The following is a 46,948-nucleotide window of genomic DNA, read 5'->3' on the forward strand; positions in this document are numbered from 1 at the left end:
CGCCGGCGCGGACAGCGTCCCGGCCCGCTCCGTGACGGCCGCAACTCCGTCGTCCAGAGTGGGGTCTATGACTGTGTCAGCATGTGTCATGGCGCGACTATGATAAGTGATTCGGCCAATTTCGCGGCAAATGGCCAGAAAATCAATCCACTTTCGCCAGATGGGCCTTGACCGCCAGACCCGAGGTGAGCGCTGTCAGAATGGCCACCAGGAAGACAACACCGAAGACGCCGAGATACCCCGGCAGGCTGACGGAGATGCCGCCGAACAGCGCCGACATCTGATCGGAACCGGCCTGGCCGGCGCTCTGCCGGGTCAGCATGTCCAGCACGACGAAGCTCAGGATCGCCGCGACACCGCCGGAAACACCCCCCTTCAGACCCAGCATCAAAAAGTGCCGCTGGAACTCCCGGGCGATGAAACCGTCCTCCGCGCCGACAAAATGCAACACCGAAACGACGTCCTTGTTGCCGGCCATGGCGGACTGGGTGGCAAAGACGACGCTCAGCACCATTGAGCCCAGAACCAGGATCATGATCGCGAACCCGCCCGCGACCACAGCGCCGGCCATGGCCGACAGGCGCGAGGTCCAGACCGAATGGTCGTCCACGCTGGCACCGGTCACGTTCTGCGACACCACCGACCTCAGCTGGTCAAGGTTGAGCAGCGACGGGTCGTTGACCGTGATCTGGATCAGCCGGGGCACGGGCAGGCCGTCCAGCTGCAGGCCTTCGCCGAGCCAGGGTTCCAGAAGGGCCTTGGTTTCCGCGTCCGACAACGCCCGAACCGTGTCGATGCCCGGAAATTCCTGGGCCAGCGCAACCGCCTTGTCGATCTCGCGCAGCATGTCGACGCCCTCGGTCGGCCGGATCTGGATGGTGATTTCACGCACCAGATCGTTCTGCCAGGCATCGGCGGCATCCCAGACCACCGACACCCCGCCCACGGTCAGGCAGGCGAGAAAGCTCATGATCGCCACCACCAGCGTCAGCGCGCGCCCGGCGACCGACTGAGGCGGCACGATCGCGGCAGCGGGCCGCAGCTTGGCGTCGTCGCCCTGAGGTTCTTTCTTGGCCTTCGGCGCGGCCTTGCGCACCGGACGCTTTTTCCGCTTCGGCCGTTCGGCGCGCTTCGGCGGCTGGACTTCAGCCGTCGAGCGCTTGGTGTTTTCGGTGTCGTCGGACTGGGCCATGGAACTGCTCTGCTGCCTAATCGAAAATCGAGACGCGTCCGTCCGCAAGCACCATGCGGCGGGCGTCCACTTGTTCCAGCAGCGCGATATCGTGTGTCGCGATGACGACGGAGGTGCCGAGTTTGTTCAATTCGATGAACAGACGCAACAGACGGCGGGCGAGCGGCGGGTCTACGTTGCCGGTCGGCTCGTCGGCCAACAGCACTTCCGGACGCGTGATCAGCGCGCGTGCAATCGCCGCCCGCTGTTTTTCACCGCCTGACAGGACCGGCGGCAGCACATGCATGCGATCGCCGAGCCCAACCCATTTCAGAAGATCGATCACGTCGGAGCGGTACTCGGCCTCCTCCTTGCCCACCACACGCAGTGGCAGGGCGACATTTTCATAGGTTGTCAGGTGGTCCAGCAGACGGAAATCCTGAAACACCACGCCGATCTTGCGCCTGAGCTTGGGCAATTCGTTTTTTTCAATAACGCTCAGGTCGCGGTTGAACACCTTGATCAGCCCGCGTGTCGGCTGGAGTGACATGAACAGGAGCCGGATCAGGCTGGTCTTGCCGGCACCGGAGGGGCCGGTCAGGAACTGGAAGGACTGCGGTTCGATCTCAAAGCTGAGATCGCGCAGGATTTCCGGGCCCATTCCATATCTCAATCCGACATTTTCAAAGCGGATCACAAAATCACTCCTGTTGATGGCCCTTCTAGGTCTTCGTCTATAGCCTGGCCGTTAACGGTGCATTAATCATATAAAGGTCCATTAGAGAGCTGAAAGACCGTCATCCGATTTGCTGGCCTTTGTCCCATATTTCATGCCGGATTTCGACCTGTCGGTTCCCTTAAGAACCGTTTGAGCATGCCATGACGAAAGGTCTTCGCGCATGAAGATCAAATGTCCGGACTGCAGTACGTCCTACGAAATTAAGGCAGAGGCGGTCGGCGCGGAAGGCCGCAGCGTCAAATGCGCCAAATGCGGCAACCGCTGGTTCGTCTCGCCGGAGGACGACGAGGTCGGCGATGTCGATTTCAGCGCGGCCGCCGACACCGCCGATGACGATGAGCCCGCAGTCGAGGACGGCACGGACAAGGACGAGGCCGATTGGGCCGCCGACGCTGAAGACGACGACACGGCGCCGGACGCCGAAGACGACAGCGAACCCGACGACTTCAAGCCCGAACCGCCCGCTTCCCGTTCGAGCAAGGACGCAGACAAATACGCCGCGGATCTGGAAGACGATGAACCGGAAGGCAGCGGCACCGACATTGAATCCAGTGCCAAACGTCCAAAAATCATCGTCAATCCCGACAAGTTTCGACGCAATCACGTCGGCGCGTTGCTGAATTGGTTGTTCCGGCGCAATTACCGGCGGATCGGCGGCATCGCCCTGTTTGGCGCCGCGGTTGCCGTCTGCGCGATTTTCATCCTCATGCGCGACAATGTGGTCAAGCAGTCGCCCGATCTGGCCAGCCTGTTCCAGATGATCGGCTTTGACGTCAATCTGCGCGGTCTGGAGTTCCGCAACCTCAGAACCTTCACCGAAGTTGAGGACGGCAAGCGGGTTCTGGTCGTCGAAGGCTCGATCCGCAATCTGCTCCAGGAACGCAACACCGTGCCGGCGGTGCGCCTGTCGATCCGCAGCGGCGACATGCAGGAAGTTTATGCCTGGACGGTCGAACCGCGCACAAAATCGCTGAACGCACTGGACGAGACCCGGTTCAGGACGATATTAGCCGACCCGCCAGCAAATGCTTCCGATATCCAGGTTCGTTTTGTCGAGCGCGGCAAACGGCAAATAGTTCTCGAGTGACCATGACCGCACATATCCACACCCTGTTCGACGAAGACGCCATTGCCCAGCGGGTCGGCGCGCTTGCGCATGAAATCGGCGAAGGCCGGCCGCAGAACCTTCTGGTGGTGGCCGTGCTCAAGGGCAGTTTCATCTTCGCGGCCGATCTGGTGCGCGCCATGCACAGGGCCGGTCTGCAGCCGGAAATGGAGTTCATCCATCTGTCGTCTTATGGCGCCGGCACGGAAGGCTCCGACACCATCCGGATTTTGCGCGATGTTGAAAGTGACGTTAACGACCGCGATATTATTTTGGTGGATGATATCCTGGAATCCGGCCGCACGCTCGCCTTCGCGCGGGCACGGCTGAAAGACCGGGGCGCCCGGTCGGTCAAGGTTGCCGCCTTGCTCGATAAACCGGAGCGCCGCAAAGCTGCCATATCTGCCGATTATGTCGGTTTCGCCTGTCCTGATAAGTTTGTCGTCGGATATGGTATGGATATGGGCCACGCTTGGCGGCAGTTGCCCTATATTGGATACGTTGCTGCACCGGAGGACGGAGCGGCAGACGGCAACACAGGAGAGTGAGCATGGCTCGCATTCTTCTTACCGAAGATGATGAAGCTGTCCGCAGCTTCGTAAAGCGCGCCCTCGAACTGGACGGGCATTCCGTCGAAGCGGTCGAGGATGGCGGCGAAGCGGTGGAATCCCTGTCCCGGGAAGAGGGTGCCTTTGACCTCCTGTTGACGGATATCAAGATGCCGGTCATGGACGGCATTGCGCTGGCGCTTCACACAGCGCGCGATTACCCTGACATGCCGATCCTGATAATGACCGGCTTTGCCGATCAACGTGAACGGGCCAACGGTCTGGAATCCCTGGTGCATGACATCATCACCAAACCGTTTTCGCTGGCCGACATCCGCAAGGTGGTCCGTCAGGCGATTTCCGGCGAAGCGGCCCGGGAAACCCGCCGCTACGCGTGACGGCGCCGGTCATTCCTGACTACCGATCGAAACCCCGCTTTGGCGGGGTTTTTGATTGAGGCGTCAGGAGGACAGGGGGGAGGCCGAGGCCTACAAGCGTCACGAACCCGTTGCTGATGGAAAAACACTTCACCGGGGGACCACCCGAGGGGAGCGGACAATCACCGTTGCCACGCGCCGACAGCATCGACAAGCGCATCAATCTGAGTTGCGGTCAGTCTTTCCTGGCCGGCCTGACCATTCTTTCTTGCTATGAAATTGACAGCAGCATATCTGGAGCCGCCCCGCTCATGGATGCCCCTGACGTGTTCGGTAAAAAACCGTTCCCAAAAGACACGGGACTTCAATTTTAGCGCCTGGATTTCTCTGTCATCGCTTAATCCGGAATGCCTTCTCAGGATAGAATTGATCGTTTCGTCAGGCAGACCCATGGTGTCCGCACGCTCAACAAACGCGAGAGGCGTTTCATTCTCGAAGGGTTCATTGTTCTGCATCGACGCGATACTTGCACACAAGATTGCCTTGTGAAAAGTACTGGTTAAGGAACCGGGGCAGGCCGCCCCGGATGCAAGAGACCCCGCCAAGGCGGGGTCTGTTGACAGTGTCGGACCTTTTCAGACAAACCCCGGCGCGCAGGTCCCAGATCTCCACTTTGCTGCGTGCGGGACGTACGAAATAGAGGTTTGTCTCCAAATTCCACTCGTATCAATACCGCTTCAGCAACCGCTCCAGATAGTCCAGCTCCAGTTTCGGCCTGGACGGGTCTGAGAAGCGCCGGCGCAGCTCTTCCAGGATGCGGCGCGCCCGTTGGACGTCAATCTCGTCAGGGATCTGCACCCGGTTGTTGAAATCGGGACCTTCCGTGCGCCGCGGCCGGCCAAGGGGATCCTCGTCCAGCGGCGAGGGGCCTTGCGGCGCACCCGCGCCTTCGCCCTGACCCATCATCTGTTCGGTGAGGCCCTGAGCGCCCCGGCGCAGGGCATCCAGCGCGTTGCCCTGCTGGCCGAGCGCCTGCTGGCCCTGGCCTTCGCCCAGAGACTGCTGCGCATCGCCCATGCTGTCACCGGCTTCGCCAAGGGCCTGGTTCTGGCCCATGCCGTTCTGGTTCAGCTGGTCCATCAGCTCCTGCAGCTGCTGGGCCAGGTCGCCCTGGCCCTGTTGCAGCTGTTCCAGCATCTGTTCCAGCTGTTCCTGGGTCATTTGCTGTCCCTGGCCCTGCTGTTGCTGCTGTTGCTGACCACGCTGCTGCTGGTCCTGATTGTATTTGTGCGTTTCATCCATCAGCTGCTGCTGCTTTTGGATCATCTCACCCAGCTGGTTGAGCATCTCCATCATTTCGCTGCTCATGCCGTTGGGCATCATCTGGGGCCGTCCGGCCTGCAGGTTCTCCAGCATCTGCTGCATCTGGGCCAGCAGCTCACGCGCAGCATCGCGCGAGCCGGTGCGCGCCAGTTCCTCGATCCGGTCCAGCATGTCGCTTAAGTCCTGCTGGTTGAGCGTCTGCTGATTGCCGTCGAACGGCTGCATGGCCTGCGGGTTCTGGCGCATCTGTTCGGCGAGCGCCTGCATGTATTCGTTCAGCGCTTCGCGCAGCTGCTGGGTCAGTTTGGCGATCTCCTCGTCGCTTGCACCTTCCTCCAGCGCCTTGCGCAGGGCTTCCTGGGCATCGCGCAGCTTGCGTTCGGCCGCCGACAGGTCGCCGTCCTCGATCGACAGGGCCAGATCCCACAGCAGCGGCAGCAGGTCTTTCAGCTCCTCGTCCGTCTGCGCCTGGATCAGCTCGCCATAGGCAAAGCGCATGCCCAGATAGTTGCGCGGTTTGAAGTTGAAATGGTGCGGCGCCAGCATCAGGGCATCGAAGGCAATGATCACCTGGTCCTGGTTCTGGGCATCGAGCGCCAGATTGCGGCGCTGTTCGGCCACGGCCCGCGCCAGCGGCTTGCTGAAGCGCCGCTGCGGCAGCGTGATCCGATAGGCCGGCGATACGCCCTCCTGCCCAGCCTGGTCACGCGCTGTCAGCAGCAGATCGACCTCCGAGCCGGCCCAGGGATGGGAGGTCAGGTCCCGGATCGTTTCGGCGGTCTTGGCCGTGCCCGCGCGCGGCGGCAGCGACAACGGAAATTGCGGCGCCTCCACCAGTGGCCGGGGCACGCGCCTGCCGTGATCGGGATTGGGCAGGGGCACGATCCGCGCCTCGGCCGCCACCACGCCATAATCGTCCTTCACGAGATAGGAAAATTTGAGCGCGCCGCTGAGCTGTTCTTCCGGATCGTCGGTCAGACGGATCTCCGGCGCATCGTCCGGTCTCACCGCGAACACGTAGCTGAGCAGGCGTTCCTCGCCGTTTTTCACTTCAACAATGCCGGTTGTCTCCAGCTTCAGGCGGCGCTCCACCGGCAACAGCTTGGCCAGCTCCGGATCGGCGGTTTCCGCCGTTTCCTCTGGAGCGATCAGTTGCGGTTCCTGATCGTCCGGCCCTGCGAAGGTTACGGCAAGGCCCGGCGCTCCCTGGCTTCGGACCACCAGGACGGCGCCTTCCGGTACCGAGATCGGTGCGCCGGGATCCCGCAATTGAGCGCTTTCGCCGGTCAGGTAGATCGGCGGCTCGCTGGTATAGAGCGGCGGGGTGACCCAGGCATCGAGGCGGCTCGGCGCTTCGACGGTCGTGAACGGGTTCTGGAAGGCCGAAACGAGCCGGCCGAGCCGGTCGCCGCCGGCGGTGGAAAAGCCGATCACCAGCAGGCAGGCCGCCAGCACGCGCAGGGCCCAGGGATCGCGGCGGAAGGCCTGCGGATCCGGAGCCTTGGAGCGGATCGCGGCCACGGTTTCGGCGGTCCGGCGCTGGTGCAGGGCCCAGATGGCCTGGCTGTCGGGATTCCCGGTACCGATGGAGAGTTCGTCTTCGAGCGCGGTCAGCGGGCGGTGCTCAAACCCGGAGGCTTTTTCAACCCGGCCGAGGGCGTCTTCCCGAGACGGCCAGCGCAGCGACAGCAAATCCCTGGCCGCATAAAGGGCAAGACCGGCAAAGACCAGAACACCCAAAGGTCCGGCCCAGGCCGGCAGGACCAGCCACAGTCCGAGCCAGGACACGCCGACAAACAGACCGATCACGACAAGAACGGGCAGCACCGCGCGCCAGAGACGTTCCACAAACAGCGCCCAGCGGCTCTGCCGCACCAGCCGGTCGAGGCGCGCCTTGATGAAGGCCCGCCAGCCATAAGGCTCGGGACGCTGCGTTTGAATGGGGTCTCGGTCGCTGTCAGTTGGGCTCAAGGACGCCTCCGGTTATCGTCCCGAGAGCTGCCGGTTTGTGCCGGAAACGCAGCCCGCAGGACCTGCCACCCTCTCTAAGGTGAGGCAAAGGAGGCTTTCCGGCAACCTGTCGGATCAACTAATTGCCGGAAGATTGTGTCACGAACCGTTGAGCCAGTCCGGGATCCGGTCGAGGCCGATCAGTTCCTCATAGCTGGTCCGGGGCCGAATAACCGCGAATTGGTCAGCATTTACGAGCACTTCCGGCACCAGAAGGCGTGAATTGTAGGTGCAGGACTGCACCGCGCCATAGGCTCCCGCGGAATAGACCGCCAGCATGTCGCCGGCATTTACCCTGGGCATATCCCGGTTCTGGGCCAGAAAATCGCCTGTCTCGCAGACCGGACCGACAATATCGGCTTTGATTCGCGCAGCACCCGCATCGGGCTCCTGCACGGGGCGAACCTCGTGATAGGCCTCGTAAAGGGTCGGACGGATGAGGTCGTTCATTGCGCCGTCGACGATCACGAATGTCTTGTCGGCGCCTTCCTTCACATAGATGACTTCGGTGACCAGGATCCCGGCGTTACCGGCGATCATCCGGCCTGGCTCGAACATCACCTTGCAGTCCAGCTCGCGGACATGCTTCTTGACGACTTCGGCATAGGCGTCCGGATGGGGCGGCGGGTTGTTGTCGGTGACATAGGGGATGCCCAGACCGCCACCGAGATCGACGTGGTCGATGCTGTGTCCCTGTGACCTCAGATCCGTGATCAGGTCGCCCAGGCGCGAGAAGGCGTTGTCGAACGGTTCCAGCTCGGTGATCTGCGAGCCGATATGCATGTCGATGCCCGTGACCTTGATGCCCGGCAGCGCGGCCGCTTCCGCATAGACTTCCCGTGCACGCTGCCAGGGAATGCCGAACTTGTTCTCGGCCTTGCCGGTGGCGATCTTGGCGTGGGTCTTGGCGTCGACATCCGGATTGATGCGCATCGACACACGGGCAGTCTTGCCCATGCGGCTCGCCACCCGCGACAGCTGGCGCAGTTCCGGCTCGGATTCCACGTTGAAGCACAGAATATCTTCTTCCAGCGCATAGGCCTGTTCGGCTTCGGTCTTGCCGACGCCGGAAAAGACGATCCTGTCGGCCGGCACGCCGGCGGCGCGGGCCCGGCGCAATTCGCCTTCCGAGACGACGTCCATGCCGGCGCCCAGCTGTGCCAGCGTCTTCAGCACCGCCTGGTTTGAATTCGCCTTCATGGCGTAGCAGACCAGTGACGGAATGTCGTCAAAGGCGGAAGAAAACACCTGGAAGTGACGTGTCAGCGTGGCCGTCGAATAGCAGTAGAACGGCGTGCCAACAGCCCGCGCGATCTCTTCAACCGGCACATCTTCGGCGTGGAGCGCGCCGTTTTTATAATCGAAATGATGCAAGGACTGCCCTCGTGCGGCTAGGGCGCGGTGTCTTCGGTGACCGGCGCCGGATCCTTATCGGATCAGAAAATCCAGAAAGAACGGCTCATCGTTTTTCGGCGCAGGCTCGGCCGGCGCGGCGGCAACGGCCGGGTCGACGGCGGCACCGGCTTGCGGCGCTGCCGCGCCCGGATCGTCCAGGCCGCCCTTGCGGCCGCATCCCGCCAGGGTCACGCTCAGGCAAAGGCCGAGCAAAGCCAGGGTTTTGAGCCGGGGTGTCATCGCCATTCTGCCCTTTTGAACCGGTTGGCCCGCGCTCTGGAAAACGCGGGCAGCTTCTCGTGTGCTTGCGCCAGTCACTCTCCTCGCATGTGACGGCGCATTCGGCAAGGGCTTCAGGCCCTTGCCAGCTCTTTCTGCCAGCGGCGCGCCTGTTTGCGGACATTGACCGGTGAAGTCCCGCCATAGCTGACGCGGCTGCGCACCGACTTGTCGACCGACAGGACCTGGAAGATTTCCTCGGTGATTTTCGGCTCAATCGCCTGCATCTCTTCCAGAGACACCTTGTGCAGCTCGATGTTCTTCTCCACGGCGAGCGCGACAATGCGGCCCGTGACGTGATGCGCGTCGCGGAACGGCAGCCCCAGCACCCGCACCAGCCAGTCGGCCAGGTCCGTTGCCGTGGAATAGCCCGAACCGGCGGCTTTTTTCATGGCTTTCACCACCGGTTCCAGATCGCGCATCATGCCGGTCATCGCGGCCAGCGCCAGGGACACGCTGGCCAGTCCGTCAAAGGCCTGTTCCTTGTCTTCCTGCATGTCCTTGGAATAGGCCAGTGGCAAGCCCTTCATCATCACCAGCAGCGCCTGCAGGGAGCCGTAGATGCGTCCGGACTTGGCGCGCACCAGCTCGGCGGCGTCCGGGTTTTTCTTCTGCGGCATGATCGACGAGCCGGTCGAGAACTTGTCGGACAGCTTGACGAAGCCGAACTGCGCCGAACACCAGATCACGATTTCCTCGGCAAGGCGCGAGAGATGCATCGCGGTCAGCGAGGCCGCGGCCAGGGCTTCGATGACAAAGTCCCGGTCCGACACCGCATCGAGCGAATTGGCCGCCGGCCGGTCAAAACCAAGAGCCTTGGCCGTAATGTGCCGGTCGATCGGAAAGGACGTTCCGGCGAGCGCAGCGGCGCCGAGCGGGCATTCGTTCATGCGCTTGCGCGCGTCCCGCACCCGTCCGCGGTCCCGGCCGAACATCTCCACATAGGCCAGCAGATGATGGCCGAATGTGACCGGTTGGGCCGATTGCAGGTGCGTAAAGCCGGGCATGACCACCGAAGCATGGGTCTCCGCCTTTTCGGCAAGCACCTGCATCAGCTCGCTCAGCTGTGCGTCCAGCGTGTCCAGCGTGTCGCGCACCCAGAGGCGGAAATCGGTGGCCACCTGATCGTTGCGCGAGCGCGCGGTGTGCAGGCGGCCGGCGGCCGGACCGATCAGCTCGGCCAGCCGCGCCTCGATATTCATGTGAATGTCTTCGAGCGCGCGAGAGAAGGTGAAGGTGCCGCCTTCGATCTCTGACAGGATTGTGTCTAGACCTTGAACGATCTTGTCGGCATCGTCCCGCGTCACAATGTCTTTTTCCGCGAGCATGCGCACATGGGCTTTCGAGCCGTCGATGTCCTGCCTATATAGCTTCCGGTCGTAGTCGATGGAGGCGTTGATCTCCTCCATGATGGCGTCCGGTCCCTCGGCGAACCGGCCTCCCCACATGCGATTGCTCATGTCCTGTCCCTTAGAAGGCGCCCCGGATGGGGTGTGAACGAATGACCAAGCCAACCGAACCCGCAAAAGCCTCCAGACGCGGACTTTATGCCGCCGGGCTCGCCGGTGCAGTGGCCGCCGTAGCGGCTCTATACGTGATCGTTGGTCCGAATGGCAACATCACCGGCGTGCAAAGCTGTTCGGCGGCGCTTGACCTGGCCAAGTCCGCCAGGCCCTTTGCCACCGGCGAAGTGGCCGCCTTCCTGCCGGCGAGCCAGCCGCTCGACCTTCAGCATCTGGCTTTCCAGGGCGAAGACGGCATGCAGGTTTCGCTGGCCGATTTCAAGGACAAGACGGTCCTGCTCAATCTGTGGGCGACCTGGTGCGCACCCTGCCGCAAGGAAATGCCGGCGCTGGACGAGTTGCAGGCCGAGATGGGCAGTGACGATTTCGAGGTGGTGGCGGTCAATCTCGACCGGGGCGGACCGGAGAAGCCCAAGACGTTCCTGTCCGAGATCGGCGTCAGCAAGCTGGGCTTTTATCAGGACAGCTCAAACAAGCTGCTGCAGGATTTGAGGAAAGTCGCCCGCGCAACCGGGTTGCCGACCACGATCCTGGTCAGCCCGCAGGGTTGCGAGATCGGAACCATGTACGGCCCCGCCGAATGGGCATCCGGCGAGGCCAAGGCACTTATTCAGTCCGTGATGAAACCCTCCGGCGCCTGACGGCGCTTGAGAATTCCTCAAACCGTGATGTCGACAGCGTTGCCGAGACCCGGGATCTGACGCTGTTCGCGGCGATCCTCTTCCTGGGTCGCCTGGGCTTCTTCCAGACGCTCCGCGACCTGGCGCTCCTGATCGTTCTGGTCCTTGACCGCGTTTGCGGCCAATTCGTTTCGAACGCTTGCGGCGCTGTAAGCGGCCGAGGAGGAGCTGCTGTCGGATACACTCGCCATTGCCGGTACTCCCTTGGCGTGGTGATGGGGTTATGCCTGTTGCCGGGTCTTTTCCGGTCATCCCTGGTTCTAGGCCAGGATGTTGACCTGTGTTCCCAGTCCGTCTTCCAGGCTGCGCGTTTCGGCGCGATTTTCCAGTTGGTCAGCTTGCCGGCTCAGAAACTCCGCCCGGTTCGTGCTGAATTCTGCCTGACGCTGCACGGTCACAGCGGCAGCTTCAGACCGTTTCGCTTTCACCGCCTCGGCTTGCTCCGCGACCTGTTCGGTCCGCGGTGTCGCCAAGTTCGGCTGAAACGCCTGACTTGATCCATATCCTATTGCTTCAGGCATCGTCGTTCCAATCCTTGGATACGATATTGCGACTACATCCTGAGACAAATAGCTGAATTTAAAGGTAAACCCCATCACTTACCTTTAGGCAAAGTGAGTCGAATACTGATCTGAAATTGAGAATTTTCTTAAAATTTTATCTATTTGCATCCAACGCATTGAAGGAACACGGGTTCGCACTTTGTAACGGGCAATGCGGCTCCACCTCAACCGGACCGGCACCACGTTCCCAAGACATCAAAAAACCGCCCGAAAGGTTCGAGCGGTCGCACGATGTTAAGAAATGGAGATGGGGAAGCGCTTAGGCCGTCACGTCAACAGTGCCGCCAAGACCCGGCGCGGGAGCTGCCTGGGCCGATTGCAGATTTTCGGCGCCCTGCTGCAGCAGCGCCACCAGATTGGCGTCCTGCTGGGCGGCCATTTTCAGCATTTTGGATTGCAGGGCCTGGGCCGTCTGGGCCTGAGACTGTGCAACGAATGTATTGGCAATGCCAACGCTGTCCATCTGGAACTCCTCGATTCCACCGCACCCTACCCGCCCGCCCTTAAACAGGCGTTAACACCTTGCGTCCGGTCAGTCGCCCGACTGTTGCCGCAAGGCCGCCCGGCGGACTTTGCCGGATGCGGTGCGCGGCAGGCTGTCGAGCACCCGATAGACCTTCGGCCGCTTGTATTCAGCAAGGTTCGAGGCGGCATGCGCCGCCAGACGGTCAGCGCTGAAACCGGCCGGATCGCTTGGAACCACAAAGGCCGTGATCAGGCTGATGCCGTCCCGCGACGGCACCGCCGTTACCGCAACCTCCTGTACCTGGGGGTCGGCGGACAGCACCCGCTCCACTTCTTCCGGCGCCACCCGGTAGCCGAAGGCATTCATCAGGTCGTCGGCGCGGCCCTCGTACCAATAGTACCCGTCCTGGTCGGCCCGGGCCCGGTCGCCGGTCAGGAACCAGTCGCCGCGGTACGCGGCCGCTGTTTCGTCCGGATTGTTCCAATAGCCCAGCATCAGACCCGGCTCGTCGCGATGCACGGCCAGCAGACCCGTTTCGCCGATGGCCGCAAGCTCCCCGCCCTTGCCCGTTTCGCTCAGGACCGCGACCTTGCGACCCGCCTGCGGCTTGCCGGGCGAACCCTGTTTGACCGGAACTTCGGGGCTGCTTGAGAGATACGTTGATATCTCGCTCATGCCGAGCGCCTCGTAAAGCTCTCTTCCCGTACGATCTCTCCAGTCACGGTAAAGACCGACGGAGAGGGCTTCACCGGCCGTCAGGCCGTGACGCAGATCGGGAAAACTCTCCGTCGCGACAGCACCATATTTCAGAATTCTCCGGTAGAGGCTCGGCACGGCGGCAAAGAGCGTTGCCCGGCTTTTCGCAAGCAGACCCGGCCAGATGTCCGGGTCCCGCGGCCCATCATAGACAATGCTGGTGGCTCCGTTCGCCCAGGGATCCATCAGCCCGGCTCCGAGCGTGTAGGTCCAGTTGAAGGCGCCGGCGTGCAGCAGACGGTCTTCCGCCTGCAATCCGTACCAGCCCCGGTCCATGGGCCGGCGCGCGGCGGCGGCCCGCTGGGCATGCAAGACGCCTTTCGGCTTGCCGCTGGTTCCCGAGGTATAGATCAGGAAGGCGGGATCGTCCGGTTCCGTCTCCGCAAACCGGCCCGGGGCCGTTCGCTTCAGCTCCAGGATCGCGTCTGGTCCGAGAAACAAGACCCCACCCGGGTCTACCGGCAATGCGGTCCTGCCATCGTGCAGCACCAAGCGCGCGCCGCTGTCGGCAAGGATCGCTCCAGCCTCGGCTTCCGTCAGTTGGGAAGAGGTGGGGATGGGCACAAAGCCCGCGGCGATCGCACCGAAAAACAACAGCGGGAAATCGCTGGAATGGCCGATCCGGAGCAGAATACGATCACCCTGCTTCAGTCCTGCGGCCGACAATCCCCCGGCCACGGCCTGAACAGCCTGCGTCAGGTCCGCAAAACTCCAGGTTTCCAGGCTTGTCCCGCCCGCGCCGACCACTTCCAGCGCCGTCTTTCCCGGATCGGGCGCGGCGCTGGTCAGGCAGTAGCGGGCAAGGTTCATTCTCTTATCGGGTCGGTACCGGGTGTTCACCGCGGTAATCGTAAAAACCGCGCTGGGTCTTGCGGCCGAGCCAGCCGGCCTCGACATATTTCACCAGCAACGGACACGGCCGGTATTTGGTGTCCGCCAGACCTTCATAGAGCACCTGCATGATCGACAGGCAGGTGTCCAGGCCAATGAAATCGGCCAGCTGCAGCGGACCCATTGGGTGGTTTGCACCAAGCCGCATCGCCTTGTCGATGGATTCAACGGACCCGACGCCCTCGTAAAGCGTGTAGATCGCTTCGTTGATCATCGGCAGCAGAATACGGTTGACCATGAAAGCCGGGAAGTCTTCGGCTACAGCGATCTGCTTGCCCAGCCGGTCACAGAAGCCCTTGGAGGCCTCAAAGGTCTCGTCTTCGGTGGCAATGCCGCGCACCAGTTCCACCAGCTCCATGATCGGAACCGGGTTCATGAAGTGAATGCCGATAAAGCGTTCCGGCCGGTCCGTGGTCGCGGCAAGACGTGTGATCGAGATCGAGGACGTATTGGTCGCCAGAATGGCTTCCGGCTTCAGGATCGGGCACAGCTGGGAAAAGATCTTGCGCTTGACCTGCTCGTTCTCGACGGCCGATTCAATCACCAGGTCCGCGTCGCGCAGCAGATCGAGGTCTTCCGCGGGCTTGATCCGGTCTAGCGCAGCGACACGCTCGTCCTCGGTGATCAGGGATTTTGAAACCTGACGGGCAAGATTGCCATTGATCGAGGCAAGGCCCGACTCGATCCGCTCCATGGAAAGGTCGCTCAAACCAACTTCGAAGCCGGCAAGTGCACAAACATGCGCGATCCCGCTGCCCATTTGGCCAGAGCCAATTATGCCGACCTTCTTGATTTCGACTGCCATCCTGAAAATCCGATCCTTGAATACATCCCGATTGACCGGGTTGCGGGTATTTTTGGCAAGTCTTGCGCCGAACAGCAAGAACCCCGGAGCGAAAACTGTGACTCACCCCGGGGTTCGTGATCAATTTGCCGCAGGTCTTACTCCACGGCAGCCTTGAGTTCCGGCAGCGCATCGAACAGATCCGCGACCAGGCCGTAGTCCGCGACCTGGAAGATCGGAGCTTCTTCGTCCTTGTTGATCGCGACGATCACCTTGGAATCCTTCATGCCGGCAAGGTGCTGGATGGCACCGGAAATACCGCAGGCAATATAGAGGTCCGGGGCGACGACCTTGCCGGTCTGGCCGACCTGCCAGTCGTTCGGGGCGTAGCCCGCGTCGACGGCGGCGCGGGACGCACCGACGGCGGCGCCGAGCGCGTCGGCCACCGGCATGATGACTTCCTGGAACTTTTCGGAAGAACCAAGCGCACGGCCGCCGGAGATGATGATCTTCGCGGAGGTCAGTTCCGGACGATCGGACTTCGACAGCTCCTCGCCGACGAATTCCGACAGGCCGGAGCCGTCGGTGCCGGACACGGTCTCCACGGACGCTGACCCGCCGGTTTCGGCGGCGGCGAAGGTCGAGGTCCGCACGGTGATCACCTTTTTCGGGTCACCGGATTTCACCGTCTGGATCGCGTTGCCGGCATAGATCGGACGTTCGAAAGTGTCGGCGTCGATGACGGCGGTCACGTCCGAGATCTGCATGACGTCGAGGAGAGCGGCAACGCGCGGCAGGGTGTTCTTGCCGTTGGCGGTGGCAGCTGCAACGATGGCATCGTAATCGCCGGCCATGCCGACGATCAGGTCTGCGGTCGGTTCGGCCAGCTGGTGCTCCAGCGCATTGCTTTCGGCGACCAGCACCTTGGCAACGCCGGTGAGTTTCGCGGCTTCTTCGGCAACGCCCTGGACGCCTTTGCCGGCGACCAGGACATGAACATCGCCGCCAAGGGCAACGGCTGCGGTCACGGCTTTCGCCGTAGCATCGCTGAGTGCGCCACCGGCATGATCAGCTACAAGAAGTGTTGTCATTGTTTTCCTCCTGCGCCGCCCTTAAAGGACACCGGCTTCGTTCTTGAGTTTGTCGACAAGTTCGCCGACCGAGCCAACCTTGACACCAGCCTGACGGGCAGCCGGCTCTGCGGTGGAGACAACGGTGAGGCGCGGTGTGACGTCGACACCGAAATCGTCCGGAGTTTTCTCGTCGATCGGCTTTTTCTTGGCCTTCATGATGTTCGGCAGCGATGCATAGCGCGGCTCGTTGAGGCGCAGATCGGTGGTGACGATCGCCGGCAGCTTCAGCTTGATGGTCTGCAGGCCGCCATCGACTTCGCGGGTGACGTCCGCGGTGCCTTCACCGAGATCGACCTTGGACGCGAACGTGCCCTGGCTCCAGCCGAGCAGGGCGGCCAGCATCTGGCCGGTCTGGTTGCAGTCGTCATCAATCGCCTGCTTGCCCAGGATCACAAGGCCGGGCTCTTCCGCCTCGACAATGGCTTTCAGGATCTTGGCAACCGCCAGCGGCTCCGTGGTTTCGTCCGTCTTGACCAGGATGCCGCGGTCGGCGCCCATGGCAAGACCGGTGCGCAGGGTCTCGGTCGCCTGCTGCGGGCCGACGGAGACGACAACGACTTCGGTTGCCTTGCCGGCTTCCTTCAGACGCAGTGCTTCTTCCACGGAAATTTCGTCAAACGGGTTCATGGACATCTTGACGTTGGCAAGATCGACGCCAGAACCATCCGCCTTGACGCGGACCTTCACGTTGTAGTCGATGACCCGCTTCACGGGTACGAGGATTTTCATTTGGTCTCAACCTCTTGCTGGGCCGGCTTTCACCGCACCGCTGAACCGGGCTCGCCCGCCAAGATGACGCTAGGTCATAAATGGCGGATTTGAGCCAATCGTGGCGCATGGCGGGGGACGGTACTGACCGACACGGCAGCTGTCAATTGCGGTAAAAGGTCTAAGGCGGCAATTTGCCGGGACTGGGAAAACATGCGTCGCAAAGATGATAGTTCGGCAGCGCAGCAAACACGGAAAAACCCGCCCCAAAGGGCGGGTTCAACAAATTTTGCCGCCCGGCGGCAAATAGACCTGACTTATATCCCCGGTGTCTGCGGAGAGAACTTGTCGGAGACCGGTTCGGCGAACACCGTAGTCCACGTCCCGCCGCCATCCCGGCAGGCCGTGCCGCGGATTTTCAGATCCAGGCCCCCAAAGGTCGTCTGGCGCAGATATTGGCGGCACCAGTGACCGCTCTTGCTTCGATAGGTCTTGATCGGTGTAAGGACTTCGCTCCAGTCACCTTCCTGACCGACAAAAACCGGTTCGCCGCTAACCTTGGTTTCCAGCGCTTCCTGAACGGTCTGCGCCAACAGGATCCGTTCGGTTTCCATATGCGCCGCCAGCGAAGAGACGGCATCGTCCATGCGCGACTGCATCCAGAAGCTGGTGAAGGCAAACGTACCGGCGATCAGAACAAGGGCGGCCGCCATCTGGACAAACATTGTTTTCCAGGACGCATGCGCGTGATGCGCGTGATGCGCTGCCGGCAAGTCGCGCCTGGCGAACTCCCGGTCGATCAGCGCCTGGAACCTTGCCATGGACGCGTCGGGTATGTCGGCGGCAACCGCCTTCTGCAAGACGGTGTTGTCATGAGCCATGTCCCGCAACATCTCGCTGCCGCCCGGCTGTTTTTCGATGCGCGCGCGAAGAGCCGTTCGCTCCGGCACAGGGCCTTCGCAGTCGAGGATTTTGCCTATGTCCTTGGCAAGCAGGATCTGCTCGCGCTTTTCGTCGAATGTCATCCCATACCCCCTGGCATGCTGCGCAGTCTTGCGTGCGCACCGGTATCCTTGGCCTCCAGCCAATCCCGCAGTTTCAACCGTGCCCGGGCCAACCGGCTGGTCACGGTGCCGATCGGAACCCCAAGTTCCTCGGCCACATCCTTGTAACTGCGGCCCTCAATGGCGATTTTCAGAAGGACTTCGCGGCTGTCCTCTTCAAGTTCGCCAATAAAGACCTGCACCCGTTGCAGTTCCAGGCTGCTGGCCGCCGCCTGGGCGCCGTCATAGCTTTCCTCAAAGTCCAACATCGCCAGGTCGAACAGCCTTGCCCGGTTTGCGGTATCCCGGACGGTGTTGAAATAGAGGTTCTGCAGGATCCGGAACATCCAGCTGTCAAGCCGCGTGGCCGGATCGAACTGATCGAGAGACCGGATCGCACGCTCGCAAGTTGTCTGAACCAGATCGTCCGCCTGATCCGGATTTCGGCACAGCCTTAAAGCAAAACTCCTCAGCTTCGGGAGCAGACGGATCATCTCCGTCTTTATTGTTTCTTCAGGCAAGGAGTTCTCCGCAACACCGCTCTCGGATAGACAACACCTGAGCAGACCTTTTGATCCCGGCTTTTTTTAGACTATCTTCGGGAAGAAGACAGAACGCCCGAGTGTTATGTGTGCGAAGGCAACATACCGCTCTGGAGTCAGGTCTCCAGCGCAGCAGCAACCGAAGTAATCCGCTTGAACCCGAACTCGATGAAACCCACTCGGCAGAATACATTGCAAGACCGCCTCTCTGCGATGACGCGCGTTCTGTCGGGTGTTGTGGCGGCGGCGATGGTGTTCTCTCTTGTCCTCTTCAGCCCCTTGATCGACTCGAAAGACACGATTGCCGCTGCCGCACAATCTCACAAAGACCGCGGCGACCGGGCAGATCGTGGCAACCGCGGCGGACGCAACGAACGCGGCGAACGCGGTAACCGCGGCGACCGGGGTGAGCGCGGCGACCGGGGCGGCCGCGGAGGCCGCAACGGAAATGATCGTGGCGATCGTGGCGGCAATGACAGTGACCGGGACGGCAACGACCGGGGTGGAAACGACCGGGGCGGAAACGGCAATAGCGACCGCGGTGGCAAGAACCAGGGAAGCAATGACAGCAATTCCCGCGGCAGCGGCGATCGTGGGTCAAGCTCCTCCTCCAGCAATTCCGCCAATTCCAGCTCCAGATCAACGCCGGACAAAAACTCCGGATCAGGCTCGAACCAAAAATCGGGCAATTCCGCCACAGAAAAGTCTGGTTCGGTCGGTTTTCTAGGCCGGATTTTCGGTGGTGGCCAGTTTAGCGGTGACAGCGAACCTTCCGGCGGCTCTCTTTCGCAGCGGGAAGAACGCGAGGCTATTCAAAACGGCTGGCAATAGGTCCAAGAGGCGGGATCGCGTTGACGGTGTTTGGGTTTGGGGTCCCCAAGGGGATCATTCTTCTCTTTTTCTGCACGAGTGCTGTTTCAGGTTGTTCCGCATTGTCTTTCGAGGAGCCGTTCGCGTCGCTGCGCGCACCCGCTGCGTCGTCTGACGCGGTCACGGCTCCTTCTGCGCTCCGCAGTTCCGACAAATCCTTAGCGGACAAGAGCCTTCAGTCGGCCCTGGAAAACGCCGTTTCCGGCAAATCTGTCACCTGGAAAAATCCGGCCAGTGGTGCCCAGGGGTCGATTACTCCTCTGAAAACCTGGAAAAATGACCAAGGCGCCTATTGCCGGTCCTACAGCGAATGGATCAGGCCGGCCACCGGCAAATCCATCAGGCGCAATGGGGTTGCCTGCCGGTCACAAAATGCCGTCTGGAAAACCGCCTAGAGCGGTACCGCTGGCCTTATACCAACCGCTGCAAATTTGGACCGATCTGACCGCGTATTATTAGCCAAGGTTCCTGTCGAACAGCGGCACGCCGGGGCGCCTCAGCACCAAAACCAGCAGGGCACCCGCTATCAATCCGCCGATATGGGCGATCCAGGCGACCTGGCTGTCCGATACCGTGACGGCGTTGAAGACCTGGTAAAGGATCCAGGCGCCGAGCAGCCAGACCGCGCTCAGCCGCAGCGGTATGCGCCCCAGCACCAGAACCCAGACCTTGACCCTTGGATGCAGCATCAGATAGGCGGCCACCACACCCGAGACCGCGCCGCTGGCACCGATCAGCGGCACTTCCGAATTCTGGTCCATGGCCGCATAGGCGAACCCGCCCACGGCCCCGCAGATCAGATAGAAGGCCAGATAGCGCACATGGCCCATGGCGTCCTCGACATTGTCGCCGAACACCCACAGGAACAGCATGTTGCCGATCAGATGCATGAACCCGCCATGCAGGAAGGCATAGGTGACCACCGACATCCAGTCCGGCAGCACCTGGAGCTGCGGTGCCAGATCGCGATGGTCGAAAAAAACCACCGGAATCAGGCCGAAGGAATAGGACGACGTGCCGACTGCCGATTGGGACCCCGCTCCCTGATAGACCAGGAATATCAGCACGGTGACCGCGATGATGCCCAGATTGACGAAGGGCAGGGGCACATGCACCAGACGGTTCTGGTCGTGAAGGGGGAGGAACATCCGGCGCCCGCCTCAGCCGATCACGGGAAGCGGTGCGGGCCGGGCCGTCAGCGGTTCTGACCCGGCACCCACAGCACGTCCTCCGCACCCTTGCCGTTCAGATAGCGCGACGCGACGAAGAAATAGTCGGACAGGCGGTTCATGTAGCGCACCGCCGACGGATTGATTTTCTCACGCGCGGAAAGATCCACCATCAGACGCTCCGCCCGGCGCGACACCGTGCGTGCCAGATGCAGATGGGCCGAAGCGGCGCTGCCGCCCGGCAGGACAAAGGACCGCAGCGGACTGAGATCGGCGTTGAGAGCGTCGATTGCCTCTTCGATCGCACTCACCTGGGCATCGGTGATCCGCAGGGGTTCGTATCCCAGATCCTGATCCGTCTCGGGCGTGGCCAGATCGGCGCCGAGATCGAAGAGATCGTTCTGGATACGCCCAAGCACCGCATCGACATCCGGCGCGACTTTCGAGGTTTCGAGGCGGACCAGGCCGACCACCGCATTGGTCTCGTCAACGGTTCCGTAGGCCTCGATCCTGAGATCGTTCTTCGGCCGGCGTTCGCCGGATCCGAGCGCCGTCGTGCCGTCATCGCCTGTCTTTGTGTAGATTTTGTTCAGCACGACCATGACGACCGCTCCCTTTTCTGCTTTTCCCGGACGTCAGTGGCCGGTGCCGAAAAAGTAGAGCCCGCCCATCACGAGTACAATAACCAAAAACTGCAATCCAACACGCCAGCGCATCAGCATTTGCGAGCGGTTGGCCGGACCGTTCCGGAACATGTTCCAGATGCCCAGAAGAAGCACGATCGCGACCGCCGCCATTCCGACCGGGATGAGAGTATTGATTACGTCAGCCATGCTGTTTTCCTCGTGAGACCGGACCGGCCGGTCTTGAACCCTATTCTTCGCCGTCGGCCGCCCAGATACAGAACCGGTCGAGCAAGCTGGTCGGCAACAGTCTTTTTGCCACGGCCATCACTGTTGTCGGGATTGTGACATGATAGCGCGCTTTCGGCCGTTTTGCCTCGAGCGCGTGGACCAGCCGCCTCACCACCGCTTCCGGCGGCAGCTTGAACGGTCCCGGTTCCCCTGCTTCCATGCGCACCCGCCGCTTTTCATACGTCGTCCGGTGCACGGAGGATTGCAAGCCCTCCGGACCAATCCAGCGGTCGAAGTTTGCCAGCGCGTTTTCGGTGAACCGCGTGTCGATCGGGCCCGGCTCGATCAGGCTGACATGCAGTCCCGTACCCATGAGTTCCTGACGCAGCGTGTCCGAATAGGCTTCGAGGGCGAATTTGGAAGCCGTATAGGCACCGCGATATTTCAGCGCGACAAAACCCAATACGGACGAGCACTGCACGATCCGGCCGCTTCTGTTGGCGCGCATCGCCGGGATCAGCTGCCGGGTCAGGTCGTGCCAGCCGATGAAATTGGCTTCGAACAATGCCCGCATCGCTTCGGTCGGTAGGTCCTCAAGTGCCCCTGGCACGGCGTAGGCGCCATTGTTGAAGACTGCGTCGAGCCTGCCGTCCGTCCGCTCCAGCACCAGATTCGCCGCCGCCTCGATGCTGCCGGTGTCTTCGTAATCGAGGCGCACCGCCTCAAAACCCAGATCCGTCAGCCGGTCGACATCTTCCTGCCGACGCGCGGCCGGAAACACCCGCCAGTTCCGCCCGCGCAGGATATGCGCCGCCGACGCGCCGATGCCCGAGGAGCATCCCGTGATCAGAATCGAGCGCGGTGCGGAAAAGCTCTCGGAATAGTCTTTCATTCAAATGAAATCCGGCGGAAGGAAACGTGGCCCAGAAGTCCTATCAGATTGGTTCCCCGGAAAGCAATTTCGGCACCGGTCCGGCAAAGCCCGCCGCTTCCTTGATGAAGCGGGATTTCAGCGACGGCATGCGGTCGACAACGCCCAGGCCGAAATCGCGCACGGCCCGCAGGACATCGTTGTCGTTGGAAAAAAGCCGATTGAGGACATCGGTAACGACGCCCATCTGGAACGTGTCGAAGCGGCGCCAGCGCTGGTAACGCTCCAGCACGTCGAAGCCGCCAAGATCCTGACCCAGCCGGCGGGCATCCACCAGAACTTCGGCAAGGGCGGCGACATCCTTGAAGCCGAGATTGAGCCCCTGGCCGGCAATCGGATGAATGCCATGGGCTGCATCGCCGATCAGGGCAAAACGCGGCTTGACGAAATCGCGCGCCAGTTTCAGACCAAGCGGATAGGCCCTTCGCGGTCCGGCCAGTTCCAGGGTGCCGAGGTGATGCCCGAAGCGGCGTTCCAGCTCCAGTTCGAAGGTGAAATCGTCCGAACGGACCAGCCGGTCGGCGTCCGAGGTTTTTTCCGTCCAGACCAGAGACGAGCGGTTGCCCGGCAGCGGCAGGATCGCGAACGGCCCTGCGGGCAGGAAATGCTCCTCTGCCCGGCCCTCATGCGGCCGCTCGTGCTTGACCGTCGTGACGATGCCGGACTGGCCATAGTCCCAGTTGACCGTGCGAATGCCGGCCAGATCCCGGAGCCGGGAGCGGACACCGTCGGCGGCGACCAGAAGCCGGCTCTTCAGAAGACTGCCGTCTTCCAGGCTCAACTCGACATGATCGGCATGAGAGCGGAAGGTTTCCGCCGTTCCCGGCGCGAAAAAGTCAACGCCAAGGGCCTTGGCCGCTTCATAGAGCGCCGGCATCATCACCCCGTTCGGCATCATGTGCGCAAAGGGCTCGCCATCCGTGGCCTCGCCGCCAAAGGTCAGGAAGACCGGCCGGACCGCATCGCGCAGCTTGCTGTCGGTGACGATCATTTCGTTGATCGGCTGGGCTTTGTCGGCAATGGTCTGCCAGATGCCGAGCTGGGTCAGCATGCGCGAGGCCGCCGCCGCGATAGCCGACGCCCTCGGGTCCTTGTGCAGATCCGCCATGGGTTTGGGGTCGACAACGGCGCAGGTCAGGCCCGGATCGCCCTGTTTCAGCGCCACCGCCAGCGACAGACCGACATAGCCGCCGCCGGCAATCACGATGTCGAACATGTCCCGGACGCTTTTCTTCTTAGCCATTGACTTCCGCTCCTCGCCTTCAGCTTCCCTAAAGGCATCTTGACTTTAACGTCACCTGCCGTCCAAGAGTGCATCCACCAGACGCAATTCCGGCGGCGCCGCCGGATCACTCTCTAGCAGGGATCGCGCCGATGAACACGGCCATTGACAATCTTCTTCAGATTCTCGACCTGGAACCGCTGGAACGCAACCTGTTCCGTGGTCGCAGCCCCCAGGTCGGCTGGCAGCGGGTCTTTGGCGGCCAGGTGATCGGCCAGGCGCTGGTGGCCGCCTCCCGCACCGTCGTCGAGGACCGGCATGTGCATTCCCTGCATGGCTATTTCCTGAGGCCCGGCGATCCTTCCGTGCCGATCATCTACGAGGTCGATCGCATTCGCGACGGCGGCAGCTTCACCACGCGGCGCGTGGTCGCCATCCAGCATGGCGAGGCGATCTTTTCCATGTCCGCCTCTTTCCAGGTGGCTGAAGAGGGGCTTGAACATCAGACCGGCATGCCCGATGTGCCGACGCCCGAGGAGCTGCCGAGCGAACAGGAGCTGAAGGAAAAATTCCTGACGATGGCGCCGGAAAACATCCGCCGCTACTGGGAGCGCGAACGGCCGATCGAGATGCGCCCGGTCGACATGACGCATTATTTCAGCAAGAAACCTCTGCCGCCGCAGCAATATGTCTGGGTCCGCGCCACAGGCCCGCTGCCGGACGACGAGCGCATTCATCAATGCGTGCTGGCCTATGCCTCGGACATGACCCTTCTGGACACGTCGCTCTTTCCCCATGGCACTTCGGTGTTCAACCCGAAGATCCAGGCGGCCAGCCTCGACCATGCCATGTGGTTCCACAGGCCGTTCCGCGCCGACGACTGGCTGCTTTACGCCACCGACAGCACCTCGACCTCCGGCTCACGCGGCATCAACCGGGGTTCGCTCTACACCAGGGACGGCGTCCTGATCGCATCGACAGCGCAGGAAGGCCTGATCCGGCTTCGCCGGGAGGGCTGAGTCCCTCTTCGTCTAAAGCGACATGGCAACACAAAAATCGTCATCCTGAGGAGGGCCGCAAGGCCCGTCTCGAAGGATCGGCTGCACACTCAGGAACAAGTGGCCGATCCTTCGAGACGCCGCTTACGCGGCTCCTCAGGATGACGCTGTGGGTGAAGTGAAGCCTCGGAAAATCAGGCTACCGGACCGGACTCGTAAATCCTGAAACCGCAAGCGGATTGTCGGTGAGGGCCTGGTGGTCCGGTGTGTCCGGAAGCAGGGCACCTGAAAAGGCCTCGAACATCTTGCGCACGAAGCCTTCCGGCAGATCCTTCGTGATGAACACCATGCGCGTGCGCCGGTCTTCGTCCGGCCAGGCTTCCAGGGTTGCCGGCGGATGAAACACATGCTGGACGCCGTGGATGACCACCGGGCGATCCGGATCCTCCGCCAGCTGCACGATGCCCTTGACCCTGAGCAGTTTCGGTCCGTGCGCAGAGCGCAGCAAGTCCAGGAACATTTCAAGTGCCGAGGCCGGCACCGGCCGGTCTGTCGACAGGGTGAACGCCCGGATGGCGTCGCTGTGCCGGTTCACATCATGGGCATGATCGTGGTGGTGGTCGTGACCATGATGATCATGCCCGTGGTGGTGACCGTGAGGATCTTCATAGGCCTCCGCGTTCAGCCAGGCCGCCACATCGGGGATTTTGCTTTTCGGGTCATAAAGCCCGGCATTGAAGAGATTTGCAGGCGTCGCCTCGGAAGACTGCGCTTCCAGCCGTTTTGCCCCTGGATTGAGTTGCTGAAGCCGGTCCTTCAGCGCGTCGAAGGACTGCGCGGCCTCGTCGCCGTTCAAAAGATCGGTTTTCGTGAACACAATCCGGTCGGCCACCGCCGCCTGCTTGCGGGCCTCCTCGTGATTGTCCAGGGTCGACAGGCCGTTCACCGCGTCGACCAGCGTGATCACGCTGTCCAGCCGGTAACGCATCACCAGATAGGGGTGCAGCATGACCGTGTGCAGGATCGGAGCGGGATCGGCAAGGCCCGTGGTCTCGATGATCACGCGGTTGAGTTTTTCGGTGCGGCCGTTGTCGAGCCGGCGCAGCAGGTTTTCCAGCGTGGTCACCAGGTCGCCGCGGATGGTGCAGCACAGGCAGCCGGAGGCCAGTTCGACGATGCCGTCGCCGGCCTGGTCGACAAACAGATGGTCGAGGCCGATCTCGCCGAATTCGTTGATGATCACCGCCGTATCCGCCATGGCCGGGTCCTTCAGGATCCGGTTGAGCAGCGTGGTCTTGCCCGATCCCAGAAAGCCTGTCAGGACGGAAAGCGGAATGGGGGGCTTCGGTCCTCTGGCGGGTGTGCCTTCAGGAGCCGGTGTCGGCGACGCCATGGTCTTAACTCCAGATGTTGCCGTTCTCCCGCGGCCGGGTAGAGGCAAGGGTCTGCAGACACATAGGCAGAATGGCGCCGCGACGCAATCGCGTCACAGCGTATGATTTTCCAAAGTGGAATGCGAGCGGGCGTCTCAGCCGGCGTTCAGGACTTCTTCTTCCTGTTTTTCTTGTTCGGCCTCGGCCGCGGCGTCCTTCTTGTCGAGCGCGACAATCTTGTTGTCGGCCTCTTCCTCGGACAGATCCATCGGCGTCAGGTCCTGGACGATATCGGTTTCCTCGACATCGAGATCCGTTTCGTCCCCGTCGAAGTCGTCGTAATCGTCAAGCTCGTCCTGATCGACTACGAGCCGGACCGCTTCGGCGGCCTTGCGCAGGGTCGCGATGACCTCTTCCACCGAACGTCCTTCTTCCAGTTGGTTGGCGGACAGTTCCGCAAGGCTGGCAAGAGCCCGGATGGTGGCGGTGGATCTCGGTTCAATCATGAGGCGATCTCTCGCGTTACAAGTTTCGGCAGGTCCTATGCCCAAAATGACGCTACGGGCGTCACCGCAATTCTCGAACCGGCAGTGCCGTTTTGCGAAAAATGCTTACGACACTGTTAAGGAGCAGCGTAAATAAAGGGTTAATGGAACCGTTAGAAACCTTGCGGCACGCCCGGTTTGAGCCCGTTATTGCTTGAGCGGGCTCTTGGCCGGCACCGGCACGGTGAAATCGAGCCCCTTGCGGAAGATCGAGCCGGGGGCGGCATTGGCCGCGTCCGTTGCGGCACCGGGCTGCCCGCCTTCATCGCCGGTCGGCGGAATGCCGCCAGCAACATTGGCCTCGGCGGTTGGCTGCAACTGGTGGCGGATCTCGTTTTGCGCCCGGCGCACGGGATTTGCTACCGGCAGCGGGATCTCTTCCAGCTCGATTTCCGTCGCCGAAATGGCCGCAACCGCTGGCGCGGCACCCGCCACCGGAGCCCCTCCCGGATTGCCAAGCCCGACCTGGATCGGCCGATAGGCGATGCGGCGCGGCCCGAGCGTCCGGTCAAGGATTTTCGCCCAATCCGGTTTGCCGTTTGCCAGCGTGAATCCGGCTTCATCGACCTTAGCCTCGGCATTGCGATTGGCCTTGAAGAACAGGAACCCGCCCTGTTTTTCGTTTTCCATGTCGAACCGGGCCATATAGGCCTTGGCGCCGGGGCTCTTGTTGCGCCGGCAATAACCGTCCGCCGGCGGATTGCCTGAGGTACCGCGCAGGCTGCTCACGTTCTGGCCGCCGCGCTTGCGGAACCCCTCATCGAACAGCTGGCGTGCGAAGGCGGTGCGTTCCAGGCCGGATCCCGCGCCCATGATTACCGCAATCAGTGTCCGCCCGCCACGGGTCACCGAAGCGGCGACATTGTAGCCGGAATTGCAGATATAGCCTGTCTTCATGCCGTTGGCGCCCGGCACGCGCAGCAGAAACTCCCGGTTGGCGGACCGCAAGGTCTTTTTACCAAAGCGGATGCCCGGGTTCTTGTAGATCTCGCGGGCCTCCGGAAAGTCGCGCCTGAGTGCCATTGCCAGGATGGCCATGTCCCGGGGAGTGGTGACCATGCGGTTGTCGGGCAGGCCATGCGGATTGGTGAAATGCGTGTTGGTCATGCCGAGCCGCTTGGCTTCCGCGTTCATCATGGCGATGAACCCGGCTTCCGAGCCCGCAATTGCCTCACCAAGCGCAACAGCGACGTCATTGGCGGATTTGATCAGGATGATTTTCAGCGCCGTGTCGATCGTGAACCTGGTACCGACCTTGAAGCCCATCTTGCTGGGTGGCTCGGCCAGAGAATTCTTGGACTGCACCACCGCGGAATTCAGGGTCGCCCGGCCTTCCCGGATCGCCTTGAAGGTGACATAGGCGGTCATCATCTTGGTCAGCGATGCCGGATACCACTTGCGGGTCGCGTTTTCCTGTTCAATCACCGCGCCCGAATTCGCATCTATCAGAATATAGGCGCCGATATCTGCTCGGGCCGGCCCCCAGGACAGGCCGAGCACGACAAGGCAGACGGTCAGGAATATGGAAGTCAAATGACCGGTCCGGCTTGCAAACACAGGAATCCCTCGCATGTCATCCCTTGAAAAAGGGGAACGCACACTCTTTGCTGTAAACGTCTAGCGGCAACTGTCCCTAAAAAACCGGAACATGACCCCAAGGGCAACCCTTTCCTCTCTGCTGTCCCGCGCCGATTATTCCATCAGTTGCCTCATTTTTGGGCAGCGGGCTTTCCAATCTCCGATTAGTCTTTGAAAACGCGGACGCTTTTTCGCGGTGCTCACCTGCTCCATCAGCCGCCGCGGTTTGGCCCGGCTCTTGCTAAGATTGCCGAGGGCGAATTGCGGCTTGCGCCGGGCAACCTTCCGGGAGCACCGTGACGGCGCGCGACTTGATAAGAACAGAAATACGGGCGCCGGGGAGGCGGACCATCCATGTATGATGCTGGCACAGCATCGAAATCCGAACTGGAAACGCACGTCCTGCAACGTGTCAACGGCGAAGCGCGTCTCCGCTTCCGCCAGGCGGCCGGCTGCACCCGGCTCGCCGACCTCTATCAGGCCGGCTCCGCCAAAATACGCTTTCCAAAGGTCTATGACGCCCCGCCGACCGCCGTCCTCATCAACACGGCGGGCGGCCTGACCGGCGGCGACAGGATGGTGCTTTCAATCGGCGCGGACGCGAAGACACACGCGATTGTGACCAGCCAGACGGCCGAACGCGCCTATCGCAGCGCGGCCGGCTCCGCAGAAGTGACGGTAGGGTTCACCCTTGAACCGGGCGCTTTCCTCGAATGGCTGCCCCAGGAGACAATTCTCTTTCAAGCTTCGCGTCTGAAGCGACGCATCTCGGCGGCGCTCACCGGGGACGCTCGCCTGCTCATGCTTGAGTCCGCCGTGCTTGGCCGCAAGGCCATGGGCGAACAGGTGACTTCGGTCCTTTTCCGAGACAGCTGGCGCATCCTCCGCGATGGCAGGCTCGTGTTCGCGGACGATCTGCGCTTCGACGGCGACCCGGCCCGGTTTCTGAAAGGGAAGGCCACCGGGCACGGCAGCTTGGCCATTGCAACGATGGTGGATTGTGCGCTGGACGCCGAAGACCGGCTGGCACGTGCCAGAAGCCTGCTGGACGACCTGACCGGCACCCGGACGCAAGCCGCCGCAAGCGCCTGGAACGGCATTTTGGCGGCCAGATTTGTTGCCGAAGACGGCCAGGCCCTGCGTGCCACCCTGACACGATTTCTGACCGGATACCGCAGCGCTGAGCTGCCGCGTGTCTGGCATTGCTGATTGACAAGGAGTTGCCTTCATGAACCTGACACCCCGTGAAAAGGACAAACTGCTGATCTCCATGGCGGCCATGGTTGCGCGCCGCCGCCTGGAGCGTGGCGTGAAGCTGAACCATCCCGAAGCCATCGCGCTGATCACCGATTTTGTCGTTGAAGGGGCCCGGGATGGCCGCAGCGTTGCCGATCTGATGGCTGCCGGCGCCAAGGTGCTGACCCGGGACCAGGTCATGGACGGCATCGCCGAGATGATTCATGACGTCCAGGTGGAAGCCACCTTTCCCGACGGCACCAAGCTGGTCACCGTGCATGAGCCGATCCGCTGACACTTGAGATCCAGGAGCAAGACATGATCCCCGGAGAACTGTTTCCCGCCGCAGGCGAGATCGAACTGAATGCCGGCCTCGACACCGTGACACTGGACGTTTCCAATACCGGCGACCGGCCGATCCAGGTCGGCAGCCACTACCACTTTGCCGAGACCAATGAAGGCCTCTCCTTCGACCGGGACAAGGCCCGCGGCATGCGGCTCGACATCCCGGCCGGCACCGCCGTGCGGTTTGAGCCCGGCCAGACCCGGTCCGTCACCCTGGTGGCCTATCGCGGCGAGCGGACGGTCTACGGCTTCAATCAGAAAGTCATGGGCGCGCTCTGATATGGCAAAAGTGAAGGCAGTCCAAGCCGCGGCGGCAGTGTTTCTTGCGACACTGGCAACCGGCACCGCGCAGGCGCAGGCGCAGGAAATCGCGGACTGCAGCAACGCGATGTCACAGTCGGAAATGACCCAATGTGCCCACGACGACTGGCAGAAAGCGGATGCCGAGTTGAATGCGCTCTACAAGAAGGCCATGGCGAAGATGCGCGAGGCCGATGATTATCTTCCCGATTATCTCAAGGGCGCCGCCGACACTTTGCGCGACGCCCAGCGCGCCTGGATCCCCTATCGCGACAAGGCCTGCGAATCCTACGGGTTCATGGCAAGGGGCGGCACGATGGAACCAATGCTTGTTTATGGGTGCCAGGCGGACCTGACCAATCAGAGAATCAAGGAACTCAAGGACCTTGTGGAAGGGCTCGGCAATTGAATCTTCCGCTCTCTTCCTTCGCTCCGCTTCTCGCCGCCGGCCTGATGGCTGCCACGGCTTGGCCCGCCGGCGCCCAGGAGAATATCGACTGCGGCTATCCGTTGAACAACAACGAGCGGACATACTGTGCCGACAAGGCCCTCAAAGACGCTGAAGCGGCGATGGCCGCGGCCTATGTCACGCTCCACGCCAGGGTGGTCGCGCTGGACGACGCGCTGCCGGACCATTTGAAAGGCAGCCCGGCCGCGCTGGAAGGAGCCCAGACCGCCTGGGCGGACTACGCCGACAAGGACTGCAAGGCCTATGCGTTTCCCTTCATGGGCGGAACGCGCGGCCAGGAGCTCTACCGCAACTGCAAGATCGTCCTGACCATGAAACGCACCGACGACCTGACCGCCACGCTGGAAGATTACGGCGACTAACTGATACCGATTTCTGATCTCGGATTGGAGACAAAATGGCTTACAAAATGCCCCGCGCCGCTTATGCGGACATGTTCGGACCGACCACCGGCGACCGGCTGCGCCTTGCCGACACCGATCTCATCATCGAGGTGGAACGGGATTTCACCACCTATGGCGAGGAAGTGAAATTCGGCGGCGGCAAGGTCATCCGCGACGGCATGGGCCAGTCCCAGGCACCGCGTTCGGCGGGCGCCGTCGACACGGTGATCACCAACGTGCTGATCGTCGACCACTGGGGCATCGTCAAGGCCGATGTCGGCCTCAAGGACGGCCGTATCGCCGGAATCGGCAAGGCCGGCAACCCGGATGTGCAGCCGAATGTCGATATCGTTGTCGGCCCGGGCACCGAGGCGATCGCGGGCGAGGGCAAGATCCTCACCGCCGGCGCGCTCGACGTTCATATCCATTTCATCTGCCCGCAGCAGATCGACGACGCGCTGATGTCCGGCGTCACCACCATGCTCGGCGGCGGCACAGGCCCGGCGACCGGCACCAACGCCACCACCTGCACGCCCGGGCCCTGGCACATCACCCGCATGCTGCAATCGGCCGACAGTTTCCCGATGAACCTCGCCTTTGCCGGCAAGGGCAACGCCTCGCTGCCCGCGGCTCTCGAAGAACAGATCCTGGCCGGCGCTTGCGCCCTGAAACTGCACGAGGACTGGGGCACCACGCCGGCGGCCATCGACACCTGCCTCTCCGTCGCCGACGAATATGACGTCCAGGTGATGATCCACACAGACACGCTGAATGAAAGCGGTTTTGTCGAAAACACCACGGCGGCCTTCCGGAACCGCACCATCCATGCCTTCCACACGGAAGGCGCGGGCGGCGGCCACGCACCGGACATCATCAAGGTCTGCGGCGAATTGAACGTGCTGCCGTCCTCGACCAACCCGACGCGGCCCTACACGGTCAACACGCTGGAAGAGCATCTCGACATGCTCATGGTCTGCCATCACCTGGACAACTCCATTCCCGAAGATGTCGCCTTTGCCGAAAGCCGCATCCGCAAGGAAACCATCGCCGCGGAAGACATTCTCCACGACATGGGCGCCTTCTCGATCATCGCCTCGGACAGCCAGGCGATGGGCCGGGTTGGCGAGGTCATCATCCGCACGCTGCAGACCGCCCACAAGATGAAGGTCCAGCGCGGGCGCCTCTCCGAAGAGACCGGCGACAACGACAACCTGCGCGTCAAGCGCTACATGGCCAAGTTCACCATCAACCCGGCAATAGCCCATGGGCTTGATGAACATATCGGCTCGGTCGAGATGGGAAAACTCGCTGACCTTGTGCTTTGGGACCCGAAATTCTTCGGCGTCAAACCGGACATGGTCATCAAGCTCGGCACCATCGCCGCCGCCCCGATGGGCGATCCGAATGCCTCCATCCCGACACCGCAGCCTGTCCATTACCGGCCGATGTTCGGCGCCTTCGGCAAGGCCATGACCGAAAGCCGGGTGACCTTCGTCTCCCAGGCCGCCTATGACCTTGGCGTCAAGGACAAGGCCGGCCTCTCCAGCCTGGTCCTGCCGGTGAAGAACACCCGCGGCGGCATCTCAAAGAAATCCATGATCCTCAACGACGCTACCCCGGAGATCGAGGTTCATCCGGAGACGTACGAGGTCCGCGCCAATGGCGAACTCTTGACCTGCGAACCGGCTGACGTTCTGCCGATGGCGCAGCGCTACTTCCTGTTCTAAAGCATTTCGAGAATTGTTTGAAACAAACTTTGCCGACTTTTGCGTTCGAGGCAGAGCGGAGAGGCAGCTAAAGTCGGCTCATACTTTTCTCGAAAAGCTATAATCTCCGCGCGTTTTGGTTTAGGGAGTTAAGAAAATGTACAAGATCATCGGCTTTCCACGCACCCGTGCGATGCGTGTCATCTGGTTGCTGGAGGAGCTTGGCGAGGCGTATGAGCTCGACCCGGCCATGCCGCAATCGGAGAAGGTCCGCGCTGTCAACCCGAGCGGCAAGGTGCCGGTCCTGATGGAGGGTGACGAGCCGATCACCGACTCCATCGCCATCTGCACCTATCTTGCCGACAAACATGGGCGTTTCACCTTTCCCGCAGGCACGCTGGAGCGCGCGCGGCAGGACAGTTTCACCCAGTTCGGCGTCGACGTTCTGGAAGGCGCGCTGTGGACTGCGGCCAAGAACACCTTCATCAACCCGGAAGACAAGCGGGCGCCTGAGGTCAAGGACGTCTGCCGCTATGAGTTCGCCCGCGGCCTCGATGTGCTGGAAGCACGGCTCGGCGACGGACCCTATGTCATGGGCGAGACCTTCACCATCGCCGACATCATCATCGGTCACTGCGCCGGCTGGGCGGTCGCGGCCAAGTTCGACCTGCCCAAGGACGGTCCGATCCACGCCTATTTCAATCGCCTGCGCGAGCGCCCGGCCTTCCAGGCGATGATGGCCAAGGTCGCCGGGGCCGCATGATCCGGATCGAAAAAATCCACGCTGCCGGAACCTGGCAGGGTGAGGCTTCAGACCGTATCACCCTTGACCGGGAAGACCGGCACCGCCGCCGCGCAGTGCTGACGGGGGAAGGCGGCTTGACCTTTCTCTTGGACGAACCGTCCGCGGTGCATCTGCGTCACGGCGACGGCCTGGAACTGGAAGACGGCCGTATGGTCGAGGTGTGCGCCGAGCCGGAAGAGCTGGTCGAGATCGGTGCGCGGGACGGTGCGCACCTCATCAAGATCGCCTGGCATCTTGGCAACCGTCACCTGCCGACCCAGCTGATGGGTGAAACCTTGAGGATCCGCCGGGATCACGTCATCGAGGACATGGTTGAAAAACTCGGCGGCACGCTGACACCGCTGTCGGCTCCGTTCGACCCGGAAGGTGGCGCCTATGGCCATGGCCAGACCCATGGTCATGAACACGGACACAATCATGGTCACGCACATTCCCACGGGCATCACCATCGACACGACCATGACTGAGCCGGTTTCCCTTTCCGCGCTTTACCGGCTGATGACCTTCCTGTCGCCCGGCTTCCCGGTCGGGGCCTTCACCTACAGCCACGGGCTGGAGCAGGTGGTGGAAAGCGGCGCGGTCGCGGACGCGTCCGGCCTTGAAGCCTGGCTGAGCGATATTCTGCGGTTTGGTGCGGGGCGGAGCGATGCCATCCTGCTGAAGGAGACCATTCGGGTTGCCCGCGACGGAGATGCGTCAGCTGTCGCGGACCTGCGCGAACTGGGCCTGGCTTTGCAGCCGTCAAGGGAACGCCACCTGGAGACCAGCGCGCAAGGCACGGCCTTCGTGACGGCTATCCGGAACAGCTGGCTACCGGAAACGGGAACACCAGCCGGCCAGCTCTTCCACGATCACACTGCAGACGACGATCCCTGGCCGTATCCGGTCGCTGTCGGCCTGGCGTGCGCCGCCCACGCCATTCCGTCAGAAGCCGCGCTGGCCGCTTATCTGCAGGCGTTTGCCGCCAATCTGGTCTCCGCCGCCATCCGCACCGTACCGCTCGGCCAGAGCGAAGGGCAAAGTGTCCTGGCGGCTCTCGAGCCCATCATTTTCGAGGTAGCGAAGGAGGCCGCCGCCGCGGATCTCGCCGATCTCGGCAGCTCCACTTTCCTGGCCGACATTGCCTCCATGGCCCATGAAACCCAGTATTCGAGGTTGTTCCGCTCATGAGTTCCAAAAACGGCCCCTTGCGTGTCGGCATCGGCGGCCCGGTCGGCGCCGGCAAGACCACGCTCACCGACAAGCTGTGCAAGGCCATGCGCGAGACCTATTCGCTCGCCGTCATCACCAACGACATCTACACCAGCGAGGATGCCGAGGCGCTGATGCGCTCCCAGGCGCTGACCAGCGACCGCATCCGGGGCGTGGAAACCGGCGGCTGCCCGCATACAGCCATCCGCGAGGACGCCTCGATCAACCTGGCGGCCGTCGCCGACCTTACCAGGTCGATCCCGGACCTGGACCTGATCCTGATCGAATCCGGCGGCGACAATCTCGCGGCAACCTTCTCGCCGGAACTGGCCGACCTTACGCTCTATGTGATCGACGTCGCCGCCGGAGAGGAAATCCCGCGAAAAGGCGGACCAGGCATCACCCGGTCCGATCTTCTGATCATCAACAAGACCGATCTTGCCCCATACGTTGGCGCCGATCTCGGTGTGATGGACCGGGACGCCACCAAAATGCGCAAGAACCGGCCGTTTGTGTTCGCCAACATGAAAGCGGGCGAGGGCATCGAATCCGTGGTAGAGTTCATCGTCCAAAAGGGTGGGCTGAACGGATAATCTCAAGACGTTGCTTCAATGATTGCTGGGAAACAGGACGCCTGCGCGCATAACAACGCGCTCTGGTGCGACGCGGTTCTGAAAGCCGCCGGGGCGAAGACCGAATTCTTGAACGGCCACTGGATCGCGCGGGAGAAATCCCTGCCGCTCTATCCGAATATCGTCACGCTGACGGCCAATCCGGGCGCCGAGTTTTTCGGACACCTCGACGCCTTGCCGAAGGGTTCCGCGGTCAAGGACAGTTTCGACAGTCTCGATCTTGCTCAAAAGGGTTTCCAGAAACTCTTTTCAGGCACCTGGCTGTTCCGCCCCGCCAGGGCGGACAAACGTCCGCCGATCCAGTCCGACTGGCACAAGATCACCCATCCCGAAGCTCTGAAAAAATGGCTGGCGGCCTGGAACAGCAACGATCAACTCCACAGTGTTTTCTCGTCCAGGCTTCTGGAAAAACGGGCGATCGATTTCGCCGCCACCAGCAAGGACGGCGAGCTCAAGGCCGGCGCGGTGTTCAACGCCGGACCGCAACTGGACGGCAAGGAGGTGGTCGGGCTGTCCAACCTGTTCTGCCGCAAGAGCTGGCGCTACAGCGCCCTGCACGATCTCCTGGAGCCTTACGCGCACAAGCCGGTCTGCACCTATGAGACCGACGACGCCTTGCTGCCGGTCTATCGGCAACTCGGTTTCGAGGCATGCGGACGGCTGGCTGTCTGGCTCAAGAGTTGAACCTGGTGAACTTGCAACATCCGCTTGATCTTTTGGGCAAATCCGCTCAGGTTACCCCTCAATTCTACGGAGGGTGAGCCATGATGTTTGACGGCGTGAACTTGGTTGCGGTGGCCGCCGCCGCTATTGCGTCCTTCGTTTTCGGCGCCCTCTGGTACGGCACGCTCGGCAAGGTCTGGATGCGCGCAGCCGGCTTGAGCGAAGCCCAGACCAAGCCGGATCCGGTCACCTTCGGACTGACCTTCTTCTGCCAGGTGATCATGGCCTTTGTCTTTGCCGGCATCATCTACCACACAGGTGAAACCAATATCCGAGCCGGCATCATCTCCGCGCTCATGATCTGGGTCGGCATCGTCATGACAACCCAGATCGTCAACCACCGGTTCCAGGGCAAGCCCTGGAGCCTGACCCTGATCGACGGCGGTCACTGGCTCGGCGTGCTGCTCGTACAGGGCATTCTGATCGGCTGGCTGAGCTGACGATAACGTAAGGTTTGAGGCGCAAAACAGTCTGCATTTGAAGGTCTTAGGCCTTGCCATAGACCAAAGACTCGCCGACTAAAGTACCAAGTCCAGGTTCTGGACGCCTTAGGGGGCCATACGCATAATGGCCTCCGGAAAACAAGGCCGCGGTGTGGGGGAGAATGCCCGCCGCCGGCCCAATTGTGGTTTCTGGGAGGTTTCACATGACCGAGTCCGTCTTTCCCGTTCCCGCGGAGGTTGCCGCGCGGGCGCATGTCGACAATGCCAAATATCTGGAAATGTATCAGCGCTCCGTGGACGACCCGGATGGGTTCTGGGGCGAACACGGCAAGCGGCTCGACTGGATCAAGCCCTATTCCAAGGTGAAAAACACCTCCTACGATTATCACAACGTCTCGATCAAATGGTTCGAGGACGGCACGCTGAACGTCTCGGCCAACTGCGTTGACCGCCACCTGGAAAAGCGCGGCGACCAGCCCGCGATCATCTGGGAAGGCGATGACCCGAGCGAGCACAAGGTCATCACCTACAAGGAACTGCACCATGAGGTGAACAAATTCGCCAACGTGCTGCATGCCCAGGGCGTCAAGAAGGGTGACCGCGTCACCATCTACCTGCCGATGATCCCGGAAGCGGCCTATGCCATGCTGGCCTGCGCCCGCGTCGGAGCGGTGCATTCGATCGTCTTCGGCGGTTTCTCGCCGGACAGCCTCGCCCAGCGTATCGAGGACTGCCAGTCCGACTGCGTCATCACAGCCGACGAGGGCCTGCGCGGCGGCCGCAAGGTGCCGCTCAAGGCCAATGTCGACAAGGCCGCCGAAAAAGCGCCGGTCCGCAGCGTCATTGTGGTCAAGCGCACAGGTGGCGACATTGCCATGCAGGACGGCCGCGACGTCTGGTATCACGACGAGGCCGACCGGGTCTCCGACCATTGCGCGCCGGTGGAAATGAACGCGGAAGACCCGCTGTTCATCCTTTACACCTCGGGCTCCACCGGCAAGCCGAAGGGCGTGATGCACACGACCGGCGGTTACCTGGTCTATGCCTCCATGACCCACGAATATGTCTTCGACTATCACGAGGGCGACGTTTACTGGTGTACCGCCGATGTCGGCTGGGTCACCGGCCACAGCTACATTGTCTACGGTCCGCTCGCCAACGGCGCGACCACGCTGATGTTCGAGGGTGTGCCGACCTATCCGGGACCCGGCCGGTTCTGGGAAGTCTGCGACAAGCACAATGTCAACATCTTCTACACCGCGCCGACCGCCATCCGCGCCCTTATGGGGGCCGGCGACGAGCATGTCACCAAGACATCCCGCAATTCGCTGCGCCTGCTCGGCTCCGTCGGAGAGCCAATCAACCCGGAAGCCTGGACCTGGTATTACAACGTGGTCGGCGAAAAGCGCTGCCCCATCGTCGACACCTGGTGGCAGACGGAAACCGGCGGCATCCTGATCACGCCACTGCCTGGCGCGACCGACCTGAAACCCGGCTCCGCGACGCGGCCCTTCTTCGGCATCCAGCCGGCGGTGGTCGACGCGGACGGCAAGTTCCTGGAAGGCGCGACCGAGGGCAATCTGGTCATCAAGGACAGCTGGCCGGGCCAGATGCGCACCGTCTATGGCGACCACGAGCGCTTCGTTCAGACCTACTTCGCCACCTATAAGGGCCTCTATTTCACCGGCGACGGCTGCCGCCGCGACGGGGACGGCTATTACTGGATCACCGGCCGCGTCGACGACGTCATCAACGTCTCCGGCCACCGCATGGGCACGGCTGAAGTCGAAAGCGCTCTGGTCGCCCATCCGAAGGTCTCCGAGGCCGCCGTTGTCGGCTATCCGCATGATATCAAGGGCCAGGGCATCTACGCCTATGTCACCCTGATGGAAGGCGAGGAGCCGACGGACGATCTGAAAAAGGAACTGGTCAAGCATGTGCGCGCCGAGATCGGCCCGATCGCTTCGCCGGATCTCATTCAGTTTGCCCCGGGCCTGCCCAAGACCCGCTCCGGCAAGATCATGCGCCGCATCCTGCGCAAGATCGCCGAGGACAGCTTCGACAGCCTCGGCGACACATCGACCCTGGCCGACCCAACCGTCGTCGACGACCTGATCGACAACCGGCAGAACCGGGCCTGATCAAAGGCTTTCAGGCAAACGAAGGGCCCGCCCATCCGGCGGGCCTTTTTGCTGTTACCTGTTATTTCGACACGTAGATGGCCTGAATCTTCTTGGCGATGTTGCTGAAAGCATTTTCAAGGTCCGTCGTGGACGTGGCCAGGAAGAAACTCTTTGCGTCAGTGGCGCACCCGCGCATCAGATCTTCGCCGAAATCGGATCCGTTGGTTTCGAAATACACCGAGTAGATGTGAATGTGCTCGTCTTTCATCTTGTCGCACAATTCCAGACCACGATCGGCGGATTCATCACCAATGTCGGCATAGTCCTGGTAGAATTCCGTCCAGACCGTCTCGGTGGTCGTCTCGTCCCAGCATTTCCATTCTTTTTTGCTCTTTTTCTTCTTCTTGGATGAAGACTCGACCCAGTCACAAACCTCGGTCGTTTTTGAATATTCTTCAGCATCAAAGTAGTTGTTGAAATCTCCATCCGTCATGATGACGGCGAATTTCTTGATTTTATCGTTTTTCGTACCCTCGCCATACTCGGCGGGAGCACTGGTCGGCCACAAGGCGCCCCAATCCGGCGCAAGCGTATACCAACCCCAGGCAATCCCTGTCTGGCCGGCGGTACCGCCGCTGGCAGTCAAAGCTCCGATCTTGGTGTCAAGCGCTGCACGGTTCGCTGTCAGCGGCAGGATTTCCTGCTTGGGGCACGCTTCACCCCAAGGCGAATCGACCCATTCTCCCCATTGATATTTTTGCTGGCGCTTTCCGTTTCGAAACAAGATCTTGCCGGCGCTGCCGAAAAATTCAGAGTCGCTGCTGTCGTATTTGTAGATAGCGTCAGTAAATCGCTGCTCGCCGGGTCGCTCGGTCACGCAATTCTTCGATCCGGATTGATTGTTGGTGACCGTGCTTGCATTTGAGCCAAGATTGACGCCCTGGGAATAGGGCACAACGGAAATACGGATCTTGCTGTCGGCTTCATCCGTGTCTTCCGAAATCAGTTCCTTGACGAGATCCTTCGCGGCGGTCCTCAGGGCCTTGATGTCGTTGGAGTTGGTGCCCATGGAACCCGTCACGTCCAAAACGAGGGCGACCTCAACTTCATACTGAGAATAGGTCACCTGCGAACTGGCACTGAAGGCAAAGGTTTCCGGCCCGATCGTCTTCATTCCATAGCCGCCGAAATCCAGGAAATAATTGTTCAATGTCGCCCTTGAGGAAACAGTGACGGTACCGTTTTCCGGTTTTACGTCGGGATCCAGGTTTTTGATGGCCTCGGCGAGGAATTCTTCGCCGTATAGATTTGTTTTAAGCGAGTCTTCCAGCTCCAGTTTGATATCGGCGTCCGTCATCAAGGTTGTGGACAGGCTTCTGGCAACTGAAAGCGCCGCGGCGTCCAGAGCGAAGGCCAGTTTCTCCCGTGCATTCACGGTACGCGTCACGTCAAACGCGGCGCCAGCGATCACCACCAGCATAATCACCATCAACCCGAAGATCGGTAGGACGGATGCTTCTCGGTTGCGCGAAAACCCGGCGGCACGGCACCGAATAAATTGACAATTAAAAATACCCATGACAGCCCTCTGCAATCGGGCCATCCGTATATGTCAAAAGTACGTAAATCGTTAAAGTTGCAATTTCTTTCTCTGCATTTCTAGATCACACTTATCAACGTTTAGGCGGGGACCGCTTCCCCGTCCTGGGTGGACGCCGATCGGGCCAGAGGTCTCCACCCAAAGAGGCCGGGCCAAACCACAGGTAAGCTCCGGACGTGAAGCTGCCCTCATCGGATTGGGTCATTCTGCTTGATGTCTGGTGAGGCGATCTACGCGACGGGTCGTGAAGTGCCTGGCGGCACCGTGGGCAAGCTGCCCGGCACAGCAAGCGACTGCCAGGCACAGACCCGTGGCACCGGCCAATTGATCCAATCTGACCGGAAAAGCTCAAGAGCGTGCCATTCCAGTCTGAAACAGCCTCAGATCCGCAGGTTTACCGCGAAACGTAGATTTGCTGGATCTTCTTGGCGATGTTGCTGAAGGCGTTGATCAGTTCCGACGCGCTGGTCGCCTGATAATAATTGCCGTCGCTGGCGCAAGACTGCATGTTCAGCGAACCGGCCGAACTGTTGCTGGAGCCGAAATAGACGCCAAAGATTTCAATGCCGGCATCCTTCATCGCTTCGCACAACGCCCGCTGGTCGGTTGAAGGTGTATTTGAGTAGCTGGGTGCTTCGTAATTTTCTTCCCAGTCGTTGACCTCAACTTCGTTCCAGGAGCAAGTCCGGTTCCACCAAGGCCCACTGCAGGTCCTTCTCCATTCTGTTTCGACAAAATCGTAATGCTGGTTGTTGTCGCCATCCGTCATGATGATCGCAAATTTGAGCACATCGTCATTATCATAGGCTTCCGGTGCGCTGTCCGCCGGCCAAACGTCGGAATAGTTCGGTGACAGACTGTTCCAGCCCCACACAACGCCCGTTTGACCCGCGGTACCGCCATTATCATCCAGCGCGGCAATTGCATCGACCAAGGTGTCTCTATCCGATGTCAGCGGAATCATCTCGGAATCCGACGAGCAATTGTTGCTTTCCCCGTCGCCATAAAATGTCGCTTTCGGTGGAGGATCGGTTTCATCGTAATAATTGTACGGAAGGTCGGTGTATTTCACCTCGTAGGTATCTGAGCCGTCGTCATAGTTCTGACGTTCCGTGACGCAATAGCTGCCATCGGAATGGCCATAGTCGCCACCTTTAACCAAGTCTGCGTAGGGCCCGAGATTGACACCCTGGCTGTAAGGCACGAGGGAAATGCGCACTTTGCTGTCTGCTTCGTCCGTTCCTTCGGGAATGAGGATGTCAACAAGACCGTCGGCCGCGTCGCGCAGCGTGTCCATGTCGTTGCGCATCGAACCGGTGACGTCGAGCACCAGGGCCAGCTCCACGTCAAACCGGGAATAGGTGACCTGGGAACTGGCACCAAAGCTGAGCACTTCCGGCCCGAGAGCCTTCATGCCGTAGCCGCCGAAGTCGATGAAGTACGTATTCAGCATCGCGGAGGAAGACACAACGATGGTGCCGTTCTCTGAATCGACCGTGAAGTCGAGATTATCGATCGCATCCTCCAGAAATTCCGCATCGTTCAGATTGGCCCGGAAGGAATCGGCGATTGCTTCCGTGATTTCGTCGTCGGTCATGACGCTTGTTGAGAGATCGGCAGCCACCGAAAGCGCCGCCGCGTCGATGGCGTAGGAGAGTTTCTCGCGCGCGTTGACGGTACGCGACACGTCAAAGGCCGCGCCGGAGATCACCACCAGCATGATCACCATGATTGCGAAAATGGGAAGCACCGACGCCTTGCGATCGGACGCGAACCGCTGAAGGAGGGACCGAAATTTTGTGCGAAGACTGGACCGCATACACGCCTCTCGTTTTAAGAGACCTTTACGCCAGAAAAGTACTTAAAGTCTTAAAGTTGCTTTTGAAAGTCTAGGTATTCAAGAACCAAAACGAAGATGCACCCACGTAAGATTCACGCAAAAATTGCAGAAACTCCCAAGGAGAACCCCAGAATTGTTTACATTGACAGATATATCGATTGGATTTTCCTGGCGATATTCGCGAAGGCCGCAATGAGCCCGCTTGCGCTGGTCGCCTGATAATAGTTGCCGTCGCTGGCGCAGGATTTCATGTTTTTTGCGCCGGCGGAGTTGTTGTTGCTGCCAAAATAGACCCCGAAAACCTCGATTTTGGCGTCTTTCATCGCTTCGCACAGGTCCCGCTGGGTGGTCGATGACGTGTTGGAATAACTCTCACCCTCCGAGACCTCCTCCCAGGCGTTGACGGCAATCTCTTTCCATTGGCAGGTCTTGTCCTTGCCCTTGCCTGTGCAGACATTTTCCAACCTGGTTTCGGTGAACTTGTAATAGCGGTTGTTGTCGCCATCGGTCATGATCACCGCGAATTTGAGCACCCGATCGTCATCATAGGCCGCCGGTTCGCTGTCCGCCGGCCACAGATTGGCGTAGTTCGGCGAGAGGCTGTTCCAGCCCCAGACCACCCCGGTCTGGCCGGAGGTGCCGCCGCTGGACTCAAGCGCCTTGATCGCCTTGATCAGGTCGGCCCGGTCTGCGGTGAGCGGGATCATTGCGGAACTCTTGGCGCATTTGTCGCTGCCGCCACCATAGAAAGTTCCCTTCGGCGGGGGATTGGTCTTGTCGAAATAGTTGTAGGGATCGTCAGTCAGTTTGACCTTGTAGGTCGAGTTGCCATCCTTGTAGTCCTGACGTTCCGAAACACAGACGCTGCCGTCGGAATAGCCATGGGCACCGCCTTTGACCAACCCGGCATAAGCCCCCAGATTGACACCCTGGCTGTAAGGCACCAGGGAGATCCGGACCTTGCTGTCAGCCTCGTCGGTATCCGCCGGGATCAGGATATTGACCAGACCCTCAGAGGCCGAGCGCAAGGTTTTCATGTCCCCGGCCATGGAGCCGGTCACATCGACCACCAAGGCCAGTTCCACGTCAAAACGCGAATAGCTTACCTGCGAACTCGTACCGAACTCAAATTTCTCGGGCCCCAGAGCCTTCTTGCCGTAACCGCCGAAATCGATGAAGTAGTTTTTGAGCGACGCCTTTGAGGCCACGCGAACAATGCCGTTTTCGCTGTCGACTGAGAAGGTCAGATTGGCAATCGCATCGTCCAGAAACTCCGTTCCCTGCAGGTTGGTCTTGAAGGACGCCGTGAGGGCCTGGGTGATCTCGGCATCGGTCATCACTGATGTAGACAGATCGGTCGCAACGGTCAGGGCCGCCGCGTCGAGCGCATAGGACAGTTTCTCTCGCGCATTCACCGCGCGGGAGACATCGAAACCGGCCCCCAAAACAACGACGAGGAAGATGACCATGAGCGCGAAAATCGGCAACACGGCACCTTCGCGCCGTGTCAGGAACTGCCTCGTTATTTGTCTACTCAAGTAAAAATTGGACGTATACATGGCCATCTCGCAGAAGGGAGAGATAGCTTCTACATCAAGCTGATAAAACCAGTTATTTAACTTTGAAATTTTGGTTAAAAATTCATTTCTTCAATACAGGACCTGCCGAAATTTCGCAGTCTTTTCAATATTCGTCCATATTCGGCGAAAGCAACTCAGCAACCCCAGCGACCACTCCCGGTAACTGACGCCGGAAAGGGCCGGTCGATTTACGAAAAGTACGTGTTCCCAGCCGGTTCCTTATGGCTCCAGCTCGGTGTCCCAGTAGAGAAAGTCCATCCAGCTTTCGTGCAGATAGTTGGGCGGGAAGCCGCGGCCATTGTTGTGCAGGTCCTGAATGGTCGGCTGGAACGGCATGTGCATGGGCCACATGTTCAGCTGCTGGCAGGACTTGTTGGACTTGCGCAGATTGCAAGGGGAGCAGGCGGTGATGACATTGTCCCAGGACGTGATGCCACCTTTGGAGCGCGGAATGAGGTGGTCGAAGGTCAGCTCCTCTTTGGAGCCGCAATACTGGCACTGAAATTTGTCGCGAAGAAAGACGTTGAAGCGGGTGAAGGCAGGATATCGGCTTGGTTTAACGAAGCTCTTGAGCGAGACGACGCTTGGCAATCGGAACTCGAAGCTCGGACTTCGAACCGCCGCGTCATACTCCGCAACGATGTTCACCCGATCGAGAAACACAGCCTTGACGGTGTCCTGCCAACTCCACAAGGACAAGGGGTAGTAGCTCAAGGGCCGGTAATCCGCGTTGAGCACCAACGCCGGATGAGCCCCCGGCGAAACCGCTATCGTCACCTTCCGCTCCTCACTTCAAGAGCGTTCCGTTCCCAGGAGGGGAAATAGGATTGCTCCAACTGTTTACGTCCGATCACCCTGCATTCCCGCTACGCCACGGGAAAGCGGGATCATCCTTCAGGACCACCCGATGACCGGTCAATCGGACAGCGGAACAGTCCTTTTGCGACGGGAGTATTGTAGTGCCGAGGTGACAGTCTTGTGAAGCCCGGTAAATTCATTTCTGACAGCAGTTGTTGATAGGCGTTTTCTGGCAAAGGATTTTTCTTAAATACATGAATCATTTGCGCAAAAACGAGGTCCCCTGCGTCATCGTGACAGTTTTACGATAGCCACGAAAAAGGGCGCCCTTGGGCGCCCCTGAAATCGCGAATTCGTCAATCGAATCAATTTGCCGTCCAGTCGCGGATGTCGACGAAATGACCGGCGATCGCGGCCGCGGCGGCCATGGCCGGCGACACCAGATGCGTGCGGCCCTTGTGACCCTGGCGGCCTTCGAAATTGCGGTTCGAGGTCGAGGCGCAGCGCTCGCCCGGCGCCAGTTTGTCTGCATTCATGGCAAGGCACATGGAGCAGCCCGGCTCACGCCATTCGAATCCGGCTTCCTTGAAGATGACATCCAGGCCTTCTTCCTCGGCCTGTTCCTTCACCAGGCCCGAACCCGGCACCACCATGGCGCTGACATGGGCAGCGACCTTGTGGTTGCCGACGACGGCAGCCGCAGCCCGCAGGTCTTCGATGCGGCCGTTGGTGCAGGAACCGATAAAGGCCCGGTCGATCTTGATGTCGGTGATCTTGGTGCCCGGCGTCAGGCCCATATATTCCAGGGCGCGCTTCTTGGATTCGCGGCGGTTTTCTTCCGGGATCTCTTCCGGATCCGGCACCACGCCTTCCACCGAGACGACGTCTTCCGGCGACGAGCCCCAGGACACGATCGGCGGCAGGTTGGCGGCGTCCAGCTCGACCACCTTGTCGAAATAGGCATCAGCATCGGTGTGCAGCGTCTTCCAATAGGCAAGCGCCATGTCCCAGGCCTCGCCCTTCGGCGCCTTCGGCCGGCCTTCGATATAATCGAAGGTGGTCTGGTCCGGCGCGATCAGGCCAGCGCGGGCGCCTGCCTCGATCGACATGTTGCAGACCGTCATGCGGCCTTCCATGGACAGCGAGCGGATCGCTTCGCCGGCATATTCGATCACATAGCCGGTGCCGCCGGCGGTGCCGATCTTGCCGATGATTGCCAGCACGATGTCCTTGGCGGTCACACCGGCCGGGATCTTGCCCTCGACCTTGACCAGCATGTTCTTGGCTTTTTTCTGGATCAGGGTCTGGGTGGCCAGAACATGTTCCACTTCGGATGTGCCGATGCCATGGGCCAGGGAGCCGAAAGCGCCGTGGGTCGAGGTGTGGCTGTCGCCGCAGACGATGGTCATGCCCGGCAGGGTGAAGCCCTGTTCCGGCCCGACGATGTGAACGACACCCTGGCGCATGTCCAGTTCGGAATAGTATTCAACGCCGAACTCGGCGGCGTTCTTGGCCAGCGTTTCGACCTGCAGCGCGGATTCCGGATCGTCGATGCCGTGGCGGCGGTCGGTGGTCGGCACGTTGTGGTCGACGACGGCCAGGGTCTTCTGCGGCTGCCGCACCTTGCGGCCGGCCATGCGCAGGCCTTCGAACGCCTGCGGGCTGGTGACTTCATGCACCAGGTGACGGTCGATATAGAGCAGGCCGGTGCCGTCCGGCTGCATGTCGACCGCATGGTCGTCCCAGATCTTGTCGTAAAGCGTGCGTGCCTTGGCCATGGGTCTCTCCTCAGTCCAGCCGGGCCGTCGATCAAACAGTCAGTTTGTTTGCGAGATGCCCGGAGACGCCCTGTCGCGGCGCGTCCCGCCGCAAGGGTCTATCCTCGTTTATCGTAGCTAGTGAATGACGCAGCGCCGCTTCAAGGTCAAGCATTCCGAGTTGAGCTGAATTCAACTGGGATTGACCGGTGCAACCGGAGACAGGGCAGGAAAGTCAAATCAGGTACCGCAAACAGATACCTGTCCGCCAACCAGTGTCCATCCTTCTTCACCCAGGCCAAGCGCAGCGCGAGCCGGGACCGGGGAGGCAAGCGATTTCGCCGTTGGCACAATCCCCCCGCAAACGCCCCCGGCTCCCCGGTCCCGGATCTCCGCTTCGCTGCGTCCGGGACGACTACCAAAAGATCAGAAAAGCAAAAAAGGCGGCCCGATGGACCGCCTTTTCAAAACTCTCGATAAACCGGATCGGTTTATTCTGCCGCGCTCTCTGCAGCTGCTGCATCCGCTGCGGCCTGCTTGGCTTCGGCCTTGGCAACCTTGGCAGCGGCGGCTTCCGCGCGCTGCTCTTCGTTGAGGCGCTTGGAGCGGACATTGGTGTTTTCCACGATACGGGCGGATTTACCGCGACGGTCGCGCAGGTAGTAGAGCTTCGCGCGACGGACTTTACCGCGGCGGACAACTTCCACGCCTTCCAGCATCGGGGAGTAGATCGGGAACACGCGCTCGACGCCTTCGCCGTAAGAAATCTTGCGCACCGTGAAGCTCTCGTTGATGCCGCCGCCGGAACGGGCGATGCAGACACCTTCGTAGGCCTGGGTACGGGTGCGGGTGCCTTCAGTGACGCGCACGTTCACACGCACGGTGTCACCCGGCGAAAATTCCGGCAGCTTGCGCTGCGCTTCGATTTTCGCCATTTCCTCGGCGTTGAGTTCCTTGATGATATCCATGGCATTTTTCCCTTTTCAATTACAAAGCGGTCAGAGCGTCATCCGGTTTAAGGCCGGAAACGGGTTCACCGACTTTGGGCCATGCTTGCTTTTCCACCAGGCTTTCCGCGCTTTCCCGACATTGGACAGTGCGTTTTGAAGCCGGTCCTTTCAGAAAAAAGACACAACTTCACCCAGCTTCGGCGGGCGTATACAGGATTTTCGTGAGGATGTCATGCGGATTCTTCAACATTATGGCGCGAAAAGTTCCTCTAATCACTTTGAGAAATCGAAACATCAGCCACATGAGTTTGCTGTTTTTGTCTAGGAGGAAATTTAAGGTTTACATACTTGTTGCCCGTATGAATCTATCGTAAGCGCTGTCTGCGGCCCACCGGGTTTCAGCTTGACGGCTTGAAGTTCCACGGCAGGAGTTCGTCGATCCGGCTTTTCGGATGACCGCCGGCAATGGCTTCGAGTGTGGCCTTGAGATA

52 protein-coding genes (1 of these 52 only partly in view) are annotated in these 46,948 nt (G+C 60.9%); 20 read left to right on the top strand and 32 right to left on the bottom strand.

Annotated features, from left to right (window positions below; all coding sequences use genetic code 11):
• The 3 genes in view from M0H32_RS19825 to ftsE are tightly spaced (at most 52 nt apart) and all read right to left on the bottom strand, a layout consistent with a single transcriptional unit that may run on beyond the window.
• A protein-coding gene (locus M0H32_RS19825; RefSeq protein ID WP_248156979.1) for a YdcF family protein crosses the window boundary here: on the bottom strand, window positions 1-90 show its 5' end (the start). Its footprint begins 600 nt before the window's first position; only the first 90 of its 690 coding nucleotides appear in the window; the start codon lies at window positions 88-90; the stop codon falls past the left edge of the window.
• A gap of 52 nt (window positions 91-142) precedes the next feature.
• On the bottom strand, window positions 143-1,192 hold the full coding sequence (locus M0H32_RS19830) for a cell division protein FtsX (RefSeq protein WP_248156980.1): 1,050 nt from the start codon (window positions 1,190-1,192) through the stop codon (window positions 143-145).
• A gap of 16 nt (window positions 1,193-1,208) precedes the next feature.
• Window positions 1,209-1,868 carry a cell division ATP-binding protein FtsE gene (gene ftsE, locus M0H32_RS19835; protein ID WP_248156981.1) on the bottom strand — a complete coding sequence of 220 codons (660 nt, stop codon included), beginning with the start codon at window positions 1,866-1,868 and terminating at the stop codon, window positions 1,209-1,211.
• Window positions 1,869-2,070: 202 nt separating this feature from the next.
• On the opposite strand from ftsE, the gene M0H32_RS19840 reads away from it, so the two are divergent.
• From M0H32_RS19840 to M0H32_RS19850, 3 genes are read left to right on the top strand one after another with little or no spacing between them, the layout of a single operon-like run.
• Window positions 2,071-2,997, top strand: a complete 927-nt coding sequence (locus tag M0H32_RS19840; protein WP_248156982.1) for a zinc-ribbon domain-containing protein — start codon at window positions 2,071-2,073, stop codon at window positions 2,995-2,997.
• 2 nt (window positions 2,998-2,999) lie between these two features.
• Window positions 3,000-3,563: a hypoxanthine phosphoribosyltransferase gene (hpt, locus tag M0H32_RS19845; protein WP_248156983.1), complete on the top strand. Its 564-nt coding sequence runs from the start codon at window positions 3,000-3,002 to the stop codon at window positions 3,561-3,563.
• A 2-nt stretch (window positions 3,564-3,565) separates the two neighbouring features.
• Window positions 3,566-3,961 carry a response regulator gene (locus M0H32_RS19850; protein WP_248156984.1) on the top strand — a complete coding sequence of 132 codons (396 nt, stop codon included), beginning with the start codon at window positions 3,566-3,568 and terminating at the stop codon, window positions 3,959-3,961.
• 161 nt (window positions 3,962-4,122) lie between these two features.
• Here M0H32_RS19850 and M0H32_RS19855 read toward each other — a convergent pair whose 3' ends face one another.
• The 5 genes from M0H32_RS19855 to argH form a co-directional block, all read right to left on the bottom strand.
• On the bottom strand, window positions 4,123-4,455 hold the full coding sequence (locus M0H32_RS19855) for a hypothetical protein (protein WP_248156985.1): 333 nt from the start codon (window positions 4,453-4,455) through the stop codon (window positions 4,123-4,125).
• Window positions 4,456-4,666: 211 nt separating this feature from the next.
• Window positions 4,667-7,234 carry a TIGR02302 family protein gene (locus M0H32_RS19860; RefSeq protein WP_248156987.1) on the bottom strand — a complete coding sequence of 856 codons (2,568 nt, stop codon included), beginning with the start codon at window positions 7,232-7,234 and terminating at the stop codon, window positions 4,667-4,669.
• Window positions 7,235-7,372: 138 nt separating this feature from the next.
• Window positions 7,373-8,647 carry a diaminopimelate decarboxylase gene (gene lysA / locus M0H32_RS19865; RefSeq protein WP_248156989.1) on the bottom strand — a complete coding sequence of 425 codons (1,275 nt, stop codon included), beginning with the start codon at window positions 8,645-8,647 and terminating at the stop codon, window positions 7,373-7,375.
• 54 nt (window positions 8,648-8,701) lie between these two features.
• Window positions 8,702-8,914 carry a lipoprotein gene (locus M0H32_RS19870; RefSeq protein ID WP_248156991.1) on the bottom strand — a complete coding sequence of 71 codons (213 nt, stop codon included), beginning with the start codon at window positions 8,912-8,914 and terminating at the stop codon, window positions 8,702-8,704.
• 107 nt (window positions 8,915-9,021) lie between these two features.
• Entirely contained in the window at window positions 9,022-10,407 is a 1,386-nt protein-coding gene (gene argH / locus M0H32_RS19875; RefSeq protein ID WP_248156993.1) for an argininosuccinate lyase, read from the bottom strand.
• A gap of 41 nt (window positions 10,408-10,448) precedes the next feature.
• On the opposite strand from argH, the gene tlpA reads away from it, so the two are divergent.
• A complete protein-coding gene (gene tlpA / locus M0H32_RS19880) occupies window positions 10,449-11,111 on the top strand; it encodes a thiol:disulfide interchange protein TlpA (RefSeq protein ID WP_248156995.1) in 663 nt (220 codons plus the stop codon).
• A 17-nt stretch (window positions 11,112-11,128) separates the two neighbouring features.
• Here the strand turns inward: tlpA and M0H32_RS19885 are convergent, their stop codons facing one another.
• The 9 genes from M0H32_RS19885 to M0H32_RS19925 all read right to left on the bottom strand — a co-directional run bounded on the left by M0H32_RS19885 (window position 11,129) and on the right by M0H32_RS19925 (window position 18,015).
• Window positions 11,129-11,341: a hypothetical protein gene (locus M0H32_RS19885; RefSeq protein WP_248156997.1), complete on the bottom strand. Its 213-nt coding sequence runs from the start codon at window positions 11,339-11,341 to the stop codon at window positions 11,129-11,131.
• A 69-nt stretch (window positions 11,342-11,410) separates the two neighbouring features.
• Complete coding sequence (locus M0H32_RS19890) at window positions 11,411-11,746, bottom strand: hypothetical protein (RefSeq protein WP_248156999.1); 336 nt, start codon at window positions 11,744-11,746, stop codon at window positions 11,411-11,413.
• Window positions 11,747-11,972: 226 nt separating this feature from the next.
• A complete protein-coding gene (locus tag M0H32_RS19895) occupies window positions 11,973-12,176 on the bottom strand; it encodes a hypothetical protein (RefSeq protein WP_248157001.1) in 204 nt (67 codons plus the stop codon).
• Window positions 12,177-12,245: 69 nt separating this feature from the next.
• Window positions 12,246-13,745, bottom strand: coding sequence for an acetate--CoA ligase (locus M0H32_RS19900; RefSeq protein ID WP_248157002.1), 1,500 nt, complete (start codon window positions 13,743-13,745; stop codon window positions 12,246-12,248).
• Window positions 13,746-13,749: 4 nt separating this feature from the next.
• Window positions 13,750-14,631 carry a 3-hydroxybutyryl-CoA dehydrogenase gene (locus M0H32_RS19905; RefSeq protein WP_248157003.1) on the bottom strand — a complete coding sequence of 294 codons (882 nt, stop codon included), beginning with the start codon at window positions 14,629-14,631 and terminating at the stop codon, window positions 13,750-13,752.
• A 137-nt stretch (window positions 14,632-14,768) separates the two neighbouring features.
• Complete coding sequence (locus tag M0H32_RS19910) at window positions 14,769-15,701, bottom strand: electron transfer flavoprotein subunit alpha/FixB family protein (RefSeq protein ID WP_248157004.1); 933 nt, start codon at window positions 15,699-15,701, stop codon at window positions 14,769-14,771.
• A 21-nt stretch (window positions 15,702-15,722) separates the two neighbouring features.
• Window positions 15,723-16,472: an electron transfer flavoprotein subunit beta/FixA family protein gene (locus tag M0H32_RS19915; RefSeq protein WP_248157005.1), complete on the bottom strand. Its 750-nt coding sequence runs from the start codon at window positions 16,470-16,472 to the stop codon at window positions 15,723-15,725.
• Between the two features lie 296 nt (window positions 16,473-16,768).
• Window positions 16,769-17,476 (bottom strand): hypothetical protein, encoded by a 708-nt coding sequence (locus tag M0H32_RS19920; protein WP_248157006.1) that lies wholly within the window; start codon window positions 17,474-17,476, stop codon window positions 16,769-16,771.
• On the bottom strand, window positions 17,473-18,015 hold the full coding sequence (locus tag M0H32_RS19925; protein ID WP_248157007.1) for an RNA polymerase sigma factor: 543 nt from the start codon (window positions 18,013-18,015) through the stop codon (window positions 17,473-17,475). Before M0H32_RS19925 ends, M0H32_RS19920 begins: the two co-directional genes overlap by 4 nt.
• Before the next feature lie 174 nt (window positions 18,016-18,189).
• Between M0H32_RS19925 and M0H32_RS19930 the strand changes: the two genes are divergently transcribed.
• Together M0H32_RS19930 and M0H32_RS19935 are read left to right on the top strand one after the other, a co-directional pair.
• Complete coding sequence (locus M0H32_RS19930; protein ID WP_248157008.1) at window positions 18,190-18,867, top strand: hypothetical protein; 678 nt, start codon at window positions 18,190-18,192, stop codon at window positions 18,865-18,867.
• A 26-nt stretch (window positions 18,868-18,893) separates the two neighbouring features.
• Window positions 18,894-19,301 carry an RT0821/Lpp0805 family surface protein gene (locus tag M0H32_RS19935; RefSeq protein ID WP_248157073.1) on the top strand — a complete coding sequence of 136 codons (408 nt, stop codon included), beginning with the start codon at window positions 18,894-18,896 and terminating at the stop codon, window positions 19,299-19,301.
• Between the two features lie 60 nt (window positions 19,302-19,361).
• Here the strand turns inward: M0H32_RS19935 and M0H32_RS19940 are convergent, their stop codons facing one another.
• From M0H32_RS19940 to M0H32_RS19960, 5 genes are read right to left on the bottom strand one after another with little or no spacing between them, the layout of a single operon-like run.
• Complete coding sequence (locus tag M0H32_RS19940) at window positions 19,362-20,054, bottom strand: rhomboid family intramembrane serine protease (protein ID WP_248157009.1); 693 nt, start codon at window positions 20,052-20,054, stop codon at window positions 19,362-19,364.
• A gap of 47 nt (window positions 20,055-20,101) precedes the next feature.
• The gene (locus M0H32_RS19945; protein WP_248157011.1) at window positions 20,102-20,677 is read right to left on the bottom strand and encodes a cob(I)yrinic acid a,c-diamide adenosyltransferase; all 576 of its coding nucleotides are present in this window, start codon (window positions 20,675-20,677) and stop codon (window positions 20,102-20,104) included.
• A 33-nt stretch (window positions 20,678-20,710) separates the two neighbouring features.
• Window positions 20,711-20,908, bottom strand: coding sequence for a twin transmembrane helix small protein (locus M0H32_RS19950; protein WP_248157013.1), 198 nt, complete (start codon window positions 20,906-20,908; stop codon window positions 20,711-20,713).
• A gap of 40 nt (window positions 20,909-20,948) precedes the next feature.
• Window positions 20,949-21,821 carry an SDR family oxidoreductase gene (locus M0H32_RS19955; RefSeq protein WP_248157016.1) on the bottom strand — a complete coding sequence of 291 codons (873 nt, stop codon included), beginning with the start codon at window positions 21,819-21,821 and terminating at the stop codon, window positions 20,949-20,951.
• Between the two features lie 43 nt (window positions 21,822-21,864).
• Window positions 21,865-23,103, bottom strand: coding sequence for a ubiquinone biosynthesis hydroxylase (locus M0H32_RS19960; RefSeq protein WP_248157018.1), 1,239 nt, complete (start codon window positions 23,101-23,103; stop codon window positions 21,865-21,867).
• A 131-nt stretch (window positions 23,104-23,234) separates the two neighbouring features.
• Between M0H32_RS19960 and tesB the strand changes: the two genes are divergently transcribed.
• The gene (gene tesB, locus M0H32_RS19965) at window positions 23,235-24,101 is read left to right on the top strand and encodes an acyl-CoA thioesterase II (RefSeq protein ID WP_248157019.1); all 867 of its coding nucleotides are present in this window, start codon (window positions 23,235-23,237) and stop codon (window positions 24,099-24,101) included.
• A 178-nt stretch (window positions 24,102-24,279) separates the two neighbouring features.
• On the opposite strand, the gene M0H32_RS19970 is transcribed toward tesB, so the two are convergent.
• The 3 genes from M0H32_RS19970 to M0H32_RS19980 form a co-directional block, all read right to left on the bottom strand.
• Entirely contained in the window at window positions 24,280-25,473 is a 1,194-nt protein-coding gene (locus M0H32_RS19970) for a CobW family GTP-binding protein (RefSeq protein ID WP_248157026.1), read from the bottom strand.
• A gap of 135 nt (window positions 25,474-25,608) precedes the next feature.
• Window positions 25,609-25,959: a hypothetical protein gene (locus M0H32_RS19975; RefSeq protein WP_248157030.1), complete on the bottom strand. Its 351-nt coding sequence runs from the start codon at window positions 25,957-25,959 to the stop codon at window positions 25,609-25,611.
• A gap of 186 nt (window positions 25,960-26,145) precedes the next feature.
• Window positions 26,146-27,531, bottom strand: coding sequence for a D-alanyl-D-alanine carboxypeptidase family protein (locus M0H32_RS19980; protein ID WP_248157032.1), 1,386 nt, complete (start codon window positions 27,529-27,531; stop codon window positions 26,146-26,148).
• 399 nt (window positions 27,532-27,930) lie between these two features.
• Between M0H32_RS19980 and M0H32_RS19985 the strand changes: the two genes are divergently transcribed.
• The 13 genes from M0H32_RS19985 to acs all read left to right on the top strand — a co-directional run bounded on the left by M0H32_RS19985 (window position 27,931) and on the right by acs (window position 37,950).
• On the top strand, window positions 27,931-28,785 hold the full coding sequence (locus M0H32_RS19985; RefSeq protein WP_248157033.1) for an urease accessory protein UreD: 855 nt from the start codon (window positions 27,931-27,933) through the stop codon (window positions 28,783-28,785).
• Window positions 28,786-28,804: 19 nt separating this feature from the next.
• Entirely contained in the window at window positions 28,805-29,107 is a 303-nt protein-coding gene (locus tag M0H32_RS19990) for an urease subunit gamma (protein WP_248157034.1), read from the top strand.
• A 23-nt stretch (window positions 29,108-29,130) separates the two neighbouring features.
• Window positions 29,131-29,436 carry an urease subunit beta gene (locus tag M0H32_RS19995; protein WP_248157035.1) on the top strand — a complete coding sequence of 102 codons (306 nt, stop codon included), beginning with the start codon at window positions 29,131-29,133 and terminating at the stop codon, window positions 29,434-29,436.
• A gap of 1 nt (window position 29,437) precedes the next feature.
• A complete protein-coding gene (locus M0H32_RS20000; protein ID WP_248157037.1) occupies window positions 29,438-29,866 on the top strand; it encodes a lysozyme inhibitor LprI family protein in 429 nt (142 codons plus the stop codon).
• Window positions 29,863-30,288, top strand: coding sequence for a lysozyme inhibitor LprI family protein (locus M0H32_RS20005; protein WP_248157039.1), 426 nt, complete (start codon window positions 29,863-29,865; stop codon window positions 30,286-30,288). Before M0H32_RS20000 ends, M0H32_RS20005 begins: the two co-directional genes overlap by 4 nt.
• A 35-nt stretch (window positions 30,289-30,323) precedes the next feature.
• The gene (ureC, locus tag M0H32_RS20010; RefSeq protein ID WP_248157041.1) at window positions 30,324-32,036 is read left to right on the top strand and encodes an urease subunit alpha; all 1,713 of its coding nucleotides are present in this window, start codon (window positions 30,324-30,326) and stop codon (window positions 32,034-32,036) included.
• 136 nt (window positions 32,037-32,172) lie between these two features.
• Complete coding sequence (locus M0H32_RS20015) at window positions 32,173-32,778, top strand: glutathione S-transferase family protein (protein WP_248157043.1); 606 nt, start codon at window positions 32,173-32,175, stop codon at window positions 32,776-32,778.
• Entirely contained in the window at window positions 32,775-33,287 is a 513-nt protein-coding gene (locus M0H32_RS20020) for an urease accessory protein UreE (protein WP_248157045.1), read from the top strand. The genes M0H32_RS20015 and M0H32_RS20020 overlap by 4 nt, the downstream gene beginning before the upstream one ends.
• The gene (locus tag M0H32_RS20025; protein ID WP_345779351.1) at window positions 33,220-33,990 is read left to right on the top strand and encodes an urease accessory protein UreF; all 771 of its coding nucleotides are present in this window, start codon (window positions 33,220-33,222) and stop codon (window positions 33,988-33,990) included. The genes M0H32_RS20020 and M0H32_RS20025 overlap by 68 nt, the downstream gene beginning before the upstream one ends.
• The gene (gene ureG / locus M0H32_RS20030; RefSeq protein ID WP_248157047.1) at window positions 33,987-34,604 is read left to right on the top strand and encodes an urease accessory protein UreG; all 618 of its coding nucleotides are present in this window, start codon (window positions 33,987-33,989) and stop codon (window positions 34,602-34,604) included. Before M0H32_RS20025 ends, ureG begins: the two co-directional genes overlap by 4 nt.
• Window positions 34,605-34,622: 18 nt before the next feature.
• Window positions 34,623-35,327: a hypothetical protein gene (locus M0H32_RS20035; RefSeq protein WP_248157049.1), complete on the top strand. Its 705-nt coding sequence runs from the start codon at window positions 34,623-34,625 to the stop codon at window positions 35,325-35,327.
• 80 nt (window positions 35,328-35,407) lie between these two features.
• Window positions 35,408-35,806, top strand: a complete 399-nt coding sequence (locus tag M0H32_RS20040) for a DUF1761 domain-containing protein (protein WP_248157051.1) — start codon at window positions 35,408-35,410, stop codon at window positions 35,804-35,806.
• Between the two features lie 206 nt (window positions 35,807-36,012).
• Complete coding sequence (gene acs, locus M0H32_RS20045) at window positions 36,013-37,950, top strand: acetate--CoA ligase (RefSeq protein ID WP_248157053.1); 1,938 nt, start codon at window positions 36,013-36,015, stop codon at window positions 37,948-37,950.
• 61 nt (window positions 37,951-38,011) lie between these two features.
• Here the strand turns inward: acs and M0H32_RS20050 are convergent, their stop codons facing one another.
• The 7 genes from M0H32_RS20050 to M0H32_RS20080 form a co-directional block, all read right to left on the bottom strand.
• Window positions 38,012-39,511 carry a pilus assembly protein TadG-related protein gene (locus tag M0H32_RS20050; RefSeq protein WP_248157055.1) on the bottom strand — a complete coding sequence of 500 codons (1,500 nt, stop codon included), beginning with the start codon at window positions 39,509-39,511 and terminating at the stop codon, window positions 38,012-38,014.
• Between the two features lie 415 nt (window positions 39,512-39,926).
• On the bottom strand, window positions 39,927-41,282 hold the full coding sequence (locus M0H32_RS20055) for a pilus assembly protein TadG-related protein (RefSeq protein WP_248157057.1): 1,356 nt from the start codon (window positions 41,280-41,282) through the stop codon (window positions 39,927-39,929).
• A gap of 227 nt (window positions 41,283-41,509) precedes the next feature.
• Window positions 41,510-42,862, bottom strand: a complete 1,353-nt coding sequence (locus M0H32_RS20060) for a pilus assembly protein TadG-related protein (RefSeq protein ID WP_248157059.1) — start codon at window positions 42,860-42,862, stop codon at window positions 41,510-41,512.
• Window positions 42,863-43,171: 309 nt separating this feature from the next.
• Window positions 43,172-43,729, bottom strand: coding sequence for an HNH endonuclease (locus tag M0H32_RS20065; protein ID WP_248157061.1), 558 nt, complete (start codon window positions 43,727-43,729; stop codon window positions 43,172-43,174).
• Window positions 43,730-44,115: 386 nt separating this feature from the next.
• Window positions 44,116-45,528, bottom strand: a complete 1,413-nt coding sequence (gene leuC, locus M0H32_RS20070; RefSeq protein WP_248157063.1) for a 3-isopropylmalate dehydratase large subunit — start codon at window positions 45,526-45,528, stop codon at window positions 44,116-44,118.
• 470 nt (window positions 45,529-45,998) lie between these two features.
• Entirely contained in the window at window positions 45,999-46,475 is a 477-nt protein-coding gene (rplS, locus tag M0H32_RS20075) for a 50S ribosomal protein L19 (protein WP_248157065.1), read from the bottom strand.
• A 380-nt stretch (window positions 46,476-46,855) separates the two neighbouring features.
• Window positions 46,856-46,948 (bottom strand): transposase domain-containing protein (locus tag M0H32_RS20080; RefSeq protein ID WP_282449464.1); only part of this gene is annotated, 93 nt, incomplete at its 5' end.

Source organism: Roseibium sediminicola, from assembly GCF_023156505.1.
GTDB classification, from domain to species: domain Bacteria; phylum Pseudomonadota; class Alphaproteobacteria; order Rhizobiales; family Stappiaceae; genus Roseibium; species Roseibium sediminicola.

Coding starts and splice junctions, on each gene's coding strand:
- ureG (WP_248157047.1), top strand. CDS start 33,987: ATGAGTTCCAAAAACGGCCCCTTGCGTGTCGGCATCGGCGGCCCGGTC.
- M0H32_RS19940 (WP_248157009.1), bottom strand. CDS start 20,054: ATGTTCCTCCCCCTTCACGACCAGAACCGTCTGGTGCATGTGCCCCTG.
- acs (WP_248157053.1), top strand. CDS start 36,013: ATGACCGAGTCCGTCTTTCCCGTTCCCGCGGAGGTTGCCGCGCGGGCG.
- M0H32_RS19910 (WP_248157004.1), bottom strand. CDS start 15,701: ATGACAACACTTCTTGTAGCTGATCATGCCGGTGGCGCACTCAGCGAT.
- argH (WP_248156993.1), bottom strand. CDS start 10,407: ATGAGCAATCGCATGTGGGGAGGCCGGTTCGCCGAGGGACCGGACGCC.
- M0H32_RS19870 (WP_248156991.1), bottom strand. CDS start 8,914: ATGGCGATGACACCCCGGCTCAAAACCCTGGCTTTGCTCGGCCTTTGC.
- M0H32_RS20025 (WP_345779351.1), top strand. CDS start 33,220: ATGAACACGGACACAATCATGGTCACGCACATTCCCACGGGCATCACC.
- leuC (WP_248157063.1), bottom strand. CDS start 45,528: ATGGCCAAGGCACGCACGCTTTACGACAAGATCTGGGACGACCATGCG.
- M0H32_RS19970 (WP_248157026.1), bottom strand. CDS start 25,473: ATGGCGTCGCCGACACCGGCTCCTGAAGGCACACCCGCCAGAGGACCG.
- M0H32_RS19975 (WP_248157030.1), bottom strand. CDS start 25,959: ATGATTGAACCGAGATCCACCGCCACCATCCGGGCTCTTGCCAGCCTT.
- M0H32_RS19945 (WP_248157011.1), bottom strand. CDS start 20,677: ATGGTCGTGCTGAACAAAATCTACACAAAGACAGGCGATGACGGCACG.
- M0H32_RS19895 (WP_248157001.1), bottom strand. CDS start 12,176: ATGGACAGCGTTGGCATTGCCAATACATTCGTTGCACAGTCTCAGGCC.
- M0H32_RS19850 (WP_248156984.1), top strand. CDS start 3,566: ATGGCTCGCATTCTTCTTACCGAAGATGATGAAGCTGTCCGCAGCTTC.
- M0H32_RS19920 (WP_248157006.1), bottom strand. CDS start 17,476: ATGACATTCGACGAAAAGCGCGAGCAGATCCTGCTTGCCAAGGACATA.
- M0H32_RS20040 (WP_248157051.1), top strand. CDS start 35,408: ATGATGTTTGACGGCGTGAACTTGGTTGCGGTGGCCGCCGCCGCTATT.
- M0H32_RS19915 (WP_248157005.1), bottom strand. CDS start 16,472: ATGAAAATCCTCGTACCCGTGAAGCGGGTCATCGACTACAACGTGAAG.
- M0H32_RS19890 (WP_248156999.1), bottom strand. CDS start 11,746: ATGGGGTTTACCTTTAAATTCAGCTATTTGTCTCAGGATGTAGTCGCA.
- M0H32_RS20000 (WP_248157037.1), top strand. CDS start 29,438: ATGGCAAAAGTGAAGGCAGTCCAAGCCGCGGCGGCAGTGTTTCTTGCG.
- ureC (WP_248157041.1), top strand. CDS start 30,324: ATGGCTTACAAAATGCCCCGCGCCGCTTATGCGGACATGTTCGGACCG.
- M0H32_RS20050 (WP_248157055.1), bottom strand. CDS start 39,511: ATGGGTATTTTTAATTGTCAATTTATTCGGTGCCGTGCCGCCGGGTTT.
- M0H32_RS19955 (WP_248157016.1), bottom strand. CDS start 21,821: ATGAAAGACTATTCCGAGAGCTTTTCCGCACCGCGCTCGATTCTGATC.
- M0H32_RS19900 (WP_248157002.1), bottom strand. CDS start 13,745: ATGAACCTTGCCCGCTACTGCCTGACCAGCGCCGCGCCCGATCCGGGA.
- rplS (WP_248157065.1), bottom strand. CDS start 46,475: ATGGATATCATCAAGGAACTCAACGCCGAGGAAATGGCGAAAATCGAA.
- tlpA (WP_248156995.1), top strand. CDS start 10,449: ATGACCAAGCCAACCGAACCCGCAAAAGCCTCCAGACGCGGACTTTAT.
- M0H32_RS20020 (WP_248157045.1), top strand. CDS start 32,775: ATGATCCGGATCGAAAAAATCCACGCTGCCGGAACCTGGCAGGGTGAG.
- M0H32_RS19990 (WP_248157034.1), top strand. CDS start 28,805: ATGAACCTGACACCCCGTGAAAAGGACAAACTGCTGATCTCCATGGCG.
- M0H32_RS19855 (WP_248156985.1), bottom strand. CDS start 4,455: ATGCAGAACAATGAACCCTTCGAGAATGAAACGCCTCTCGCGTTTGTT.
- M0H32_RS19830 (WP_248156980.1), bottom strand. CDS start 1,192: ATGGCCCAGTCCGACGACACCGAAAACACCAAGCGCTCGACGGCTGAA.
- M0H32_RS20015 (WP_248157043.1), top strand. CDS start 32,173: ATGTACAAGATCATCGGCTTTCCACGCACCCGTGCGATGCGTGTCATC.
- M0H32_RS19985 (WP_248157033.1), top strand. CDS start 27,931: ATGTATGATGCTGGCACAGCATCGAAATCCGAACTGGAAACGCACGTC.
- M0H32_RS20035 (WP_248157049.1), top strand. CDS start 34,623: ATGATTGCTGGGAAACAGGACGCCTGCGCGCATAACAACGCGCTCTGG.
- M0H32_RS19905 (WP_248157003.1), bottom strand. CDS start 14,631: ATGGCAGTCGAAATCAAGAAGGTCGGCATAATTGGCTCTGGCCAAATG.
- M0H32_RS19840 (WP_248156982.1), top strand. CDS start 2,071: ATGAAGATCAAATGTCCGGACTGCAGTACGTCCTACGAAATTAAGGCA.
- tesB (WP_248157019.1), top strand. CDS start 23,235: ATGAACACGGCCATTGACAATCTTCTTCAGATTCTCGACCTGGAACCG.
- M0H32_RS19950 (WP_248157013.1), bottom strand. CDS start 20,908: ATGGCTGACGTAATCAATACTCTCATCCCGGTCGGAATGGCGGCGGTC.
- hpt (WP_248156983.1), top strand. CDS start 3,000: ATGACCGCACATATCCACACCCTGTTCGACGAAGACGCCATTGCCCAG.
- M0H32_RS19960 (WP_248157018.1), bottom strand. CDS start 23,103: ATGGCTAAGAAGAAAAGCGTCCGGGACATGTTCGACATCGTGATTGCC.
- M0H32_RS19885 (WP_248156997.1), bottom strand. CDS start 11,341: ATGGCGAGTGTATCCGACAGCAGCTCCTCCTCGGCCGCTTACAGCGCC.
- M0H32_RS19995 (WP_248157035.1), top strand. CDS start 29,131: ATGATCCCCGGAGAACTGTTTCCCGCCGCAGGCGAGATCGAACTGAAT.